Annotated in this window: 52 protein-coding genes and 1 pseudogene (2 of these 53 cut by a window edge); 20 read left to right on the top strand and 33 right to left on the bottom strand. The window is 47.4% G+C overall.

The window, feature by feature from the left end; genetic code table 11:
• From KAH19_RS04565 to KAH19_RS04510, 12 genes are all read right to left on the bottom strand, one after another.
• Positions 1-994, bottom strand: the 5' portion of a protein-coding gene (locus KAH19_RS04565; protein WP_210685287.1) for a hypothetical protein. Its footprint begins 68 nt before the window's first position; only the first 994 of its 1,062 coding nucleotides appear in the window; its start codon is at positions 992-994; its stop codon lies off the left edge, out of view.
• A gap of 36 nt (positions 995-1,030) precedes the next feature.
• On the bottom strand, positions 1,031-2,653 hold the full coding sequence (locus KAH19_RS04560) for a bifunctional UDP-sugar hydrolase/5'-nucleotidase (RefSeq protein ID WP_371816688.1): 1,623 nt from the start codon (positions 2,651-2,653) through the stop codon (positions 1,031-1,033).
• Positions 2,654-2,866: 213 nt separating this feature from the next.
• Positions 2,867-3,514 (bottom strand): hypothetical protein, encoded by a 648-nt coding sequence (locus KAH19_RS04555; RefSeq protein ID WP_210685285.1) that lies wholly within the window; start codon positions 3,512-3,514, stop codon positions 2,867-2,869.
• A gap of 186 nt (positions 3,515-3,700) precedes the next feature.
• Complete coding sequence (locus KAH19_RS04550; protein WP_210685284.1) at positions 3,701-4,261, bottom strand: hypothetical protein; 561 nt, start codon at positions 4,259-4,261, stop codon at positions 3,701-3,703.
• Positions 4,262-4,306: 45 nt separating this feature from the next.
• The gene (locus tag KAH19_RS04545) at positions 4,307-5,116 is read right to left on the bottom strand and encodes a hypothetical protein (RefSeq protein WP_210685283.1); all 810 of its coding nucleotides are present in this window, start codon (positions 5,114-5,116) and stop codon (positions 4,307-4,309) included.
• 672 nt (positions 5,117-5,788) lie between these two features.
• On the bottom strand, positions 5,789-6,538 hold the full coding sequence (locus KAH19_RS04540; protein WP_210685282.1) for a hypothetical protein: 750 nt from the start codon (positions 6,536-6,538) through the stop codon (positions 5,789-5,791).
• A gap of 11 nt (positions 6,539-6,549) precedes the next feature.
• On the bottom strand, positions 6,550-7,023 hold the full coding sequence (locus tag KAH19_RS04535; RefSeq protein ID WP_210685281.1) for a hypothetical protein: 474 nt from the start codon (positions 7,021-7,023) through the stop codon (positions 6,550-6,552).
• 57 nt (positions 7,024-7,080) lie between these two features.
• Positions 7,081-8,226 carry a hypothetical protein gene (locus tag KAH19_RS04530; RefSeq protein ID WP_210685280.1) on the bottom strand — a complete coding sequence of 382 codons (1,146 nt, stop codon included), beginning with the start codon at positions 8,224-8,226 and terminating at the stop codon, positions 7,081-7,083.
• Between the two features lie 138 nt (positions 8,227-8,364).
• Entirely contained in the window at positions 8,365-9,471 is a 1,107-nt protein-coding gene (locus KAH19_RS04525; protein ID WP_246869427.1) for a nucleoside hydrolase, read from the bottom strand.
• 60 nt (positions 9,472-9,531) lie between these two features.
• A complete protein-coding gene (locus tag KAH19_RS04520) occupies positions 9,532-10,665 on the bottom strand; it encodes a hypothetical protein (RefSeq protein WP_210685278.1) in 1,134 nt (377 codons plus the stop codon).
• A gap of 253 nt (positions 10,666-10,918) precedes the next feature.
• A complete protein-coding gene (locus tag KAH19_RS04515; RefSeq protein ID WP_210685277.1) occupies positions 10,919-11,728 on the bottom strand; it encodes an Rpn family recombination-promoting nuclease/putative transposase in 810 nt (269 codons plus the stop codon).
• Positions 11,729-12,376: 648 nt separating this feature from the next.
• A complete protein-coding gene (locus KAH19_RS04510) occupies positions 12,377-13,762 on the bottom strand; it encodes an S-layer homology domain-containing protein (protein ID WP_210685276.1) in 1,386 nt (461 codons plus the stop codon).
• A gap of 991 nt (positions 13,763-14,753) precedes the next feature.
• Here KAH19_RS04510 and KAH19_RS04505 point away from each other — a divergent pair.
• Positions 14,754-15,203: an Hsp20/alpha crystallin family protein gene (locus KAH19_RS04505; RefSeq protein ID WP_210685275.1), complete on the top strand. Its 450-nt coding sequence runs from the start codon at positions 14,754-14,756 to the stop codon at positions 15,201-15,203.
• An 82-nt stretch (positions 15,204-15,285) separates the two neighbouring features.
• On the opposite strand, the gene sstT is transcribed toward KAH19_RS04505, so the two are convergent.
• Positions 15,286-16,542 (bottom strand): serine/threonine transporter SstT, encoded by a 1,257-nt coding sequence (gene sstT / locus KAH19_RS04500; protein WP_210685274.1) that lies wholly within the window; start codon positions 16,540-16,542, stop codon positions 15,286-15,288.
• 340 nt (positions 16,543-16,882) lie between these two features.
• Between sstT and KAH19_RS04495 the strand changes: the two genes are divergently transcribed.
• From KAH19_RS04495 to KAH19_RS04485, 3 genes are all read left to right on the top strand, one after another.
• The gene (locus tag KAH19_RS04495) at positions 16,883-17,719 is read left to right on the top strand and encodes a PHP domain-containing protein (protein ID WP_210685273.1); all 837 of its coding nucleotides are present in this window, start codon (positions 16,883-16,885) and stop codon (positions 17,717-17,719) included.
• 154 nt (positions 17,720-17,873) lie between these two features.
• Complete coding sequence (locus KAH19_RS04490; protein WP_021721218.1) at positions 17,874-18,749, top strand: phosphoribosylaminoimidazolesuccinocarboxamide synthase; 876 nt, start codon at positions 17,874-17,876, stop codon at positions 18,747-18,749.
• 532 nt (positions 18,750-19,281) lie between these two features.
• A complete protein-coding gene (locus KAH19_RS04485) occupies positions 19,282-19,953 on the top strand; it encodes a TetR/AcrR family transcriptional regulator (protein ID WP_210685272.1) in 672 nt (223 codons plus the stop codon).
• Between the two features lie 67 nt (positions 19,954-20,020).
• Here KAH19_RS04485 and KAH19_RS04480 read toward each other — a convergent pair whose 3' ends face one another.
• The 3 genes from KAH19_RS04480 to KAH19_RS04470 form a co-directional block, all read right to left on the bottom strand.
• A complete protein-coding gene (locus tag KAH19_RS04480; RefSeq protein ID WP_210685271.1) occupies positions 20,021-20,530 on the bottom strand; it encodes a flavin reductase family protein in 510 nt (169 codons plus the stop codon).
• 263 nt (positions 20,531-20,793) lie between these two features.
• Positions 20,794-21,024: a DUF6718 family protein gene (locus tag KAH19_RS04475; RefSeq protein ID WP_021721214.1), complete on the bottom strand. Its 231-nt coding sequence runs from the start codon at positions 21,022-21,024 to the stop codon at positions 20,794-20,796.
• Complete coding sequence (locus KAH19_RS04470; protein WP_210685270.1) at positions 21,005-21,619, bottom strand: hypothetical protein; 615 nt, start codon at positions 21,617-21,619, stop codon at positions 21,005-21,007. The genes KAH19_RS04475 and KAH19_RS04470 overlap by 20 nt, the downstream gene beginning before the upstream one ends.
• A 292-nt stretch (positions 21,620-21,911) precedes the next feature.
• On the opposite strand from KAH19_RS04470, the gene KAH19_RS04465 reads away from it, so the two are divergent.
• Positions 21,912-23,018: a hypothetical protein gene (locus KAH19_RS04465; RefSeq protein ID WP_210685269.1), complete on the top strand. Its 1,107-nt coding sequence runs from the start codon at positions 21,912-21,914 to the stop codon at positions 23,016-23,018.
• A gap of 167 nt (positions 23,019-23,185) precedes the next feature.
• Positions 23,186-24,067: a hypothetical protein gene (locus KAH19_RS04460; RefSeq protein WP_210685268.1), complete on the top strand. Its 882-nt coding sequence runs from the start codon at positions 23,186-23,188 to the stop codon at positions 24,065-24,067.
• 112 nt (positions 24,068-24,179) lie between these two features.
• On the opposite strand, the gene gatB is transcribed toward KAH19_RS04460, so the two are convergent.
• From gatB to KAH19_RS04435, 5 genes are all read right to left on the bottom strand, one after another.
• The gene (gatB, locus tag KAH19_RS04455; RefSeq protein WP_009145483.1) at positions 24,180-25,622 is read right to left on the bottom strand and encodes an Asp-tRNA(Asn)/Glu-tRNA(Gln) amidotransferase subunit GatB; all 1,443 of its coding nucleotides are present in this window, start codon (positions 25,620-25,622) and stop codon (positions 24,180-24,182) included.
• On the bottom strand, positions 25,622-27,091 hold the full coding sequence (gene gatA, locus KAH19_RS04450; RefSeq protein WP_210685267.1) for an Asp-tRNA(Asn)/Glu-tRNA(Gln) amidotransferase subunit GatA: 1,470 nt from the start codon (positions 27,089-27,091) through the stop codon (positions 25,622-25,624). The genes gatB and gatA overlap by 1 nt, the downstream gene beginning before the upstream one ends.
• Before the next feature lie 16 nt (positions 27,092-27,107).
• Positions 27,108-27,395 carry an Asp-tRNA(Asn)/Glu-tRNA(Gln) amidotransferase subunit GatC gene (gene gatC / locus KAH19_RS04445; RefSeq protein WP_009145481.1) on the bottom strand — a complete coding sequence of 96 codons (288 nt, stop codon included), beginning with the start codon at positions 27,393-27,395 and terminating at the stop codon, positions 27,108-27,110.
• A 186-nt stretch (positions 27,396-27,581) separates the two neighbouring features.
• Positions 27,582-28,100, bottom strand: a complete 519-nt coding sequence (locus KAH19_RS04440) for a hypothetical protein (protein ID WP_210685266.1) — start codon at positions 28,098-28,100, stop codon at positions 27,582-27,584.
• A gap of 24 nt (positions 28,101-28,124) precedes the next feature.
• A complete protein-coding gene (locus KAH19_RS04435; RefSeq protein WP_210685265.1) occupies positions 28,125-28,679 on the bottom strand; it encodes a hypothetical protein in 555 nt (184 codons plus the stop codon).
• Between the two features lie 289 nt (positions 28,680-28,968).
• Here KAH19_RS04435 and KAH19_RS04430 point away from each other — a divergent pair, with 289 nt between their 5' ends.
• The gene (locus tag KAH19_RS04430) at positions 28,969-31,596 is read left to right on the top strand and encodes an autotransporter outer membrane beta-barrel domain-containing protein (protein ID WP_210685264.1); all 2,628 of its coding nucleotides are present in this window, start codon (positions 28,969-28,971) and stop codon (positions 31,594-31,596) included.
• 253 nt (positions 31,597-31,849) lie between these two features.
• Entirely contained in the window at positions 31,850-33,103 is a 1,254-nt protein-coding gene (locus tag KAH19_RS04425; protein WP_210685263.1) for a hypothetical protein, read from the top strand.
• A 126-nt stretch (positions 33,104-33,229) separates the two neighbouring features.
• Here the strand turns inward: KAH19_RS04425 and KAH19_RS04420 are convergent, their stop codons facing one another.
• The 9 genes from KAH19_RS04420 to rpmH all read right to left on the bottom strand — a co-directional run bounded on the left by KAH19_RS04420 (position 33,230) and on the right by rpmH (position 41,042).
• Positions 33,230-34,108: a ParB/RepB/Spo0J family partition protein gene (locus tag KAH19_RS04420; protein WP_210685262.1), complete on the bottom strand. Its 879-nt coding sequence runs from the start codon at positions 34,106-34,108 to the stop codon at positions 33,230-33,232.
• 11 nt (positions 34,109-34,119) lie between these two features.
• Positions 34,120-34,839 carry a 16S rRNA (guanine(527)-N(7))-methyltransferase RsmG gene (gene rsmG / locus KAH19_RS04415; RefSeq protein WP_210685261.1) on the bottom strand — a complete coding sequence of 240 codons (720 nt, stop codon included), beginning with the start codon at positions 34,837-34,839 and terminating at the stop codon, positions 34,120-34,122.
• The gene (mnmG, locus tag KAH19_RS04410; RefSeq protein ID WP_210685260.1) at positions 34,836-36,719 is read right to left on the bottom strand and encodes a tRNA uridine-5-carboxymethylaminomethyl(34) synthesis enzyme MnmG; all 1,884 of its coding nucleotides are present in this window, start codon (positions 36,717-36,719) and stop codon (positions 34,836-34,838) included. The genes rsmG and mnmG overlap by 4 nt, the downstream gene beginning before the upstream one ends.
• Positions 36,720-37,136: 417 nt before the next feature.
• The gene (gene mnmE, locus KAH19_RS04405; RefSeq protein ID WP_210685259.1) at positions 37,137-38,516 is read right to left on the bottom strand and encodes a tRNA uridine-5-carboxymethylaminomethyl(34) synthesis GTPase MnmE; all 1,380 of its coding nucleotides are present in this window, start codon (positions 38,514-38,516) and stop codon (positions 37,137-37,139) included.
• Between the two features lie 108 nt (positions 38,517-38,624).
• Positions 38,625-39,548, bottom strand: a complete 924-nt coding sequence (jag, locus tag KAH19_RS10920) for an RNA-binding cell elongation regulator Jag/EloR (RefSeq protein WP_246869426.1) — start codon at positions 39,546-39,548, stop codon at positions 38,625-38,627.
• Between the two features lie 28 nt (positions 39,549-39,576).
• The gene (locus tag KAH19_RS04390) at positions 39,577-40,221 is read right to left on the bottom strand and encodes a YidC/Oxa1 family membrane protein insertase (RefSeq protein WP_210685258.1); all 645 of its coding nucleotides are present in this window, start codon (positions 40,219-40,221) and stop codon (positions 39,577-39,579) included.
• 45 nt (positions 40,222-40,266) lie between these two features.
• On the bottom strand, positions 40,267-40,476 hold the full coding sequence (gene yidD, locus KAH19_RS04385) for a membrane protein insertion efficiency factor YidD (protein ID WP_210685257.1): 210 nt from the start codon (positions 40,474-40,476) through the stop codon (positions 40,267-40,269).
• Positions 40,477-40,491: 15 nt separating this feature from the next.
• The gene (rnpA, locus tag KAH19_RS04380) at positions 40,492-40,848 is read right to left on the bottom strand and encodes a ribonuclease P protein component (protein ID WP_040565072.1); all 357 of its coding nucleotides are present in this window, start codon (positions 40,846-40,848) and stop codon (positions 40,492-40,494) included.
• 59 nt (positions 40,849-40,907) lie between these two features.
• Positions 40,908-41,042, bottom strand: a complete 135-nt coding sequence (rpmH, locus tag KAH19_RS04375; protein WP_021718820.1) for a 50S ribosomal protein L34 — start codon at positions 41,040-41,042, stop codon at positions 40,908-40,910.
• Positions 41,043-41,397: 355 nt separating this feature from the next.
• Here rpmH and dnaA point away from each other — a divergent pair, with 355 nt between their 5' ends.
• The 12 genes from dnaA to KAH19_RS04315 all read left to right on the top strand — a co-directional run bounded on the left by dnaA (position 41,398) and on the right by KAH19_RS04315 (position 54,357).
• Complete coding sequence (dnaA, locus tag KAH19_RS04370; RefSeq protein WP_009145465.1) at positions 41,398-42,777, top strand: chromosomal replication initiator protein DnaA; 1,380 nt, start codon at positions 41,398-41,400, stop codon at positions 42,775-42,777.
• Positions 42,778-43,038: 261 nt separating this feature from the next.
• The gene (gene dnaN, locus KAH19_RS04365; protein ID WP_210685256.1) at positions 43,039-44,148 is read left to right on the top strand and encodes a DNA polymerase III subunit beta; all 1,110 of its coding nucleotides are present in this window, start codon (positions 43,039-43,041) and stop codon (positions 44,146-44,148) included.
• An 11-nt stretch (positions 44,149-44,159) separates the two neighbouring features.
• Positions 44,160-44,384 (top strand): RNA-binding S4 domain-containing protein, encoded by a 225-nt coding sequence (locus tag KAH19_RS04360; RefSeq protein ID WP_009145463.1) that lies wholly within the window; start codon positions 44,160-44,162, stop codon positions 44,382-44,384.
• On the top strand, positions 44,384-45,511 hold the full coding sequence (gene recF / locus KAH19_RS04355; protein ID WP_210685255.1) for a DNA replication/repair protein RecF: 1,128 nt from the start codon (positions 44,384-44,386) through the stop codon (positions 45,509-45,511). Before KAH19_RS04360 ends, recF begins: the two co-directional genes overlap by 1 nt.
• A 2-nt stretch (positions 45,512-45,513) precedes the next feature.
• Positions 45,514-46,293, top strand: a complete 780-nt coding sequence (locus tag KAH19_RS04350; RefSeq protein WP_210685254.1) for a DUF721 domain-containing protein — start codon at positions 45,514-45,516, stop codon at positions 46,291-46,293.
• A complete protein-coding gene (gene remB, locus KAH19_RS04345; protein ID WP_210685253.1) occupies positions 46,277-46,537 on the top strand; it encodes an extracellular matrix regulator RemB in 261 nt (86 codons plus the stop codon). The genes KAH19_RS04350 and remB overlap by 17 nt, the downstream gene beginning before the upstream one ends.
• A 2-nt stretch (positions 46,538-46,539) precedes the next feature.
• Positions 46,540-48,480, top strand: a complete 1,941-nt coding sequence (gene gyrB / locus KAH19_RS04340) for a DNA topoisomerase (ATP-hydrolyzing) subunit B (protein ID WP_210685252.1) — start codon at positions 46,540-46,542, stop codon at positions 48,478-48,480.
• 32 nt (positions 48,481-48,512) lie between these two features.
• Positions 48,513-48,812 carry a hypothetical protein gene (locus KAH19_RS04335; RefSeq protein ID WP_021720095.1) on the top strand — a complete coding sequence of 100 codons (300 nt, stop codon included), beginning with the start codon at positions 48,513-48,515 and terminating at the stop codon, positions 48,810-48,812.
• On the top strand, positions 48,812-49,552 hold the full coding sequence (locus KAH19_RS04330; protein ID WP_210685251.1) for a thiamine diphosphokinase: 741 nt from the start codon (positions 48,812-48,814) through the stop codon (positions 49,550-49,552). The genes KAH19_RS04335 and KAH19_RS04330 overlap by 1 nt, the downstream gene beginning before the upstream one ends.
• A gap of 147 nt (positions 49,553-49,699) precedes the next feature.
• On the top strand, positions 49,700-50,464 hold the full coding sequence (locus KAH19_RS04325) for a TSUP family transporter (RefSeq protein ID WP_044484324.1): 765 nt from the start codon (positions 49,700-49,702) through the stop codon (positions 50,462-50,464).
• Between the two features lie 69 nt (positions 50,465-50,533).
• Positions 50,534-52,984 carry a DNA gyrase subunit A gene (gyrA, locus tag KAH19_RS04320; RefSeq protein ID WP_210685250.1) on the top strand — a complete coding sequence of 817 codons (2,451 nt, stop codon included), beginning with the start codon at positions 50,534-50,536 and terminating at the stop codon, positions 52,982-52,984.
• Positions 52,985-53,022: 38 nt separating this feature from the next.
• A complete protein-coding gene (locus tag KAH19_RS04315) occupies positions 53,023-54,357 on the top strand; it encodes an MATE family efflux transporter (protein WP_256437811.1) in 1,335 nt (444 codons plus the stop codon).
• A 104-nt stretch (positions 54,358-54,461) separates the two neighbouring features.
• On the opposite strand, the gene KAH19_RS04310 is transcribed toward KAH19_RS04315, so the two are convergent.
• From KAH19_RS04310 to KAH19_RS04300, 3 genes and pseudogenes are all read right to left on the bottom strand, one after another.
• Positions 54,462-55,703: a hydantoinase/carbamoylase family amidase gene (locus KAH19_RS04310; RefSeq protein WP_210685248.1), complete on the bottom strand. Its 1,242-nt coding sequence runs from the start codon at positions 55,701-55,703 to the stop codon at positions 54,462-54,464.
• Positions 55,704-56,020: 317 nt separating this feature from the next.
• The gene (locus tag KAH19_RS04305) at positions 56,021-57,202 is read right to left on the bottom strand and encodes a MalY/PatB family protein (RefSeq protein ID WP_210685247.1); all 1,182 of its coding nucleotides are present in this window, start codon (positions 57,200-57,202) and stop codon (positions 56,021-56,023) included.
• Positions 57,203-57,231: 29 nt separating this feature from the next.
• Positions 57,232-57,671, bottom strand: a pseudogene (locus tag KAH19_RS04300) (PLP-dependent aspartate aminotransferase family protein); it runs 700 nt beyond the window's last position.

The raw sequence follows: 57,671 nt of genomic DNA, 5'->3' as shown, positions 1-57,671 counted from the left end.
TGTTATCAGGCATATTTGCCAGGTTTACACATGCACCGATGCTGGTTTCCTTATTATCGGTCAAATCCTTATAACTTACGGTACCAACCAGAGTGCCGGTGTTCTTTCTGTAAATCTGCAGCAGCTGCTTGTCTACAGAAGAATCGCTGACTACCAGATATTCATCAGTCAAAGCTATATCGGTTAAGGAATTGATGGCCTTGCTATCTTCACGTTTTTCTTTGCCGATGACGCGTTTTTGCTTGCCATTGAAGTCATAAACGCTTACCAGGCCTACATCCTGAGTACCGATACGCGCATTGCCGCCAACATAGAAATCACCGTTTCTGTCTGCAACAACGCTTTGCGGAATATTGATTTTATCCTTGTCGTCAGCATTACGGCTTCTGGATTCCTTACGTACTTCGCCCAAATCCTTGCCTACTCTGTAGCCGTTGCGAAGATCCACCTTTCTCATTTCGCCCTGGTTCATCCAAATCAAAGCCTTGTCCGCATTGCCCTTAGGAATTACAACAAGGTTATTGAAGCGTCCTTGTGCCTCTTCAATACGTTTGGTTTCGCTATCGAAATAGTTGAGTCTCATTCTCTTATTGGTATAGAAAATGCCTCTGGTGCCATCGGAAGAAATTTTGGCATTACCGGACAAAGCATCAACATTATTGTCCAACATGCGCAGACCATCTTTATCCCACTGCATCTGAACTAGTCTGTCCTTAACGTTGGCATAAATCATATCTCTGCCGATAACAGCCACCCTCATACCCTTGCTATAAGTATTTTGCAAATGCAGATTAGGATTATTTTTCAGAGTAAAGAGCTTAAATGTATTAATGCCGACCTTAACATCCTTATTCGGCAAATCCTTCAAATCAGCAGCAATCGGTTTCGGTTTAGGAGGCTCGCTGGTGCCTTTGTCACCCCCGCCGCAGCCGGCAATAAAGCTGCAGGCCAAAAGTCCGGCCAAAATTCCCATCGCCATACGTTTCTTCAACATAACAATCATCTCCTCATTTTACTATGGAAAAGCTTTTTATTTGATTACAATACGGCCATCGCCGTAAGGATTAGCATATTGCTCGCCAACCTTGCCATTCAGATGGTTCTGCAGATATTCCATAATCGTATCTGCGTCACTCATCATTTCGTCCTGCACCAGATGCGCTCCCTTGAACATCGTCATGCCGTCACCACCGAATTTGAGCATGTAGGAGGTTCCGCCCACGGTGTATTTTTTCTTAACGTCTAACGGTTTGCCGCCAATCTTAACATCGCTTACGCGACGGGCACCGGCAACACGCACGAAATTGCCCTTGGCATCCAGCTCAACGCTGGAAGCAACAGAGCTGTCGAGCGTGTAGCTCAGGCCAGATACCTGCATAAAGCCGCCGCTTTCTTCAGGATAGCTGATTGCGCCCATCTCCAGCGCATCCAGAATCTGTTGGCCAGTCACTTCTAAAACTACGCACATATTACCGAAGGGGAAGGCCTCCAGCAAATCGTTGTAGCTGATTACGCCGGTTTTGATTTCGTTGCGGATACTGCCGCCGTTCGCCAGCACTACATCGCAATCAAGCACTGCTCGATAGGCATCGGCAACAAAGTCACCCAAGCTGCATTCACGGTTGCGCACGATACGCTCACCGGTTGCAGGATCATTGCTGCGCAGCTGTACCAAGGCTTCGCCCACAGGTTGCTTCAGCAAAGGCTCATAGGTTTTTATTTCCTGGGCAATAACTCTTGCGATATTGGCATCCTTGCCGTTGGATTCGGTAATCAGCTGGCTCTTCAGCTTGCCGTCGGGAGTAATTACCAGCTCGCCGACAGTTTTCAGCTTAGTGCCTGTTTGCGCCAGCAGCACGTCCTTACCTACCTTATTTTTTACCATACGGGTGAAACGCTCGTGAGAGTGTCCATCGATAACAGCGTCTACGCCCTGAGTGTTTTTAGCAACGCTTTCGCTGCTCCACTGCGGAGTAGTACCGTCCATACCCAAATGACCTACGATAAATACATAGTCCGCGCCGTCCTTGCGTGCCTTGTCGACATTCTTCTGCAGCTGCTTGTACAGCTTATTACCGGTTTTATCCTCGCAGAAGCTGTAAATATACTTGCCCTTCTCATTTTGGAAGAAGGTAGGAGTGGAGGTTGTCAGGCTTTCCGGTGTGCTCGCACCCACAAAGGCTACCTTGGTATCCTCATACTGCATAATTTTGTAGCCCGGCAGAACCTGCTTGTTGTTGCCTGCATAAACAAAATTTGCGCAGTAATAGCCTGCACGCTGCAGCGGCACCAGCTCCATGAAGCGGTCCATGCCGTAGTCAAATTCATGGTTACCGGGAATACAGAAGTCATAGCCCAGATAATTCATAATATCGACAACTGCCAGACCGCGGGACAGCTTGCCGATAGGTGCGCCCTGAATAGCATCGCCTGCATCCACCAGCGCCACATTCGGCGTTCTTGCCAAGGCATCCTTTTTAATCTGCGCCAAACCGGCAAAACCGATATTATCATTAATACCGCAATGGATATCATTAGTATGCAGAATAACAATGTCATGCTCCAGCGCCCACGCCATCAGCGGAGCGGAAACAGTCATCGCTGCAGTCACCAAAAACAGCGATGTTTTTTTCCAGAACTTCTTCATATACATCACTTCCTTCCAGCTTTTGTAATTATATTATAAGCAAGAAAAAGCAAAAGCGCCCCACCCCAAAGGCTGATTTTGGGTAGGGTGAGGCAAAAAAACAGGCTTTTCAGCGTATTTTTTGATTATTTTTGGCTCAGCATACAAACAAGCAGCCTCCCGGAAACACCGGAAGGCTGCTTGTTTTATAATGCTATTGTTTTTTAAGCTGAATTATTCTCAGGCCCACGGATCATCTGCTGCCGGAGTCTGAATGCCGCTCAGCAGTCCCTTGTAATCCCACAGGAACCATTCGCCGGTAGAAGCCTTTTGGCGCACGGTCATCGGACGCGGGCTGTCAGCGCCGCCGCAGGTAATCATGAAGCGTGCATAGCCTTCCTCCTGATAAGTATAGGCATTAGTTTTAATCTCTACGGTATACGGCATATCCGGCTGATAGTTGTTCGCCGGAGTTGCACCCATAAAGTAGGAGCGCATCAGATACTGTCTGCCGCGGAAACGGTCTGCGAGGAACTGTTCATCTCTTTTAGGTACCGGACGAGGTCCCAGCAGCTTGTTGAGCATAGCAATAGCCTCTGTCGGATTGGTTTCGTAGCGAGCCAATGCTGCCACGGTATAAGCCGCTACCTGCTGAGCATCGGTTTCCGGTCCGATTTCAGCTGCCGATTGCGGCAGATTCTGGAAAATTACACGTTTGGTTTTTTCCTGTTTCTCCACTTTATTCACCGCCCTGTTAATAGTATTGTCAATGGTTCTGTCAATCATTCTGTCTACGCCGATTCTTCTGTTCCAGTCAAGAGCTTCTGCAGATTGCAATTGTCCCGCCAAAAGCATTGCGCAGCAAGCTAATACAATACCTTTTTTCATTTGTTGCACCTCCTCAGAATTATCCTGCGCTGTTAGATACGCAGGCATGTTTCCTTACAAGCTCATTGTACAACGAAATTTGCTAAAGCACCCCACCCAAACTGCCGATTTCGGGTAGGATAAGCAAAATTTTTCTGTTTTTCGGCTAAATTCCTGCCAAAAACGCAGCCCGTACTGCTTTCATGCTTATTTTTCCGGCAATTCCCTGAACAGCCTAAATCCACGCATAGGATGCATCTTCTCATGGCCTGCATCACGCTTCTGTTCATGCACCTGCTTAGCCAGCCTTTGCAGCTCACGCAACAGCTCCTGCTGCTGCTCAATGTCAGTACGGCATACCAGCTTTTCGCCCATTGCCGTCAGCAGCGTCAACGAAAAGCTGCCGCAGTCGAGCACCTCAATCATCTCACGCGGCAAATTCGCAGGATGAGATGCCGAAGGCTGGCGCAGCTGCCATGGCAGCTGCTGTATTAGCTTATCCAGCGGTGTAAGCTCCTCTGCCGTAACAGGTACCTCGTAAAACTTCAGGCGCTCGCCATCTGCAAAGCACTCACTGTCAAACAGCAGTTCCCTATCGCGTCGGCAAAGGTTAAATGAATAACAGCTTGCTCTGCTCATACCTCTGCTGCTCACAGACAGCTCCTGCCAATCAATCGCCCTTTCCATAGCCACACCTCCCGATAGCGGACCTGCCACCCAAAGCAGCAGGCCCAGCATTGTCATACACAGCAATCTCAGTAACCGCATCAGCGCCACCCCCATTGCCAAAAATCGTGCGCAATCATCTGCTGCCTATTCATCGGCCAAATCGTAAATTTTCCTTACCGTGCCGTCATCGGCAACATTATAAATCAGCCTGCCGCTTTTCTCTACCAGATAGCGCGCATCCTTAAATTGCACCGGATTAGGAGCATCCGGATCTCCCGCCTTAGTCATAGTATGATAGCTGTAACGCTTGTCAACATCCGGATACAACGCCTTTTCTTGTTCCCACTGATAATCCCAAAAGCTGAAAGAGCCGTTGCTTCTGTCCAGTAAATTAACATTCGGCTCCAACACCAGCTGCAAAAACAGTTTCGCTACTATCCAAGGCATTTCCGTTTCACCCTGCACAAAGCGAGTACCTCTTTTATTGCTTCTTTCATAGGTACCGGCCAGGGACGGCAGCACCCGATTATTACCCTCAGGCTCACCCAAAATCCAGGCACCATACAGCTTGCTCTGCGCCTGATAGCCCTGCGGATTACTCAAAGCATACTTTTCATAAAGCGGCATACTATAGCTGTACCGAGAAGGATAACCCATACCATTTTCATAGCTTGCAAGACTTGGCACCTGCAGATAACCGATAAAACGCTCACCGTCATGCGCAAAACGCACCACACCGCTCGCCTCGGTTTCATAGCGGTAATGGTCATCCTGCCATTCACCGCTGTGCACCTTCAAATCCATCAAAACGCCGCGTGTAGTTTCATACACCATAGCGCCACCCTCAACATGGGTAGCAGGATTATACATCTCATAATAATCAGCCCGCGCAACCGACATCCCGCCACACAACAGCAACGCACCGCACGCCAAAGCACACAAAAGCTTCTTCATAAGCTCACCTCCAGAAATACAACCCCCTTCCGCCTCACTTCGTTCGGCACCTTCCCCGAGGGGGCAGGCAAGAAGGTTAGCACAATGCCATAACGAGCAAATATATCGTAGACAACCCTCAATCATCGCCTACGGCGATGCCAGCTCCCTTTCAGGGAGCATATAAAAGTTCGCAACAACAGCGATAGTTAGAACTACACATACTATTATATCTTCCCTGAAAGGGAAGGTGGCTGCGAGCTTCAGCGAGCAGACGGAAGGGTTGCGACATGTCAATTGCGACGCACAACCCCCTTCCGCCTCACTACGCTCGGCACCTTCCCCAATGGGCAGGCAAGAAGGGTAGCACTAGAAACTAAATTGAGCAATTAATATATCTTGTACACAACCCTCAGTCATCGCCTACGGCGATGCCAGCTCCCTTTCAGGGAGCATATAAAGGTAGCGAGAAACTGTTGGTCGTGCTAATGTCGCGTACAACGCAGGGAGCATATAAAAGTTCGTAGTAATAGCCAAAGTAAAACTTTGCAGGACCATTATATTTTCCTTGAAAGGGAAGGTGGCGGCAAGCTTCAGCGAGCAGACGGAAGGGTTGCGATACGCGTACAAAAAAAGGCCCCTGCTCCGCAATATTAACTTACGTCGCAAGGACCTCAAACTCAACTCACTGCCTCAACCCACAGCATCATTGCTGCACAACATCATAATCTCCCCATCAACAGTCACACGATACGCATCCCACAAATTCGGATGCACATAATAAGTCATAACCAGCTCATCGTTCTTATTATAAACATAAACCCCAAAATAATCGCTGGCATCCTTCGGCATATACGAATTAAAAACGCTGTTCGGATCCTCGGCAAAACGACTGCCATAGCCAAACCAATAATCCTTACTGCTCAAATCCAAACCGGTATTCTTCACATTCAGCTTACGCAGAAAATACAGCGCCATAGTATAATCCTCTTCCGCCTGCATTCCCTCAAACTTATAGGTACCGCCGATATCAGGCTCACTCACCTTAGTAATACCCATCTCGCGTGCATCAACCGTCGGCAGCAGCACAACCTGCTTACCCTCTTGCACTCTGGCCTCGCAAACAAGCGGCTGAGAGCCATAACCAAAATAACGTGTATCCTCACCATGACGGCCCACGTCAAACGAATAATCCTCCAGCACCAGCGAACCATTCTCCAGCATACCCACGCCCTTAAACATCGGCGCATTACCGTCCTGCAAATCATAAGTAACAACAGAAGCAAAAACGCCGGATTGCGTATAAATCAGATGCAAAGAAGCATTATCCCTGCCATTCGCACCATAACGCATATACGGATACGCACCATAAGATGCTGCCATCGCTGTTGCGCTGACAAGCAGCAGCAGGCAGAACATCAGCAAGCTAAATAATCTCTTCATCGCCCGCACCTCTATCTCTCAACCTCACTCAGCAGCAGGCTGCCGTCCTCACCGCTGATAGCAATACCGAAAATACGCTCCCTGCCCAAAGAATCGCGCACCGCAATACCGTTGCGCGGGAAGGACTCGGAATCACGCATCACAATAATAATCGGCTCCGTCGCACGCAGGAAATCCTTATAATAAATAGACTGCACGTTAAAAACAGGATAGCCCTCAGCGCTCACCTCACGCAAATCCAGCGCCACAACCTGAAAATCAGGGAAATCCACCGAGCTCGTCACCACCGCCTTCGCCGGCTCAAAAGCATCCGGCATTCTCACAACCTCACAGGCTGCAGGATTAACATGAGCATCCTTCAGCCAGCACACATGCAGCATGCTTTGCGTAGACTCCGGCGCACTATTCGCCTGAGCACTGCCCCAACCGCCAAACAAACCAATACCCAGTGCCAATAACATTGCACCTAAAAATCTTTTACACATAAAAAACACCTCCAAAGTTTTTTACATCAAATATTAAATTCCTTCAGGAAATACACCTTACTCAATCTCCTGCAGATAAATACTGCCGTCCTTACCGCTTTGCAGAATCGCAAACCGGCGCTCCCTGCCTGCATCATCCTTAAAACTGATACCGTTCTTGGGAATAGTTTCCAGGCTCTCCAGATGCAGCACCAGCTTTTCATCAGCCATCAGCAAATCCTTGCTGTAAACGCTCTTGCCGGAAGCAAGCTCCAACAGGCGGAACTCTTCCAGATTTTTCGTACTGCGGAAAATTACATCCGCACCCTTAAAGGGATTAGGTACGGAAACCTGCTCGTACTTGGAAAGATCAACCTTTGCATCCTGCAGCTCGTGTACGCCCATGCATTCCAGATACTGCATCGCCAAGCCCTTAAAGCCTCTCTGCTTATATTCCTTCAACGGCAACAGCTCAAGCTTCACGCTGTCACCGGACATCTCTGCTCCCATATCAAAGAAATCATCAGCCGTCATATTCGTCTTTTGCGAAGCAGCCACATCATCTCTGCCCACATCATTACGGTAAACATCAAGGCCGTTGGCAGCCGCATTACCGTTCTTTGAACGGGTAAAATACATATCAACGCATCTTTTATTACCGTTCGGCAGCAAATCCTCCAGCACCAGCACATAGTCTGTATTACTGCTGTTGCCGCGTGTCAGCAGCATATTGTTCGGCAACAGCTGCAGATTGCTGCGTGCCCAGCCTTCATCAACAAATTTTATCTTACCGTCAACAAAGGTATAGATAGCATAGATATCCTTGCCGTAATAGCCCTTGCCCTGCTTTTCATTATCCAAAATAGCAAAAATCAGCTCCGGCACCTTGTCATTATTGATATCCTGCAGCGTATAACCAAGCATGTTCAACGCATCAACATAGCCCATACGGTCCCGCAGCTCATAAATTCCGGTCATGCCCTGCTGCGGCATTTTACCCATATCGCCATCATTCACAAAATTATAGATACCCTCTACCAGCTTGCCATATTCACGCTCATAGGCAGGCACCTTCGCCACAGTTGCAGCAGCCTCCTCCACCTTCGTGGCCTTGGGCTGCGTTGCTGCCGCCTGCTTATCCGAACCGCAGCCATTCAGCAGCATTGCCAATGAAGCCAGCAGCATTGCTCCAACTAAGACATTTTTACAGCTTTTCTTCAACATCTCCATCCCTCCGCTTCCCGCTGTCTGCTTCGCAGCTAATCTTTTATACCTATATTTTACCCTAAAAAAAACTAAAGCGCCCTACCCGAAAGTACAAATTCGGGTAGGGCGCAAGCTTTAAATCGGCAAATTTATTGCTTACAGCTTGTTGAATACATCCTCAACCATCTTCCAAACCTTAGCGCGGTCTACAGCATAAACAATCTTCGCATTCTGAGTGCCCTCAGGAGCAGCGCCGCGGAAGCCCATAGTCTGACCGTAGCCATAACCGTATTGGTCATCAACATCAACCGGCAGAGTTTCGGATTCCAGAATTACGGACGGATCAATAGCAACTGCTGCTGCCAGAACGTCCCAAATGTAGTTCTTGAAGGACGGATCCTTGCGGAACATCGGGGTAGCATAGTGGCTTTCCCACATAGCCTTGAAGCGGTCGCTCTTAATGCGGCTTTCCAGATCCTTGAAATCATCGTGGCTCATCAGTTCCTTGCTGCAAACATCCAGCGGCAGGAAGATTTGCTCCTTCCAAGGAGCGCGGTAAGCCTTTTTAGCGGTTTCCGGATCAATCCAAACGTTGAACTCGGAGGTCGGCATTACGTTACCTTCGCAGAAGAAAGCGCCTGCCATATAAACAACGCGCTTAGCCATCGGAGCGATTTCCGGAGCCTTGTCCAAAGCAGCTGCCAGGTTAGCACCACTGCCGATAGCAACGATGGTTACTTCGCCCGGATGCTTTTTGATAGTATCAATGATGAAATCAGCAGCATGTTCCTTTTGTGGGTTCATAACAGGCTCATCATTATAATTCTTGCGGTATTCAGCCTGCCAGGATGCCGGCTGAGGATAGCCTGCAGCGCCCAGATGGGAGTCATGGCCACGGCCGTAAATGCGTTTTTCTTCCTTCATGTTAGCGAAACGGTCCTTGCGAACGGTTTCATTAACGCCCATATATACGGGGATATCGGTGCGGCCGATGCCCTCCAGCTGACGAATAGCGGAAGCGGTACCGGTTTCAACCCAGGTATTGCCGATAACGATGGTAACACCCTTCAGATCCATTTTGGGAGATTCGGCAAGCATCATCATAGCGATGCCATCATCAAACAAATCCACCATATCTGCGTCAAGAATAACCTTTTCGCGTGCTGCAGCCTCAGCAGACAGCGGAGCAGTCATAGCGCCAACGCCCATGCACATGGAAAGCAACAGGCAACCACATAAGCTGGTTAATTTTTTCATTTTCATATTCATTACCTCCTAAAATCCCTAATTCTATAAATTTCCGCACAGAATGCAGATTTTACCTTAATCAATCTCCTCCAGATAAACACTGCCGTCCTCAACTTTCGCCCGAATCGCAAACTTGCGCAGGCTGCCGGTATCGTCCCTTAAGCTGATACCGTTCTTGATAACAGTTTCATCGCTTAGCACGGGATCAGTTTCAAAGCTTTCCAGATGCAGCACCAGCTTTTCTTCCGGGTTCAGCAGTCCTTTGCTGTAGATAACTCTGCTGCTATCACCCTGCAAATCCAGCACTTCAAAGCTCACCAGAGAAGTATTGCTGCTAAACAACACTTCTGCTCCCCGAGAGGGATTATCCACATAAACATGCTCATATGCAGAAAGATCTACCCTATTATCCTGCAGCTCATGCAAACCCATGCAGTTAAGATGCTGCATTACCAGTCCCTTAAAGCCACGATTGCTGTATTCCGCAAGCGGTAAAAGCTCGAGCTTTTGGGCACCAAGGTCAATATTCATCATATCGTCAAAGTGCATGGAAGTTTTTTGGGTAACAAAAGTATCATTTACATCTAAATATTTTCGGTAAACATTACATCTGCCATCCTCAACCTTTGTATAGAAGGTTTCTCCCTGACGCAGGCTGCCGTCCCGCAGCAAATCCTTCATTTCCAGCACCCATTCCATATTTTTATCTTCGTTCCAGGTGCGCTTGCTCAGCGTATTATCCCGAAGCAGACGCAGACGGATGCGCGACCAGCCCTCGTCAACAAATTTTATCTTACCGTCCACAAAGGTATAGACAGCATAGATATCCCGGCCATAATAGCCCTTGCCCTCGGGATAAGCAATCTGGGCCAAAATCAGCTCCGGCACCTTATCATTATTGATATCCTGCAGCGTATAGCCGACACTGCTTACGCCCTGACCGGGATCATTATGGCCCTCTAGCTCCTCAAAGCCTGTCAGTCCCTGCGTCGGCAGTCCGGCGGTATTACCCGTGGTCAAATAATCGCAGACACCAGCCACGATTTTCATATATTCCTGCTCGTAGACAGGCATAGCGGCGGCTTCTGCCTTAGGCATGGCGAGCAGAGAGTCTGCTTTTTTGTCGGAGCTGTCACTGCCCAAGAGCATTGTCAATCCGGTAAGCAGCAATGCGCCCAGCAAAATGTTTTTCCAGCTTTCTTTCAGCATATCAATCCCTCCGCTTCCTGCTGCCTGCTTTACAGCTGATTGTTTACACCTATAGTGTAGCCTAAAAAAAGCAAAAGCGCCCCACCCGAAAGGGTGATTTCGGGTAGGATGAGGTGGATTTTTGGGATATTTTTGAGATTTTAGGTTATATTTCCGCTAAACTTCCGACGTGCTTGCGCAAAAAATACGAAAACCCCGTGTTTCACCGGGTTCGGTAAATCACGAGGTTTGATTTTAATTATTCTCTTTTGTATCAGACTTGTTCTGCCTTTAATTCTTCTATTTTCTCTATTGGCAATGTAGTAGCCTTGGCGATATCCTGCACAGAAAGTCCCATACTTATAAGACGCTTGGCAGTAGCAATGTTCGCTTTTGCTTCGCCCTCACGCCTTTCATCTAATAAACGTGCTTCCATAAGCATAAATTCTCGCCTCACTTTCGTATCTAGTTTCAGATAGCTGATTTCATCGTCAATCTGCTTGGTGAAATCGCTATTTACAATGTGGTTGTTTACATAATCATAAAAGCTTTTGATATCCTTGGAAATATCGCCATGCGTACCCTTGGTATTCAACAGCATGGTGGTTGCTTCATCCTGAAGCTCCAGCTCCAGATTTTCAAGGCAACGCTTTTTAAAGGTGTAGACATAATTACCCTTTGCAAAGAAATCAAACACACAAATAAAAATTACATAGGTCGGCGGCAGCAAATCATATTCCTGTCCCTGCTGCAACAAATCAATATCAAGCAGCGCCTGATAATAGCGTGAACGCTTGGGCAGGACAAAGGCTTTGGTGTGGGGATTTTTATTATTCTTTACCTGCATTTCCAAATTGTAATGCGTATTTTTGTCATCCTTCACTATTATATCCAGACGGATGCCACGGCTTGTGTAGTCGGGTTCAAGCGATTTTTCGGCTTCAAGGTAGTTGATATCGGCAATCTTAATCTGCAGTAATTCCTCTAACAGGTGGATGCAGATGCGCTTGCGCGACATTACCTTCTTGAAGATGAAGTCGCTTTGGATTGTCAGATTCTCAAATTTTTTTGCCAGGTCTTGCATAAGATCTCTCCTTTCATTTTAGCACAGATGCAATAAAAAATACATAAGCAGTTATCAAGGCGCTAAAAAACAAAAAAGAGCAGTACGCTGACGATTAGAAATCGTCAGTATGTACTACTCTTAGAATGTACCATGTAAATGGCCTTGCTTAAGCTTCTGCAAATAAGGTGTATCTGCAGGATATACTGCTTATTTAATTGTCCGCAGGTAAATCAGCCCGAAGCGAAATTTAGTTGCAGTTTTCAAGAACTTAATTTAAGTTTACTTGAATTTGAGGTGGATGTCAAGAGAGAACACTCCTTATGCCTGCCCCTCAGGTAAGGTGCCGAACGTAGTGAGGCGGAAGGGGGCTGCGAGCAGACGGAAGGGTTGGGTAAGCAGATGCAACTTTAGAAAGAAAAGCGAGCCTCTCCTTGGGGAGAGGTGGCATCGCGTAGCGATGACGGAGAGGGGTACATCATACATATGCTATTAGTAAATTTTTAAACAACAATCCCCTCTCAGTCGCCCTAACGGGCGCCAGCTCTCCCCTAGGAGAGCCTCATCTCCCTCTTCCTCTCCAAAACGCAAAAGAACCGCCTTGCGGCGGTTCTCTGCCGACAGCGCCGGAGCGCTGCCGATTTTAGGAAGTTTTTGTATGAAGGTTTATCAGAAAGTGAAGGTTACGTCAGTCCAGAAGCGATGGTCTTTGGTGCGATCAAGATCAGCAGCAATACTAGGAAGCTCTTTCATCAGCTTGGATTCGGTGTTATAGTATGCAACGTTAGCTACAATGTTTTTAGCAAGGGTGTAGTTAGCGCCAACGCCGAAGCCCTTGAAGCCGGTCATACCAAAGGTGTTAGCATCGGTGGTGTGTGCAACATAGGTTTGTGCGCCTTGGTCATAGTATTTAGCCCATGCGCCCCAGCTGCCTGCATCCTCAGCCTTTGCACCCTTATAAGCCAAGCCGATAACAAAGCCGTCGTCATCCAGGTATTTATCAATAGCTTTGTTAATGTTGCCATCACTACGATCATTAAGTTTGTCAGCAGACAAATCACCCTTCAGATACATAGCGGACAGATTGAAATGCCCCATATCATAGCTCAAGCCTGCATGCCAAATGCCGTTGTCAATATCAGTTTTGTCAAAGTTACCATTGTCAAATGCAACAGAGCCGGTTCCCATATCTTTGAATTGAGTGTAGCCGGCAGTAGCCTTCAAGCCCTTAGCCAACTCGCCTTCTACTGCCAAGCCCCAATACTTGCCGCCATTAGTAATATCACCAGTTTCAGTATTAATGCCATCATTTATCATAAACGGTACTACAGTAATATCATCAGTTGCCTTGCCTGCAAAGCCTTTTACCTTAACCTTGTTGCCATAAGACAGCTCCAGACCATCAGCACGGGTATCATAGATATTGCCGTCAGCAATTACCAGGTTATAACGGCCTGCACGTACTGCCATGCCGCCCAGCTTGCCGTCTACATAAGCGCGTTGGAAGCTTGTATTTTCATCACCGGCATTATTATTCAGGTTCTGAACATTCTGCAGCATGCCGGTGTAGGTCCAGTCATCATTAATCATACCGTTAATCCAGATGCGGGAACGGATATCTGCCACATGGTTGGAATCATTGCCCAAAACTCTGTAACCTCTGTCTAAAGTCCTTCTTGACATTGCACCGTCTTGGTCAACATAACGGAAGCGAACTTCACCGGTAATTTTTACATTGTCAGCCTTTTTCTCCAGGTTAGCTACGCGCACGCCCAGGCTGTCCAGCTCGTCAGCAAATTCTGCTGCCAGCTTGTCAACATTAGCGCCCTTTGCCATTGCTCTAGCAACGATTTGTGCCATTTCATAGCGAGTCATCAGCTTGTCGCCGCCGAAGGTGCCGTCGCCGTAGCCATCGATTACGCCTGCAGCTGCCAGCTTGCTGATGCTGTCATATGCCCAGTGGCCGGCAGGAACATCGCTGAACGGGTTAGCAGCGTAAGCGGATGCGGTTACGCCAAGAGCCATTGCCATTGCGAGTACTAAAGATTTTTTCATGATAAATTCCTCCTCTTTAAGTAAAGTATTCTTTTACCTTGCGGAGGCTTGCGCTGCCTGTTGCCAAAATTTGCCTTGTTTCATTTTGGTTTTTGCAGTACCTGCTCCGTTTGGTAAAGTCGGAAAAGCAAGAAGAACAAGTTGTTTTTCCTTTGCTTCTGGCTGTAGTATAACGAATTTTTAGTAATTTGTCCCTACCCGAAATGGCAAATCCGGGTAGGATGAGGGGAATTTTTTAGGAATTTTGGGGAAATTTGGAGAAAATTTTAGAGATTTTGGGTTATACTTCTAGCAAATTTCTTATCTGCTCTCACATTTCCCCCTTTAGTCGCTAACGCGACAGTTCCCCCGAGGGGGAACCAAGAACGTGCTAATGAAGGTTAATGGAAAGCTATTAGTCTTGCCTGCCCCTTGGGGAAGGTGCCGAACGTAGTGAGGCGGAAGGGGGTTGCGAGCTGACGGAAGGAAGCTGCAAGCAGATGAAACATTAGGAAGAAAAACGAGGCTCTCCTCGGGGAGAGCTGGCGCCCGCTAGGGCGACTGAGAGGGGACTGCGGTTTATAGGCTTACATTTGAATTTAGATTGAAGAAAATTCGTACACAAAGATTATTTGCTTGCAATCTTTATGCTTACGAATAGCATTATTTTCAGCATATCCCCTCTCCGCCTCGACAAGCTCGGCACCTCTCCCCAAGGAGAGGCTCTTTATTACTGCTTTTTCATCTGTAAGATGCCAAACGTAGTGAGGCGGAAGGGGGTGCCCTACACCCCACTTTTTGTAATTTCTGTGAAATCGTCAGAAATTAGCACTCAACGCTTGACAGTGCTAACAAATAGTGGTATAACATAATCAACAAAGGAAATGAGCTACAGGAGCTGCAAGGGCAGCACCCGCAAAGCACAATTCCCGCGTTGGCAAATCAAATCAATACTTGCTGCATCAACATTAAAATGACTACAACAAGCGCAATAAAACTGGAGGAATGACTTATGATGATGCCTAGTGTATTTGGTGAAAGCTTATTTGATGATTTAATGGATTTCCCGTTTGATAAAGAGTTCTTCGGTCATCGCAATCCGTTGTACGGCAAACATGCTCAGAACGTTATGAAAACCGATATCAAGGAATCTGATACCGCTTATGAAATGGATATCGACCTGCCGGGCTTCAAAAAAGAGGACGTCAGCGCCAAACTGGAAAACGGTTATCTGACCATTACCGCCGCTAAAGGCCTCGACAAGGACGAAAAGAACGATAAAGGCGTTTATATCCGCCGTGAACGTTACAGCGGTCAATGTGCAAGAACCTTCTATGTCGGCGAAGCAGTTACCCAAGAGGATATCAAGGCTAAATTCGAAGACGGTATCCTGAAGGTTACTATTCCTAAGGTTGAGCCTAAAAAAGTCGAAGACAAAAAATATATTGCCATTGAAGGCTAATACATAAAAACCACATCATCCTTTCAAAATGAAACAGCCGCCGGAGCACAAGCTTCGGCGGCCGTTTTGTTGTTATGTTAAATTAAATGTTGTTTCTCGGAACCAGGTCTTCGGACTTCAGAGTGCCTTCCTTAGCGCGTTCTGCAAATTCGGCAGTTGCGGTAAAGAGAACGTCACTGGAGCTGTTGAGCGCAGTTTCGCAAGCATCCTCCAGTACGGAGATGATGAAGCCAACGCCTACAACCTGCATAGCGATATCATTGCTGATACCAAAGGAAGCGCAGGCAACCGGAATCAGCAGCAGAGAGCCGCCGGCAACACCGGAAGCACCGCAGGCACCAACGGTAGAAACGATGCACAGCAGAAGAGCTGTCGGCATATCAACATGAATGCCCAGAGTATTGGCAGCAGCAAGCGCCAGTACGGAAATGGTGATGGAAGCACCAGCCATGTTGATGGTTGCGCCTAACGGAATGGAAATTGCGTAGGTATCAGGATTCAGGCCCAGGCGTTTGCACAGTGCCATGTTAACCGGAATGTTAGCAGCGGAGCTGCGGGTAAAGAAAGCGTACACGCCGGATTCGCGGATGGTTGCCCAAACCAGCGGATACGGATTGCGACGGATGTTGAAGTAAACGATCAACGGATTCATAACCAGCGCTACCAGGAAGTAGGAGCTGATGAGTACTGCCAGCAGATGTACATAGCTGGAAATTGCGGACAGACCGCTGTCGCTGATGGAGGTTGCTACCAGGCCCATGATGCCCAGAGGAGCGAAATGGATAACCCATTTAACAACCAGGGTGATTGCCTTTGCAACATCATCCAGAGCATTTTTAGTAGTTTCGTTGGCAGCCAGGTTCATAGCCAGACCGAATACTACAGCCCATGCCAGAATGCCGATGTAGTTAGCGTTCAGCAGAGCAGCTATCGGGTTATCTACAACACTCAGAATCAGGTTATGCAGAACCTCAACAATGCCGCTGGGCGGGTTGAGCTTAGCATCCGCAACCTGCAGGTGCAGAGTGGTAGGTGCCAGGAAGGACAGGCTTACACCAACTAAGGATGCAAAGAAGGTGCCGATAACATATAAGCCGATAATAGGCTTCATATTTGCTTCGCCGCCGCTTTTCTTTTTGGCCATAGCGTTCATAACCAAGAAGAAAACCAGCACCGGAGCAACGCCCTTTAATGCTTTTACAAACAGGTCACCGAAGATGGTAACAACAGGTACCGCTTGCGGTACATAAAGTGCCAGCAGAATGCCGATGACAAGACCAACGGCAATTTGCTTGATGAGTGCGACTTCATTGATAATCGCAGCAAATTTTCTAAACATAATGAATTCCCCCTAATTTATACTCCCGTATACAACGATGTTCATAGTATATAACATAAGTTAAATAATGTCAAGCCTACAATGAGTATTGTGTTTGTAGAGTAGACACTGAATTTATCCGTACTCATTATAGGGACTATTACCCTTAAAATATAAGTAAGTGTTAAGCTTGTTACAAAAGCACGCAAGCTTCAAAAAAATTTCGCGTACTATTGTGCAATGAGAGAATATCTTTACCGGCAGTTGACATGCATATGATTATAAACTATGCTATAAATATAAAAATTTTACTCTGTTTCTGCTTTTTGACAGCAGAATTTAATAGAAGGGAGCTGCTTACATGTCGGTAAGAGCTGATTTACATATACATACTACGGCCTCGGACGGCACCTGGACACCGGCGGAGCTGATTGCCGAAGCGCAAAAGCAACAGCTGGGGCTGATTGCCGTAACGGACCACGACAGCGTAGCCAACGTTGCGGAAGCAATGACATTAGCTACGGCAGCAGGCATTACACTGCTGCCGGCGGCGGAAATCTGCTCCACCAAGGAGGATTTGTCGTTTCATATTCTGGGCTATGGCATTGATATCCATAATAAACAGCTGCTGGAACTGATGCAGCACAACGAAGCGCTGTTAGAGCAGAAGGATGTAGACAGCATTCATCTGCTGGCGCGCGACGGCTGGCCTGTCGATGAAGCGGAATTCGCCCGTTATACCTACGACAGACGCCGCGGCGGCTGGCGTGCCCTCGCCTATTTGATTGACAAGGAACTTTGCAGCGGCGTGGGTGATTTCTTTAAACGCATCTTTACACCGGAGCACGACCTGGGTTTTCCAGAATTTCCTGCCATAAGCGAGGTAATTGCAGCGATTCACGCTGCCGGCGGCGCAGCACTGTGCGCACATGCTGCCAGCGGCTTTCACGGTCCCGGATTGGAGCGCGTGCTCGACATCCTGCGGACGGAGAAATTCGACGGCTTTGAATGCTACCACTCCAACCATTCAGAAAAAGGAACGCAGCGCCTGCTGCAGCATTGTAAAAAGCACGGCCTGTTAATCAGCGGCGGCAGCGACTGCCATGGTACATTTGTGCCGGGGAGACGTTTGGGACAGCCTTTGGTCACTGCCGATATGCTGCGCTTGGACGGCCTTTTGCCGCAAGATGTAAAATAATCCGAAAAATATTTGTTAAAACACGAAAAATGTTCGACTTTTTCGTTGGACTGTGCTATGATATTACCATAAAATATAACAAAGTTAACACTGACAAGAAATTCCGGCACTGAGCCTGCATTTACTTGTTGAGAAATTTTTAGGAGGCATTAAAATGCAAGAGTACAAACCGTTTAAATCCGGCAAGGTTCGTGAGATGTATGATGTTGGTGACAGCATTATTATGGTTGCCACTGACCGTATTTCCGCATTTGACCATATTCTGAAAAACATGATTGTGAAAAAAGGCACTGTGCTGACTCAGATTTCCAAATTCTGGTTCGATCTGACTAAAGACATTGTTCCTAACCATATGATTTCCGTTGATACCAAAGATATGCCAGAATTCTTCCAGAAACCCGAATTCACCGGCAACAGCATGAAATGCAAAAAGCTGAACATGCTGCCTATCGAATGCATCGTTCGCGGCTACATCACCGGCAGCGGTTGGGAAAGCTACAAGAAAACCGGCGAAATCTGCGGCATTAAACTGCCCGAAGGCCTGCAGGAATCCCAAAAGCTGGCTGAACCTATCTTCACCCCCAGCACCAAAGCTGAAATCGGTGACCATGACGAAAACATCAGCGTAGAGCAAAGCATCGAAATCCTGGAAAAACTGTATCCGGGCCGTGGCAAAGAATATGCTCTGAAGCTGCGTGACTACACTATCGCTATCTACAAAAAATGTGCAGCTTATGCTCTGGAGCGCGGCATCATCATTGCCGATACCAAATTTGAATTTGGTCTTGACGAAAACGGCGAGGTTGTACTGGGTGACGAAATGATTACCCCGGACTGCTCCCGCTTCTGGCCGCTGGAAGGCTACAAGGTTGGCCAAGGCCAGCCCTCCTATGACAAGCAGTTTGTCCGCGATTGGCTGAGTGCTAACCCGGATGCAGGCTACGAGCTGCCGCAGGATGTTATCGACAAAACCATCGGCAAATACATCGAAGCATATGAACTGCTGACAGGTCAAAAGTTTGACTTTTAATTCTGAAAATGCTTTAAAACTGTAACTTTTGTTGCAGTAGCAACAGGCTCAGGAAAAATTTAACGCTCTTTACAAAAAAATTGTTTACAACCATGGACATTGGTTGTATAATTTCACCATAAACAACAACGGAGTTGGAACAGCGTAAGCTGTCTGTTTCCGTTGTTGTTTTTTGTTTCTCCGATCACTGCAGATATAATACATTAGTGTAAGAGAATTCGTAAATAAAATAGTGCTTAATCGCGTAACGTATCACCACCGTAAAAACAGAGAAGGTGGTTCGTGGAAGCGGCCAATTGAGGGGACTTTTGGAAATGCTAAAAGCACAAAGCACTGACGGCTGAGGGGCCGGACAGCAGTTACGCGAAATAAAAACGCCCGCGGCGAGCGGGTTTTTTATTTTGTCACGAAAAGTAAAATTCCGGCTAATAAAACACGTAAACTTCACTAGCAATTATCCGCATAAAAAGGTATAATTAATGTAATAAATGTACGAAATATTTTCCTATTTAGGATAGTTGGAGGTTTCATAGTGGCAATAGACACGTCATTACCTAAGGATATAAGAATTTTGCAGGCAGCGGAAGAAGTTTTTTCGCAGCATGGCTATGAAAAGGCTACGCTCGATGAAATAATAGCCCTAGCTGACGTAGGCAAAGGAACTGTCTATAAATACTTCGGTAATAAGGAGCACCTTTTCTACAAGCTGGTTGCCGATAAAAATGCCCCCTTTTTAGAAAAGCTGCACCAAGCTGTCGATAGTGCAGACAGCTTTGAGGACAAGCTCAAAAAGTATTTTGAGGTAATGGTGCATTTTTATGTTGCCAACAGCACTCTGTGGCAGATTATCTGCTTTGAAATGCTTGGCGGTACCAATGGCTGCAGAGTTAAGCCTGACGGTGACGGCTTTAAGGTTGTTCCCCGCTATAATTCTGTAAAATTGAGCGAGGAAACGATTGAACGCATCCTGCGTTATCACAAAATCCTGCATGATGAATATGATATTTTAGCCAAGCTTATCGAGCAGGCAATGCAGGACAATTTGCTTAAAGAAGACACGGTACCGGAGATTACCACTAAGTTTGTTTTCTTCGGTGTAGCCATGAGCATCTTTAACCAAAGCGACGATATTGCTGCTGATATGACAGACAAGGAAGCAGCAAGAATAATTACCGACCACTTTTTACGCGGCAACGCACGTTGACGCGCATAGTAAAAGCAGCTGCCGCATTGCGGCAGCTGCTTTTGCGTTTGTTACAGTTCTTCGCCTGTTATTCCTCTACATAAGCGGCAGTAATGATACCGGTGTAGCAGGTGTGCCAATCCTTGTTAGCATACCATTTCTCGCCTAGCTCCTTGTCGAACTTATCCTCCGCCATGGTGTAATGCTCCACGATTTTGCATTCAAGGTGCAGGCCGCAGCCCTTGATAACAGGAACGCTGACGGTCTCGCCTGCTTCCGTAGTTAAGCCTGCAGCTGTAAACTTGTCCAGATCACGGCCGGACTTGCTGCCGCACAGACCAAGAGCCTTGGCAAAGCCCTCTTTTACCGGAAAGCTGACGGTAAATTCCGGATTAGCGTCAATCAGCTCCTTGGTATAACGGCTTTGGCGCACCATAACAGTGAAGGTCGGCAGGCCCCACTTAAAGCCCAGGCTGCCCCAGCCGATGGTCATGGTGTTCTGCTTGCCGTCGGCAGCAGTAGTAAGAAAGGCACCCTTGGACAGAGTCTTTAAAATTGCTTCGCCTTGCTCAAAGGCGTTTATTTTTTTCATAGTCATAACAAAACCTCCTCATTTGCTTTACAAGAATATTATACAGCGTTTGCGCAAATGATGTGTAAATTTTTGAGGAACTCATCGGGAAGCAGGCAAAACGATAACGCTAAACATGTGTGCTCCCCTCACCTATCCGATGCGCTTTGCAAAAGTCGTTGGAAAAAGTTGCGAGTTGGTGTAAAAAGTCCCTTGAAAAAGTTGTGAGCCAGCGCCCAAAAAGGCTCCCCTCCTGAACGTTTCCGTTCAGACGGGGAGCCTTAAAAATACTATGCTCGCATCGCTTTGACGAGAGAAACAAATTCCTCCTCATTCTGTGCAAAATGATAGGGTGCATACTCGCCAAAAGCTGTAGGTCTGCTAATTGTCACTAACTGAATGCCTTTGGCAGCAACAAGCTCATTTAAAAATCTTTTTAATTCTACCAAATGCTTTCCATGCATAGTTTTCAACGCATAACAACCATGTTTTGCTGTATCCTTAGCAACCAGATAACACATCACGCAAAACCTCCTCAAATTCAATATCTGTCTTTATCAATCCATTCTCATATTTTTTTCTCATTATACAACCAACAGTATTCGGAAAATCCTTTTTATAAAGATAATCATGCAGCCAGTTGTTAATCTGTCTGTCATATAACGTATTAAACTGAATCTCTATTGGATAAAAGCTATTATCAATCTGAAAGTAAACATGTACTCCTCTATAACCATCATCATCCATTTTTCCATGAGACATATCGGCTATATGAAATAACTCTTTGTCAAAATCTAAAATTTCCTTATATGTATCGCAGAAGGCCCTAAAACCCAGAACATCATTAAATACCTGCTTGACCGGTTTATTAGGATAATAACGATTATATTTTCCTACGATTGATTCTAAACTTTTTATTCTATAGTCAAGCGCAACATCAGCCAGAAGGGTTTGCTCATCAAGCCAATTAGTCATGTCAGTCAGTTCTTTTATAAGCTCTGTCTTATCAAAATGACGCAATGTACGATTTAACGATAGTGGCAAATGACTTTTAAAAGATAATCTCTGCAGAATTTCAATAGATAAGCCATTTAATTCCAAAATATTGTTATTCATATCGCAACACTCCTTATAGCTATTATATAGAAAAGCATGTTAAAGCTCAAGAAAAACTTCTGTTACAATATTATATGCTATACTCATTTGCATTGCACTAATAAACAGCAAATCCGATAATATCAAAAAAGGCTCCCCTCCTGAACGTGCCGTTCAGACGGGGAGCCTTAAAAATTTAAGCCAGGCAGATTTTTATATGCCAAAAAATTTGTCTGTATATCCTATAGGTAGCTTTATATCACTATAAAGAAATGCTATACTTTAGTCAGGAATATCCAAGGAGGTCTTAACCATGCTCAAAAAATTTTTAGCCGCAGCTCTTTTGGCCTGTGTTGCTCTAAATAGTATCGTCCAAGCAGAAGAATCTGCTACCGAAAAAGAAAAGATACAAATTTTAGACCTATACCACATTAATCCTGATAAGACGAATATCAGTATGCAGCATTATAAAAACGAAGAATATGGCTTCAGTTTTGCAGTGCCTGAAAAAGATTACAAAGAATATCAAAGTAAAAACAAGAATATCCTATACTCTTTTCGCGGCGATGGAAGAGTTTTTCTCGTTGATTGTCGCCCATTTATCCTTAAAGCTAAAGATTTAAAAACGCTGAACACCAAGTTTTTTTACAAAAAGCTAGCTGACCTGGAAGAGAAAGGCTATAAGATTCTGCTCAAAGAACAGCTCTCTATTGCCAAATACCCGGCAATGCGTTTTTCATACTACTTACCTGAGAAAGAACTAGCTATTTTTGATGATTACATAATCATTACACCAAATGGTATTTATAAATTTAGCTACGTGGGAAATAGATTTATCTATCCTATTGACGAAAAATTATTTCTCCCTAAAATAATCCAATCCGTTAAAATTACTCCTCTAAGCGATGATATTTACAGACGTCCTTTTACCACAAAAACTCTAAAAGATTATCCTGCATCCTTTACTACGCCAGCTAACTGTATACTAATGCCTATAAAAAATGATCCCAATCACACATTCGCCTATTCTAATGGTTATTTTTTCGTCAGCCCCATGATTGTAAACATTACTGATAAAGCAGAGTTAAGCTTTTATCCTAATTCTTTTGCTAACCTTAGCGATAAAGATAAAGAAACACTTGCTGCTAAAGAAGCTGCACGCATACAAAAGAAAGTAGAAGCAAGGCAAAAAGAAAATCCTAAATACAAGCTTGACAATATCAAAGCTCAATTTATCACTATTGGCGGTGAAAATTGCTTGAATGTAAGCTTTGATTTGTCCAGTTCTACGGAAATGGATTATATCTTCGTTAGGGATGGCAAATTTATTTCCTTTGACTATCAATATCCGTTTGATGATGCCAAACGGCAGAAGGCTGCAGTAGTAAAATCTGCCAAGTCCATTAGGTTTAATCCGTAAGCTAAAGGCTCCCCTCCTGAACGTGCCGTTCAGATGGGGAGCCTTAAAAATTTAAGCCGGGCAGATTTTTATATGCCAAAAAATTTGTCTGTATATCCTATAGGTAGCTTTATATCACTATAAAGAAATGCTATACTTATATCATCTAAAGCAAAGAAGGTGCCCTCATGCTCTACGGCGGTATAAAAATAGAAGAAACTCAAAGTATCATCGTTATACTTAGCGAAGACAACAAACTTTTCATTCCCCATGACATTATTGTTGCCAACAATACCACAGACATCCAAAATTTTGTAAATTCAATGCAAAAAGGTGGCATTACGCCTGAAAAAATTTGCTTTGCTATAAACCCTGTCCATGTTAACAGCATCGAAACCTTTAACAGCTTCAGACAAATTTTCATGCAAGCAGCCTACGATTTACGCATAATAAACACTGCTGCTCAAGGCGATAGTTTTATAGTTGTTACCAAAAGCCGTAACGCTAATGAAGAAGCAACAGCCAACGCATTTATCCTTAAGCATAACTATAATGACAGTAAATATTTTTTACAGAGCGATTTTCGTCAAAATTACTTCTACAATTGTAATTTAAGCGATTATTTCAACCTAATATTTGCTGCGGTATTCATGTTTATTGCCATTTATTTTTTATACTATGGCATACTTTTTGCTGTTCCTCACTTTTTAATAGGTGCCGGTTTAACAATCTGTTATACCCGTCATATGTATTTTGCTAAAATGTCCATAAAAAAGCATACGCCTATTGTTAGTATTGATAAAAACGGCTTGCAGCAAAATTATAAAATCAGATGGAGCTTTCTTGAGCCGCTAAAGATACCACGAACAATATCCTGGAAACAAATCGAAAAAATTGAAGCTTATAAACCAATTATTTGCATCAACCATGATAATAACGAAAGGATTAGTATATGCGTAGCCGGTCAGAGTGAAATCACCTTAAACTTCTATGTCATTGGTATAGACCACGAACATAATTATCGTACACTTTTATTTTACTGGAAATTGTTTCGCAACAACAGCCAATAAATTAATATTGAGAAATAAAAAGGCACCTCGCTCAAACGTAAAATTTACGTCAAAGCGAAGTGCTTATTTTTATGCTTTTAATACACGCAGATATTGCCAGGCTATGTATGCCTTATTGCATTTTTTCTTTGAGCATTTTGGTAACCATGCCCGGGTTAGCTTTGCCGCGAGATTTTTTCATAATCTGGCCAACGAGGAAGCCGATAGCTTTATCTTTACCGGCTTTGTAGTCAGCAACGGATTGCGGGTTCTCAGCAATGGTTTCTTCAACCAGCTTGAGGATAGCGCCTTCATCACTAACCTGCTCCAGACCGAGCTTCTTAACGAGAGCCTTCGGAGCCTCATCCTCTTTGAGCATTTCGGCAAATACCTTTTTAGCCAGCTTGCTAGACAGCACGCCGTCTTTAATCAGGTTAACCAGCTCTGCCAGGTGTGCAGGGGTTACCTTGAAGTCAGCAATGGTAATGCCTTCGTTGTTCATGTAAGCAGATACATCGCCCAGCAGCCAGTTGGAAACTGCTTTGCTGTCCTTAGCGGTCTTAACTGCTTCATCAAAGTATTCAGCCATAGCCTTGGTGGAAACGATCTGGGAAGCATCATATTCCGGCAGACCATGCTCGCTCATCAGGCGTGCCTGACGCTGAGCCGGCAGCTCCGGCAGAGTTTCGCGGATACGCTCAATCCAAGCATCGTCCAGCTGTACCGGAACGAGGTCAGGCTCAGGGAAGTAACGGTAGTCATGTGCTTCTTCCTTAGAACGCATGGACAGGGTTACGCCGTTAGCTTCATCCCAGGTACGGGTTTCCTGAACAACGTGGCCGCCATCTTCCAGAACCTCTTTTTGACGCTCAACTTCATAGTTGATAGCGCGCTCCAGAGCACGGAAGGAGTTCAGGTTTTTGATTTCGGCACGGGTACCGAATTCCTTAGCGCCTTCGGGCATGATGGAGATGTTAGCGTCGCAGCGCAGGCTGCCTTCCTGCATTTTGCAGTCGCAGACATCGGTATATTCCAGAATTGCTTTCAGATTTTCCATGTAAGCACGAGCTTCGGCAGCACTACGCATATCCGGCTCGGATACAATCTCAATCAGCGGTACGCCTGCACGGTTGTAGTCAACTGCGGAGGAATCGGAGGTGCTGATGGTTGCGCCGCTGTGATTCAGCTTGCCTGCATCCTCTTCCATGTGGATACGGGTAACGCCGATGCGTTTATGCTCGCCGTCAACAACGATGTCGATATGACCGCCCAGGCAGATAGGTTTATCAAATTGGGAAATCTGATAGTTCTTGGACAGGTCAGGATAGAAGTAGTTTTTACGGTCAAATTTGTTGTATTTTTGGATATCGCAGTTCAGCGCCAGGCCAGCCTTGATAGCGAAATCAACAACCTGCTTGTTCAGCACAGGCAGTGCACCGGGCATACCCAGGCAAACCGGGCATACATGGGTGTTGGGCAAGCTGCCGAAAGCAGTGGAGCAGCTGCAGAATGCTTTAGTTTTGGTTTTCAGCTCGGCATGAACTTCCAGGCCGATAACGGTAATATATTTAGTCATTATTTGTTACCTCCCAGCGGTGCGAATACTTTATGATATTCGGTTGCCTGTTCAAAGGTATAAGCAGCACGCAGAATGGTTGCTTCGTCCAGAACCTTGCCGATCAGCTGCATACCGATAGGCATGCCGTCATCAGCAAAGCCGCAAGGAATGGAAATACCCGGCAGACCAGCCATATTTACCGGAATAGTGGTTACGTCCAGCATGTACATGGTCAGCGGATCCATCTTGTCGTTGATGCCGTAAGCAGGAACCGGAGAGGTCGGGGTCAGCAGTACGTCGCATTTTTCAAACGCAGCTTCAAAGTCGCGGCGGATGAGGGTACGAACCTGCATAGCCTTGTTGTAGTATGCATCATAGTAACCGCTGCTCAGTACGTAGGTGCCCAGCATAATGCGGCGGCGTACTTCCTGGCCGAAGCCTTCGGTACGGCTCATGGTGGTCATTTCCGGAGCGGAGGTTGCATCTACATTGCGGTAACCGTAGCGAACGCCGTCGAAGCGTGCCAGGTTAGCGGAGGCTTCAGCCGGAGCGATGATGTAATAGGTAATTACAGCATATTCGGTATGCGGCAGGGAAACCTCAACGATTTCAGCGCCCAGCTCTTTATATTTTTCAACGGCCTTCATGATTTCAGCCTTAACCTTAGCATCAACGCCTTCACCGAAGTATTCCTTCGGCAGACCGATGCGCAGGCCTTTAACGTCATTTACCAGTGCTTTGGTGAAGTCGGGAACCTCTACGTTCAGGGAGGTGGAGTCCATATCGTCCTTACCGCAGATGCTGTTGAGTACCAGAGCAGCGTCGGTTACGTCTTTAGTGATAGGTCCGATCTGGTCCAGAGAGGATGCGAATGCTACGCAGCCATAACGGGATACACGGCCATAGGTCGGTTTAATACCAACGCAGCCGTTGAAGGATGCCGGCTGACGGATAGATCCGCCGGTATCGGAGCCCAGAGTCCAGATAGCTTCGCCTGCAGCGATAGCAGCAGCACTGCCGCCGGAGGAGCCGCCGGGAACGCGGTCCAGGTTCCAAGGGTTATGGGTTACACCAAAATGAGAGGTCTTGGTGGTAGAGCCCATAGCAAATTCATCCAGGTTGGTTTTGCCCAAGAAAATGGTTTCATCAGCGCGCAGGTTTTTGATAACATGTGCGTCATATACAGGAATGAAGTTCTCCAGCATTTTGGAGGAACAGGTAGTGCGCAGGCCTTTGGTAGAAATATTATCTTTGATTGCGCCAGGGATACCTGCCAGCGGAGCGATTTGCTCGCCTGCGGCAATCTTAGCATCAACCTTGGCAGCCTGTGCCAGAGCGTTTTCTTTATCCAGGGTTACGTAAGCGTTAACCTGGTCTTCAACTGCGTCGACACGCGCAATAACAGCGTTAGTTAATTCGACGGAGCTTACTTCTTTGTTGACGAGCTTTTCATGCAGCTCGTGCGCAGTAAGTTTATACAAATCCACAGCGTTTGCCTCCTTCTTATTCGATTACGCGCGGTACCTTAAAGCCGTCATTGTGAACAGCAGGAGCGTTCTTCAATGCTTCCTCGTGGGATACGCCTTCTTTGACAACGTCCTCACGCAGTACATTGCTTACCGGCAATACGTACGGGGTAGGTTCGATACCTGCGGTATCAATTTTTTCAAGAATGTCGGCATAGTTAAGAATCTGGTTGAACTGCTCGGTGAATACTTCCATCTCGGAAGCAGGAACAGTCAAACGGGAAAGCTGTGCGATATGCTTTACGTCTTCAGCAGAAACTTTCATTTTTTCACCATCCTATAAAAACTCGTTTTATTTTTACAAATAACCTGTTTTATTATAACACATTTACTGAGCAAAGTACACTGAGTAAGGCGCTTCGGCAATGGTTGCGGGGATATTTTTAGGAAAAAGCTGCTCTCACAAAAAGAACCGCCTCACGGCGGTTCTCTAAACTCCAAGCATCAGTCGCTATTTCCCTTCTCGCTTGCTCACCTTAACATACAGCCTTTTTAAAATATCCATTGCCTCATCCTGCTGCATACTGCTTAGCTGCGGCTTTACCTTGCGTCTGTTTTTATTTTTATAGCTGCCAAGAGCAATATAAAACTCCTTCGTTGTCGCATCGTGCGCAAACAGCATATCCGTCTGCTTCTGCTTTTGCTCCGTAAACGGCAGCTTTTGGATAAAAGCATCCAGCTCTGCCAAATCCTCACTTGTCACCTCTGCCGATGACAGCAGGCAATTCCCGCCCTTTTTATCGACAAAAAAGCAGCTAAAGGTACCCTGCCCTTCCTTAAAGGGATCATAATTAACCTCAAACCTGTAGCACAGGGTGCGGAACTGATGGTTCCGGCTCATATAAAAAGCAGACCATTCTACATGTGTCATCTTATCTTCTCCTTGTACCGGCGCACAACCTATATTAACTGTCAGCAGTACAAGCACCGCCAGCAGCATTTTGGTGATTTTCCATGATTTACTGTGCATACCGTTCACCGCCTTTGTTAAGTCTTAATTGTGAAGCGGAGCTCTGTCCTTAGCCTTCAGGTAAAGCTGCAGAAACTGCTTTTGCATTTCCGCTCTTTGCTCCCCGCTCAAAGGCGCCGTCAGCTTCTTGACGCTTCTATCCTTATAGTTGGCGATACACACATCAAAAATCTCATTGGTTTCATCGCAGACAAACAGATCCTTATCTACCGGCTCAGGTTCCTTGGGCGGTGCCAGCGGCAGTCCTTGGATAAGCGCATCAAGAGGCGCAAGCTCCTCGCGCGTCACGGGCACGCTCTCCAGCTCACAGCGCCAGATTTCGTCATTTAGATTTGCCGGAGCCTTAAAGCTGCAGTCATAAAGCATCTGCCCGCTTTTAGCATCCAAACGCAGCGCATAATTATAGCTATAATCATAATTCGAGCCGTTTCTGTATAATTGCATACCCGTCCATTCTATACGTCCCATGCTATCGCCTCCCCGCACCTGGGCATAAATCAGCTTTGCTGTCAGCAGCAGAAGCGCTGCCAATAACAGCAGGTGAATAATTCTCAGCTTATTGCTTTTTTGTTTGCGCATGCTGCTCACCGCCTTTTGCTATTCTTCTGATGATAGCATAGCGTATTTGCGGTGCGTTGTCCCCACCCGAAAAGGTAATTTTGGGTAGGAAGGATAAGGTGACTGCAAAATTTTTCGCAAAATCAGCAAATTTTTCACTTCACCCTACCCGAATTTGCCCTTTGGGGTGGGGCTTTTTCCTGCTTTCTGATATATAATGCAGATGTAGAAAAGAATCGGCTGATTAATTATTGTAATATTCTTAAAGTTTTCTTTATATTGGCCGATTTAAAGAAAGGTGGTCTTGTTTATGCAACGCAAAAAATTAATCTCCAGAACCCTGACAACAGCTGTAATGCTTGCGCTGTACATCGGGGGGGCACAACCATCCATTACTTCTGCACAGGAGTACACTGACCAAATCACCGGTGCGGGTGACTCTTATGCAGCTCATGGCATCCGCACTACTGTCGGTATGGAATCAACTTATACCTTCGCTGAAGGTGACGTAGTAAAATGGACTAACGCCTACCCTGCTGTTGAGGTTTGGGACGAAGGAACACATTTAAAATTTACTACGCCGCTAAATCTGCAGCTTGATATTAAAGATGGTGCTACCAGCGGTATTTATGCAGCAACCTCTAACTACGATACTCCCGGCAGGCTCACTGCCCAAGATGTGAATATCACAGGTCAGTCTACAGGTGATGTAGATCAAGGTAGAATCTATATTTCCGGCATTGAAACTTATGCTGCCGATATCAAGATAGAAAACCTCAATATCGATATCATGGCTGACGGCAAGCCGGAAAGTATTGCCGATGGTATTTTCATGGGCCGCGATATTGAGGATGAAGACAGCGAACATACTTTGACCGTAAGCGGCGCTACAAATATCAAGGCTGTCTCTAAAAACGGCTCTTATGCCTGGGCAGCAGGTATTGAAGCCCAAGACCAGGCCAAGATGAACTTTGGCAAGCTGACAATCGCTACCGAAGCTATGGCTGAGAATTTAGCCCGTACTAACGGCATCTTTGCAGCAGGCAACTCCGAAATCAACGCCGGCGAAACACATATTGACGTAAAAGGCATTTCTCCGAATCCTGATGAATCAAGCTACAGCTATGGTCTTAATGCTATCCACAGCTCCACCATTACTCTCGGTGACAACAGCACTATTCACGCTGAAAGCAGCGGCGATGGTGCGGTTATGACCGTTGGTGTTCGTGCAGGGTATTATTCCGAGGTCAACCTGGGCATTACGAATATCAGAGCTGAAAACAATAGTGCGGAAGGTACTGTTGATGTACTATTTGTCGAAGATGGCTCCGTTCTTAACATGGCCGGCGGCAGCATAACCGGCGCCAACAATGCTAACAATGGCTTGTTCAACGCTATCAATGCTTACGGCGAAGATCCGGACCCGACCTGGCACACCGATACTATTGTCAACATTAACCAGGGTACCACTAACGATGTGGTAATCGTTGGCGACGTACATGCAGCCAACACCGCCATTGTCAACCTCAACCTGAATACTGACGCTTCCAGCATCACCGGCAATCTCGACCAAAGCGGACCTTATGAAGATAAGGATGATTCTGCCGGTACCATTAACCTCACCCTCGCCAATAAGGCTACATGGCATGCTATGGGTGAATACGGCATTGGTTATAGCTATCTGGAAACCCTCACCCTGAATGACGGCAGCATCACCATGACCAATGAAGAGGTGCAGAACATTGACATTAATCACCTGCAGGGCACCGGCGGTGAGCTGACGCTGGAGGCTGATGCAAACCTCAATACAGGCTTCTTCCGCGTAAACAACGCTGATACCGACGCTGCCGCAGTACATACCTCTTATGCAGGCATCAATGCTGATAACGTGAAGGACGCAGCCGGATTAGAAGGCCTTGTTAGAAACAGCCTGAAGATTCACGATGACAGTGCGGCAAAATTTGACGTTCAGGTAAACGAAGGTCTGCTCATCGGCCAAATGCAGGCAGATACCATCAACCATATTGACGGCAACGCAATCGCCAATGTAAAAATTGCCCAAAGCACTACTGTAGATGCTATCAGCCATCTGCAAAACGCTGCAGCACTGTCCTGGAGACAGGAGGATGCTACCTTGAGCAAACGCTTGGGCGATTTGCGTCAGGGCGATGGCGACCAAGGCTTCTGGGTACGCTTGAACCGCGGCGAATTCAAATATGACAATGCCAAGAACCAAAATAATTTCTTCCAGATGGGTTATGATAAGGCTGGCGGCGATTGGCATTACGGCGCTGCTATCAGCCGTAACAGCGGTAAAACCACCTACGGCGATGCAACAGCGAAAAACCACAGCCTGGCACTTACTCTGTACGGCACCTGGCTGGGCGATAAGGGACATTATGCAGACATCGTACTGAAGGAAGGCCGTCTGAGCAATGATTACGATATCTCTGCACCGATTGGCTTCACTCACGGTCAGTACAAAACCTGGGGCAGCAGCATCAGTGCCGAATACGGCAGAGAAATCGCTATGGGTGACAAGGCCTACTTCACTCCGCAGGCACAGCTTTCCTGGCTGCGTATTGCCGGTAAGGATTACACTACCGCCAACGGCATTGCTATCAGTCAGGACAGCCAAAGCAGCACCATCGGCCGCTTAGGCTTCGAACTTGGCAGCAGACTTGGCGACAACGGTAATGTATACGCCAAAGCTTCTGTACTACATGACTTCGGCGGCAGTGCTGACACCCGCCTGAGCTACAACGGTGTATCCACCACCTACAGCAACGATTTGGGCGACACCTGGTACGAGGCAGGCATCGGCTTCAACCTCAAAACCAAGGATAACAGCTATCTGTATGCAGATGTTTCCAAAGCCTTCGGCGGCGACTACAAGACACCTTGGCAATGGAACGTAGGTATGCGGTGGACCTTCTGATAGGTTATAATTCTTCAACATATAATCACATCCTATGCTGTAAGTAAACAGCAAAAAAATTGTGCGGTCGTAAAAAGCCGCACAATTTTTGTGTTTATCTCTAAAATTCAGCTGAATTTTGCTATTGCTACGATATTTTATCATCTTTTAAAATAAAACCAACCCCATCCTACCCAAATTTCCCCTTTCGGGTGGGGCGCTGACATTCTTTTTGCGCTATAATGAAGGCAAGATAAGGAAGGGAGATGTTCCTATGTTTAAAGAAAACGACGAATGTTGTGCTATACAATGCGAAAAATGCGGCGGCACCATGTATTCCGACGCTGCCAGCACCAGCTTCATCTGCTCCTTCTGCGGCAACCAGGAGCCTTGGCCGAACAGCAAAAATATTCTTGATAGCGAAATCAAGTATCGCCATAAGCCTGTAGAAGTTGTCAACGGTCTGGTAAAGCTGGGCCACGTATACTTTATGGAGCCTTTGCCCGAAATGCTCAAAAACGATACCCAAAGCATCGAAGATAAGCTGGGCGTTTTCAGCGCCCTCAGCACCAAGGTTTACGAAGAAAGCCACACCGTTAAGCTACCATGCCCGCTCTGCGGTGCCGATGTTACCGGCGAATCCACGCAGACTATTTTTACCTGCGAATACTGCGGTCACCGTCTGACGCAGGAGGAGCTGAAGGCCGGCGGCTACAACAAGGACCAGCTTATCGGCGCAGGTTCCCGCAGCTATCCCTCCATCGCCCTGCCCTTCAAGCTCAATAAAGAGCAGGCCTTTGGCAGAGCACAGTTGCTGATGAAGCGCGAGCCTATGTCCTTCAAGGGTGCGGAAAAAGCCATTAAGGAAAAATTTACCGCCTTTTATACTCCCTATACACTTGCGGACCTGCGCGTCAAAGCGCAAATCTCCAGCAACAAGGGTGACTGCGAAATTTATCAGGAGGTTTTGAACTGGGTATATCCGCAAACCTATGTCTTTGACGAAAACGCCGTCGATATGGTTGCTCCCTGGAACTTTGATGAATTCGCCCCCTTTGACCCCGTATTTCTGGAGGGTGATGTACATATCACCACCCGCAGCAATCTTTTCCCGGTACAAAAATATCTTGACCGCATGATCAACGAGCAGCTTTGCAACAGGCTCTGCGAAAATTACGGCTTAAAGAATGTTACGATTGAAAAATGGGCACGCAATATCCGCAAGCATTCGGCTGACATCATGCTGCCGATTTATTATGTTGACTATACCGACAACAGCGCCGGCGAACGCTTCGTCATCGTTGTCAACGGCCAGACCGGCGCAGCCAGTGCCCGCTTCGTCAACAGCAAGGACAAGGTACGCAGCCTGCAGCTTCCCGCTAACAGCAAGCTGCCGCGCTTTGCCGAAACAACTATGCGCACACCGCCAATGATTGTACGCTATGTTAAGCCCAAATTCCTGCATGAGGTAATTCCGCCGGAGAAGGGCTTCAAAAAGAGTCTTTTCCAGATGCTCAAATTCTGGTAAAAATCCGGCTTCGTTCGGAGCATAATAAGCCACCTCCTTGTACAAAAAAGCAGAGAGCTGTGTTTCACGTGAAACACAGCTCTCTGCTTTTATCGTTACTGCAGGAAGCTTCCTGCTTTATTACTTTCAGAACAATGGCTTGCTGTTGCCGCCCTTCGGCTTCTTCTGGTTCTTGATGCGGACGCTGACGATGACCTCATCGCCCTCTACCGTCTGCTCCATATTAACCGGAATACCGACATCCTTAATAGCGTTGACAACCTGCTTAATACTGTTCAGGTAAATGCGGACATCGTTGACAATCACCATACGGCGGCGTTTTTCCTGCTGGTTGTCCTCCAACAGCTTATTGATATATTCCTCGGTCTGGCGCACGCTGTAATTCTTGGCAACAACAACCTCCAGCACCTCCAGACGCTTGGCATCATCATCCAGCTTCAGCAGTGCGCGTGCATGACGCTCGCTCAGACCGGCATCCACCAGCACCTTGCGTACAGCAGGCGACAGGCGCAGCAAACGCAGCTTGTTGGCGATGGTGGACTGCTTCTTGCCTACACGCGCAGCCATTGCCTCCTGCGTCAGATGGAACTGCTCCATCAGCTGTTCATAGCCTTCGGCCTCCTCCAGAAAGTGCAGGTCCTCACGCTGCAGGTTTTCAATCAGCGCGATTTCCGCAATCTGTTGGGTAGTATAATCGCTGATAATGACAGGTACCTCCGTCAGCTTCGCCATACGGGAAGCACGCAGACGGCGCTCGCCGGCAATCAGCAGATAACGGCCGTCTTCCGCCGGTGATACCAAAAGAGGCTGCAGCACGCCGTATTGGGCGATGGAAGCAGACAGCTCCTCTAAGGCTGCCTCGTCAAAGCTTTTGCGCGGCTGATAAGGGTTGGGGAAAATCTGCCCGATGGGAACCTTGACTACCTTCACCTCATTAACGGCCTTACGCTCGCCGATAATACCGCAATCTGTATCCAATACCGAAAATCCATCATCTACTAACATATGCTTTCCCCCTATTTAGCGCCTAAGGGCTGTTTTTCCGGCGTACCAGCCTTACGCGGGTATTGCGCCGGTGTGCTTTTGATTTTAGCTATCTTTATTATAGCACGTCCATCATCCAGACCGGGTAATTTTACAGGCTCCGCACTGAGAATTTTGCCGCCGAGAATTTTTACCGCAGCCTCGCCCTCGGTAATTTCCTCTGCAAACTTGCTGCCCTTCAAAGCGATAAACTGACCGCCCTTCTTGGCCAGCGGCAGGCAGTATTCGCTCAGCACGCTCAAACGTGCCACAGCGCGCGCCGTTACATAGTCATATTTTTCGCGGTGCTTTTTATCACGTCCCGCATCCTCGGCACGCAAATGCTCGCAGCGGATGCCCTTCAGCCCCAGCTCCTCAATCACCTGCTGCAAAAAGCGCAGGCGCTTGCCCAGAGAATCAATCAGGGTAACCTTCAGCTCGGGGCAGTAGATTTTCAGCGGCACACCCGGAAAGCCGGCGCCCGTGCCCACGTCTGCCAAAGTTTTGCCGGCCATCTCCGCCTCGTAGGCCAGCAGGCTGTCTACCATATGCTTTACGGCAACATCCTCAGGCTCGGTAATAGCGGTAAGATTCATCACCTTATTGGTTTCTACCAGCAGCTCGTAATAACGGCTGAACTGCTCTAGCTGCAGCGGCGTAAAGCTCAAACCGGCCTCCGCACCCTTTTCGGCTAAAATTTCTGCAAAGGTCATTCTTCCTGCTCCTTTCGGCGCTTCAGCTCCAACGCAATCATCAGCACGCTGATATCAGCAGGCGAAACACCGCTGATACGCGATGCCTGACCGATATTCGCCGGACGTACCTTGTCCAGCTTTTCAGCGGCCTCGCTGGAAAGCTCTTTAATTGCACGATAATCTATATCATCAGGCAGGCGCTTGTTTTCCAGCTTCATAAAGCGCTCAACCTCCTGACGCTGTTTCGTAATATATCCCTCATACTTGGCGAAAATCTCGGCCTGCTCAGCTACCTGCGGTGCCAGCTCCGGCAGACCGAAGGCCTGCTGCAGCTTGCTGTAGGTAACCTCCTTGCGGCGCAGCAAATCCAAAAGACTGCTGCCGCTGCGCAGCGGCGCCGTACCCATAGCCTCCAGCTTGGCATTGTTTTCCGCACTGGGAGAAATATTCTGCTTGCCCAGCTCGTTCACCGTGCGCTCCAAAGCAGTGCGCTTTTCGGTGAAAATGCCGTAGCGTTTATCATCAACCAGACCAATAGCTCTACCCTTTTCCGTCAGGCGCAAATCCGCATTATCCTGACGCAGCAGCAAACGGTATTCGGCACGCGAGGTCATCATTCTGTAAGGCTCGGAGGTACCCTTGGTAACAAGGTCATCAATCAGCACGCCGATATATGCCTCATCACGGCGCAATACCAGCGGCTCGCGTCCGTTAATCTTCATCATAGCGTTGATACCTGCCATCAGGCCTTGGGCAGCAGCCTCCTCGTAGCCGCTGGTACCGTTGGACTGACCGGCGCTGAACAGACCGCTGATAGCCTTATGCTCCAGCGACGGATGCAGCTGTAGCGGATCAAGGCAATCGTAATCTATAGCATAGCCTGCACGCATCATCTTGCAATGCTCTAGTCCGGGAATTGTCTGCATAAACTGCAGCTGAATATGCGCCGGCAAAGAAGAGCTCATGCCCTGTACATACATTTCATTGGTACTGCGTCCTTCAGGCTCGATAAACAGCTGATGACGCTCCTTATTGGCAAAGCGCACAATCTTAGATTCGATAGACGGGCAGTAACGCGGGCCGACGCCCTCAATCATACCGTTAAACATACCGGATAAATGCAGGTTATCGCGGATAATCTTATGCGTAGCCTCATTCGTATAGGTCAGGTAGCAGGGAACCTGCTCACGTGTTTTGATATTGCTGATAAAGGAGAAGTTGCGCACCTCCTCATCTCCGTACTGCGGCTCCATCTTGCTGTAATCCAGACTGCGGGCATCAATACGCGCCGGCGTACCGGTCTTGAAGCGCATCAGCTCCACACCGTTCTCCAGCAAAGAAGCGGACAGCTTCTGCGCACTGCGCAGACCGTTCGGACCGCATTCGTAATTAACCTGACCGTAAACAATACGGCCGCGCAGATAAGTACCGGTAGCCAGGATAACGCACTTCGCCTCGAAAACCTCACCGGTTTCGGCCTCTACGCCAACAACCGCGCCGTTTTCTACCAGCAGCTTATCGATCATCAGCTGCTTCAGCTCCAGATTCTCCTGATCCTCGACAATCTTTTTCATCAAGGTATGATAAAAAGGCTTATCCTCCTGACCACGCAGAGCATGCACGGCATAGCCCTTACCGGTATTCAAAAGACGCATCTGGATACACGCCAAATCCGCACTGATACCCATCTGGCCGCCCAAAGCATCCAGCTCACGCACCAGATGACCTTTTGCCGGACCGCCGATAGACGGATTACACGGCATCAACGCCACATTATCCAGCGACAGCGTCGCCAGCAGCGTCTTGCCGCCCAGGCGGGAAGCAGCCAGCGCCGCCTCCACGCCTGCGTGGCCGGCGCCAACGACAATTACATCAAATGTATCTGTAATATAACTCATCTTAATAGACCTCTTAAAAATATATGTACCGGCTATCACCATCTTACATGGGAGATAACCAGAAAATTAGCAGAAAACCCTAACAAGCAATTAATATATCAACAACCCTCAGTCATCGCCTACGGCGATGCCAGCTCCCTTTCAGGGAGCATATAAAAGGCTAGTAGTTAACACTAACTTAAGCAATTAATATATCGCAGCGAAAACATAAAAATTTTAGGGAATGAGTGCCTGGAATAACAGAAATTGCAATACTGTTTGAGCGCTAAACTCACTGCTGCAGCAAAATCTCTTCGCCTAGCGCGAGTTTATTGCAATTTCGTCGTTGTTCCGCACGAAATTACCGGCCGCGAATCGCGGAAAAATTTTTCGTTGCAGCGTGATATGTTAATTGCGACGTACAAACTGCTTGCAACCCTACTTACCGATACAGAACCTCTCAAAAATCTCATTGATAATCTCATCCTGCACCGTATCACCCGTAATCTCCCCTAACAGGTCAATCGCCGAGCGCACATCAATCACAATACAATCATAAGGCAGGAAATCCTGCGCCGCAACCTCCGCATCCTGCAGACAAGCCAGCGCCTCACGCAGCAAACGCTCCTGACGCGCATTCTGAATATATGCACCGTCCTCCAGCGTACCCTTGCTGCCGTAAACATAGCTCTTCAGCCAGGCAGTAAACGCCTCAATGCCAACCAAAGTCTTGGCAGAAAGCGTCATCACCTTATCAGCACCGAAGCGCTCACGCAGCTGCGCCAAATCAACCTGCTGCGGCAAATCGCTCTTATTCACAATCACCACACAAGGCTTGCCGGCCGCAGCCTCTAAAATCGCCTCGTCCTCATCCGTCAGGCCCTCGCTGCCGTCAATCACGCAGATAACCAGCTCCGAATCCGCCAACAGCTGACGGCTCTTCTCCACGCCGATTTTCTCCACAAAATCATCGGTAGCACGAATACCCGCCGTATCAGCCAGCACCAACGGTACACCGTCAAGCAGCAGCTGCTCCTCAATAACGTCACGCGTCGTACCGGCATACTGCGAAACAATCGCACGCTCCTCCCGCAGCAAAGCGTTCAGCAGGCTCGACTTGCCCACGTTCGGACGTCCGACAATAGCTGTACGCAGGCCCTCGCGCAAAATCTTGCCCGTATGCGCATGCGCCAGCAGATGCTCAATCCCGCTGCAGACAGTGCTCAGGCTCTCCTGCACCCTGCCATAGGTAACATCCTCGATATCCTCCTCCGGATAATCAATCACAGCCTCCAGATTAACAACAATATCCACCAACTGCTTACGCAAAGTGCGCAGCTCACCTGCCAGCTGTCCCTTTTGCTGACGCGCAGCCAGCTTCAGGCTTGCCTCACTGCGCGAACGGATAATATCCATAACCGCCTCAGCCTGCGTCAGATCAATCCTGCCGTTTAAAAACGCACGCTTCGTAAACTCGCCGGCCTCCGCCGGACGCGCACCGGCAGCAAAAGTCAGCTGCAGAATCTTCTGCAGCGGCTGTACACCGCCATGACACTGGATTTCCACCACATCCTCCGCCGTATAGGAACGGGGAGCACGCATATACACCGCCAGCACCTCATCAACCAGGCTGCCGTCCGTATCATAAACATGGCCATAAGCAAGCGTATTCACCGGATATGCACCAAGAGCCTTGCCGGAAGCCGCCTTAAACAAGGTCTCGCCCACCGCCAACGCCTGCGGTCCGCTAATACGCACAATACCTACAGCGCCTTCGCCAAGAGCCGTAGTAACAGCACTAATCGTATCCTCAGCCATATGACCCTCCTTCTTTTATCTGTACTGCGTAAAAAAGCTCAGTACGGAAAAAAGGCTGCCGCAAATAAGCCTCTAAATTAACTTAACGCGACAGCCTTGCTTTGTATTTTATTTTTTCAGCTCAATAACCACATGACGATAAGGCTCATCGCCCTCGCTCAGGGTAGTAACACGACGGTCACCCTGTAATGCCATATGGATAATCTTGCGCTCGTGCGGATTCATAGGCTCCAGGGCTACGCGCTCACCGGTACGTTTAACCTTATCTGCCAGACGTGCTGCCAGACGGTTAAGAGTTTCGATACGGCGGTCGCGGTAATCCTCAACGTCAATGATTACACGCACACGCTCATTGCTATTCTTGTTAGCAACAAGATTGGTCAGGTATTGCAAGCTGTCTAAGGTCTGTCCATGCTTGCCGATTAAAATACCCATATCATCACCATGCAGGCGGAAGGTAACGCTGCCGTCATTTTTGTTGATGAATTTTTCCATAGCAACCTCAATATGCATTGCATTGAAGATTTTCTGCAAAAATTCTTTAGCAGCAGCAACTGCCTCATCACTTACATTGTATTTACGCGGTTCTCGGTTCTGACGCTCACGACGCTCGCTCTTTAAAGCATTCAGCGCTGCGATAGCATCATCAACTGCATCATCCTTAGCATCTGCAGCCTTCTTCTTGAAATCCTCGGCAGCTACAGCAGCATCTGCCTTCACAGCATCTGCCTTTTTAGCCAGAGCACCGGCAGCTACGGTTGCAGCCACCTTTACTGCAGCTACAGCGTCGGCAGCAGCCTCGCTGACGGTTTTTTCAGCAGCGGGTGCAGCCTCAGCAGTTTTTTCTGCCTCTGCTTCTGCAGGTTTAACGCTTACGCGTACACGGGCATCCTTACGGCCAAAGCCCAAAAAGCCCTTTTTTGCTTCCTCTAATACTTCAACAACAGCCTGGTCGGCAGTAACATTCAGTTCTGCCAAAGCTGCTGCAACAGCTTCGTCCACGCTCTTACCGGTCTTCTCAACAAAAGCCATCTTTACCAACTCCTATACGCTTACACGCTTATTTAGCAGCAGCTCTGTTCATAATAGACTGCTGTGCAATCTGCATAATATTCATAACAACCCAGTACAGTACCAGACCTGCCGGGAAGGTCAAGCTGATATAACCGATGAACAGAGGCATGAAGTACATCATCATCTTGTTCTGTGCACCGCCGCCGTTTGTCGGCATAGTCTGCTTGGTCTGAATAAAAGTAGTTAATGCGGAAAGCACCGGCAGAACATAGGTCGGGTCTGCCTTGGAAATATCAGCCAGCCACAAAAAGCTGGTAACGATTTCCGGATGTGCTGCATAGTTGTAGTCACGGATACCGTAGAAAATACCAATCATAATCGGCATCTGGATGAGCAGCGGCAGACAGCCTGCCAGCGGATTAACGCCTTCGCTCTTATATAAATTAGCCAGCTCCATATTCAGGCGCTGTTTATCATCCTTATATTTTTCCTGTAAAGCCTTCATCTTCGGCTGAATTTCCATCATAGCCTTAGTTGACTGAATCTGCTTCTGAGTCAACGGATACATAATCAGCTTAATGATAATGGTCATTAACACAATAGCCAGGCCAAGGTTCGGTATACCGACGCTCTCAGTAAAATTGTAGAGCACAGTTAACACCTGTTGTACGATATTAGCGAGAAAATCCAAGATATCACTCCTTAAAAAACAAAGTGTTATAGCTTAATAGTATGCTTATGGCACAGGGTCATAACCGCCCGGATGAAAAGGATGACATTTGGCAATACGCTTAATCGCCAGCCACGTTCCCTTCACAGGACCCTTCTTCTGAATCGCTTCAATAGCATACGCTGAACATGTAGGATAAAACCTGCAGGTCGGCGGTTTCAGCGGTGATATAAAAATCTGGTAGAATCTTACACACAAAATCAGTAACCTGCTCATAGCCTTCTATCCTTATTACTGCAGCAGAGCTGCTCTTTTTGCCAGTCTTAAAAATACACGCTCAAAAGTCTTGTAATCAGCCTTTGTCAGCTTCTTGCGAGCTACCCAGACTATATGGTAACCCTTTTTGAGTTCTGCCTTATGCATGCGGAATACTTCACGCATCAGACGCTTGACACGGTTGCGCACCACAGCACAGCCCAACTTCTTGCCTACTGCCAGACCGATTTTTATATCTTCGCCCTGATCCGGGAGAATATAAAAAACCGACATAGCATCGACAACAGTGCGTCCCTTTACATAGACAATCTGAAAGCTTTTCTTCGATTTAAGTCGATTTAATTTTTTTAAAGTAAACTTTTTCTTTTGCATCAAATGCACACCTGCCCGCATGGAAAAAATAGGCCACTTGCGCGGCCTATTTTATAATGTTATGCAGACAATTTCTTTCTGCCTCTAGCACGTCTTCTTTTGAGAACTTGACGACCGCCCAAAGTTTTCATTCTTTCTCTGAAACCATGAGTTCTTTTTCTTCTGAGATTGTTAGGTTGAAAAGTACGCTTCATTCAGTATTCCCTCCTTATCCACCGCAAAATTTTATCAATTTCTAATTTATGTGAATATTGATAGCTGTTATTTGCTCTACCAACGCGGTAACAGTGCGCCTTTATAAGCACGTACTTCACCACGCAAGGTATTACTAACTTATTATATGGGAAAATAAAAACTTCGTCAAGTAAAAACAGCCATTTTTCTGCCATCTCAGAAATTTTTCTCGAAAATTTGCGAAGTTATCCACAGTCTGATAAAATATATGTGTATATCTAGCTTTACTTAAACCGGCGCTTACACCGCCCTTCCGCGGGCAATGCAGGCTGTCGTTTTTATTTTTCTAAAATCAGCGAGAAAGGATGTATCTATATGAATTCCTATGATTTAGCGGAAATCTGGGTCAGATGTAAGGACAAATTAAAGGAATCCTTTAATGAAAAAGTCTTTAATGTCTGGATTAAGCCGATTATGCCGTTGGAAGTGACAGATACCTACTATAAAGTAGCTGTCAAAAACGATTTTTTTAAAACAATGCTGGAGGAAAACTACGCTCAGGTTATTGAGGGCGTCCTGGCCGGCATTATGAGCAAAAATATCAAGCTCATCATCGAAACCATGGACAACGGCAGCAGCGGATCGGAAGCAGCTGAAGAAATGCCGGCTGTACCTGCCAAGCGCGAACAGCAGCAGCTGTTTAATGAAAACACCTCCGTGCAGCAGCCCGATGAAAGCAACCTGAACCCCAAGTACGTTTTTGAAACCTTCGTCATCGGCAACTCCAACCGCTTCGCCCATGCGGCAGCACAGGCAGTAGCCAACGACCCGGCACATGCCTACAACCCGCTTTTCCTGTACGGCGGCGTTGGTCTGGGCAAAACACACTTAATGCACGCTATCGGCAACCGCATCAAGCAAAATAACCCCAGCATGAAGGTGCTCTACACCTCCAGTGAAAAATTCACCAACGAAATCATCAATTCCATCCAGAACAAAACTACTGAGGCCTTCCGCCAGAAATACCGCAATATCGACTGCCTGATTATCGACGATATCCAGTTTCTGAAGGGCAAGGAACAAACGCAGGTAGAATTCTTCCATACATTTAATGCACTGAAAGATGCCGATAAACAGATCATCATCTCCAGTGACCGTCCTCCGCGCGAAATCGAAACCTTAGAGGACCGCCTGCGTTCCCGTTTTGACCAGGGACTGACGGCAGATATCCAGACTCCGGATTTGGAAACACGTATGGCTATCCTGCGTACCAAGGCTGCATCGGACAATATCGTCCTGCCGACCGAGGTCATTACCCTGCTGGCCACCAACATCGCCACCAACATCCGTGAAATTGAGGGCGCCTACAATAAAATAGTAGCATACACCTCCCTCATGCACATGCCCATCACTGTAGAAACCGCGCAAAAGGTTCTTTCCGACATGGGCAACGATATCAAAACAAGAACCATCACCTATGAAGGCATCATCAAGGTTGTCGCCGATCACTACAATGTTAAGCAGGACGAGCTGTTCAACAAAAAGCGTACGCAAAACATTGCCTTCCCGCGCCAGGTTGCTATGTATCTTTGCCGTGAGCTGGCAGATTTATCCTATCCGCGTATCGGTGAGCTCTTCGGAGGACGTGACCACACGACCGTTATCCATGCTTACGAAAAAATAAGCAACTTTAAAAACAGTAACCTCGCCTTCCAAAACGAGCTGCAGGAAATCATAGAAATTCTGCGGCAATAACAGTAAAAAAGTTATCCACAAAAACTGTTGATAACTCACCCTCAAGCTGTGTATAACTTTTAGGCATAAGTTGATAAAATTTCAGCCTGTAGATTGTGTGTATATTATTTCCCGGTTATCAACAGCCTTATATACATGGGAAATAAGGCATCACAGCTAAGCCCAAAGCACTTTTCCCCACAACTAACAGGCCCTACTACTACGTCGACTACTTTTTATATATTATAACAGTATTAAAAAAACAAGGAGGACTGTGAACAAATGATAATTTCCTGTAATACCAACAGCTTAAATAAAGCAATTCAGACAGTTCAAAGAGCAATTATTTCCAAGCCAAGCACACCTATCTTTTCCGGTATCCATGTTATCGCAGCAGATAACAAGCTGGAAATACAGGCTATGGATTTAAACATGGCTATTTCCTGCACCATTGATGCAGAAATCAGCGAACCGGGGGAAATAGTTGTTTCTGCCAAGCATTTTGCCGACCTTATCCGTAAATTGCCCGCTGAAAGCCTGACCATCAGCAAAAATGAAGAAAAACACTCTATCAAGGTAAGCTCCGGAAAATCCGAATATCAGCTCTTCTTAATGAATGAAGATGATTATCCTAAATTTCCCACCTTTGATGCAGACAGAACCATTGCTCTTGATGACAGCATGATTAAAGAGCTGATCAAAAAGACTATCTTCTCTTGTTCTACCGATGAAGCAAGACCTCTGTTCACCGGTATTCTTGTAGAAGCTAAAGACGGCAAAATTACCTTCGTCGGCACCAATACCCATCGTCTGGCTATCAAATCTTTGCCATATGAGGGAAATGAAGAGCTCAGCATGATTATTCCTTCCAAGGTTCTGGGCGAAATTTCCCGCAACCTGACAGGTGAAGTACCGCAGCAGGTACTTATTTCCCTGCTCAATAACCAGATTATGGTTGTTATCGATAATATAGTTATTGTTTCCCGTCTGATTGAAGGTCAGTTCCCTGATTATCGCCGCGTTATTCCGCCGAAATTCGCTCTGACCAGCAAGGTAAACATTAAAGAGCTTGCCGGCGCTGTTGAGCGTGTTGCTCTCTTCTCTACCGACGGTGATTACAGCATCATCAAAATGAGCGTAGCTGCCGATGAAATTACTATTACCAGCAGCAGCCCGGATGTAGGTACCGGCCTGGAGGTTGTTTCCTGCCAGACTGTCGGTGACCCGCTGAATGTTGCCTTTAACGCAAAATATATTCTGGATATCCTGAAGAACCTGGAAGCAGAGGAAGCGGTTTTATCCATGAATACCTCTCTCAGCCCGGTATGTGTTACCTGTGCCGATGAACCGGATTACACCTATATCGTAACACCGGTACGTGTTGTTTTCTAAGGAGCGGCATTATGCAAAAAGAAACTGTAGAAATTACAACAGAATTTATTACTATGGATAAGCTGCTGAAGTTTTCCGGTGTTGCAGATACCGGAGGCCAGGCATTTTTGATGGTTGAAGATGGCGTTGTCCGCCTGAACGGCCAGCTGGTAACGGAAAAACGTAAAAAGGTACATCCCGGCGATGTAGTAAATATTGATGACCAGATAGAGCTGACCGTTGCCAAAGAAGCTTAATGAAAATCAACAGTCTTTATGCGGTTAATTTCCGCAACTATGAAAGCTGCAAACTGCAGCTTTCATCTATGATTAATGTTTTTTATGGGCAGAACGCCCAAGGAAAAACTAATCTGCTGGAGGCTATTTTTTACAGTGCCTTCGGTATGTCGCACCGTACCTCCGCCGAAGAGGAAATGCTGAAAATGGGTGCCGACGCTATGGCCGTAGGCGTGGAATACGCCAGCTTCAGCGGTAGCCATGAGGTAAAAATAAAAAAGTACCGTCAGCATGAGCGTTGGCAGAAGGAAATATTGCTCGACGGTGCGCGCGTGCGTCCCAAGGAGCATTACGGTGCCCTGAATGCGGTGATGTTTTCGCCGGAGGACCTGCAGCTGGTCAAGGGCGAGCCTGCATTGCGGCGCCGCTTCTTTGATATGCAGATTGCCCAGACTGATCCTGTCTACTACGATTTGCTGCTGAAGTATAACCGTGTTCTGCAGCAGCGCAACCGCCTTTTGAAGGAGCTGCGCGATAACGGCGGCAGTCCTGAGGTATTGCAGCCGTGGAACGAGGAGTTCATCCGTTTGGCGGCAGCTATTGTCCGCAGACGTTTGGCGGCTTTGGGCAAGCTGCAGGCTATTGCCGGAGAGATTTATTCGTCCATTACCAAGGGCAGCGAAATGCTGCAGGTGCGCTACGAGCAGAAGGCTAACAACAGCACTCTGCTCTATCCGCAGTCTGCCGAGGAGGCAGCAGAGGATTTTTACCGTGAACAGCTGTCGGAGCGTCAGCGCCTTGATATCCTGCGAGGTAATACGGGCATCGGTCCCCACCGCGACGATTTGCAGCTATTGCTCAACGGTCTTTCCTTGCGGGCCTTCGGCTCACAGGGGCAGCAGCGCAGCGGTGCTCTGGCACTGAAGCTGTCGCAGCTGCAGTATGTCAAAAATGAGCTGGGCGAATTCCCCGTCCTGCTTTTGGATGATGTCATGAGCGAGCTTGATAACAGCCGCCGCGCCCAGCTGCTGCTGTTTATTGACGGCAGAGTGCAGACCTTTATTACAGTAAATGACCGCGAGCTGATACCGGAGCTCGCCGGTAATGCTTACTTTAAAATTTCCGGTGGCAGTATAAGCGAGGCCTGATTATGTATGCTGAGAATTTAGAGGCTGCGGAGGAGGTTATCCGCCGTCTGTTTGATCCGCGCCGCACCTATAAAAAGGCTTATATATCGCCGGAAATCAAGCTAGCCTATCTGCAGCATTATCTGGAAAGCAGATGGACGGAGATTGTTGGCGAAAATCTGGCGCGCAGCTGTGCTATCGAAAAAATCAGCGGCAGCGAGCTTTATGTGCGCACGGCCAACAGTATGCTTGCCAATGAGCTGTATATGATGCAGCAGCTGTTTCTGCAAAAAATCAACTCCTTTTTGCTAGGACGCGTGCTGATTAAAAAGGTTTATTTTCATACCGGCAGTTTTTTTAGAAAGCAGCAGCAAAAGGAAAAGCAGGCCGAGCCGCCTGCCCCGCCTGCGGAATATACAAAATGCCCCGTATGCGGTGCTCAGATGCGCAAGGGACTGGATATGTGCAGCGTCTGCGAGCGCGAGCAGCGCGAGGAGCTGCGCAGCAAGCTGGCGGAGCTGCTGCGGATTCAGCCCTGGCTGAAGTATGAAGATTGTCTGGCCTACTATAAATGTGATAAAATATTATTTACGGCTGTAAAGGAAAACTTACAAAGCTACTATTTTGAACGGGTGCGCTGCGGCTATGCCGATAAGAAGGAAAGCCTGCTGGCGGTAATGTTTCTGCTGGAAAAGCAGCCTGAGGACATTACCCTTGCACTGTATGAAAATGCTTTGACTTATTTAAGGAGGGATCAGGGTGTATCTGCATTTGGGAGTAGATTACATGGTAAAAAACAGTGAAATAATCGCTATTTTTAATTTGAATCACCCTCAGTCAGTGGTTTATGACGATTTCGTCAAGAAGTACGGCTCCCGCTATAAGGTAGTCGATGCTTCCGGCGGCGAAGGCTATTACAGCTGCGTCCTGACCGATGACACGATGTATTTGTCCTCGATTTCTTCGGTGACTTTGAAAAAACGCGCTGAAACAGGTTTTCTGGACGGCGCTGCCTATACTAATTTAGAAATTTTAAAACGGAGGTAAATATGACCCAGGATATTGATATTGAAGAAGCTACAGCGGTCAAGGGTAACTATAACGCGGAACAAATTCACGTTTTAGAGGGCCTGGAGGCTGTACGCAAAAGACCTGCTATGTATATCGGCAGTACGTCCTCCCGCGGTCTGCACCATCTGGTGTATGAGGTTGTGGACAACAGTATTGACGAGGCTTTGGCCGGCTACTGCAGTGATATCAAAGTAATTATCCATAAGGATAACAGCATTACGGTTATCGATAACGGCCGTGGCATTCCCGTGGATATGATGAAAAAGGAACAGAAGCCTGCTGTTGAGGTTATCATGACAGTGCTGCATGCAGGCGGTAAGTTCGGTGACGGCGGCTATAAGGTTTCCGGCGGTCTGCATGGTGTCGGTGTTACCTGCGTTAACGCTTTGAGTGAGCACATGGAGGTTGAGGTGCGCCGTGGCGGCAAATGCTACGGCATTGAGTTTGCTAAGGGTAAAACCTCGAAAAAGCTTTACGAAAAGGGCGATTGCGAAACTACCGGTACCACAGTACATTTCAAACCTGACGCTACCATTTTTACGGAAACGGAATACAGCTATGATACTCTGCGTCTGCGTATTCGCGAGCTGGCCTTTTTGAATAAGGGCATCACCATTTCCTTGACCGATGAACGTGCCGAGGATAAGAGTGAAACCTTTCATTTTGCCGGCGGTATCATCGAATATGTTGAATTTATGGATAAGGATAAGGATAAGATCAATCCGAAGCCGATTTATCTGGAGGGCGAAAAGAACGCTGTTATCGTTGAGGTTGCAATGCAATATTGCGATACCTACAGCGAGAATATTTTCACCTATGTCAACAACATCAACACTGAGGAAGGCGGTACTCACCTCAGCGGCTTCCGTAAGGCGCTGACCCGCACAATTAACGCTTATGCGCGTAAGACCAACATGCTCAAGGAAAACGAGGATGCGCTGAGCGGTGATGATGTACGTGAGGGCTTAACCGCAGTTCTGAGCCTGAAGGTGCAGAACCCGCAGTTCGAAAGTCAGACTAAAATTAAGCTGGGCAACAGCGAGGTTATGCCTATCGTTGATAATCTGGTCGGCGATACTCTGGCCGAGTTTATGGAGGAAAATCCGCAGGTTGCCAAAAAGCTGGTGGAAAAAGCTATCATTGCTGCACGCGCCCGTCTGGCAGCACGCAAGGCACGTGAGCTGACACGCCGTAAGAACGCTATGGATCTGGGCGGACTTCCCGGCAAGCTGGCTGACTGCAAGAGCCGTAACGTTGAGGATACCGAGATTTATCTGGTCGAAGGTGACTCTGCAGGCGGCAGTGCCAAGCAGGGACGTAACAGTGATTTCCAGGCTATTTTGCCGCTGCGCGGTAAAATCCTTAATGTTGAAAAGGCACGTCTTGATAAGGTGCTGAGCAGTGAAGAAATCCGCAATATGATTACCGCCTTCGGCTGCGGTATCGGCGATGACTTTAATCTGGACAAGGCACGTTATGGCAAAATTATCATCATGACAGATGCCGACGTCGATGGTGCGCATATCCGTACGCTGCTGTTGACCTTCTTCTACCGTTATATGCAGCCCCTGATTAAGGAAGGCCATGTGTTTATTGCACAGCCGCCGCTGTATTTAATCCGTAAAAACCAGAAGCAGCATTACTACGCTTACAGTGATGAAGAATTGCAGCAAATCCTCGACGAAGTTGGCCGCGATACTAACCCGTATGTACAGCGCTACAAAGGCTTAGGCGAGATGAACCCCGGCCAGCTGTGGGAAACAACTATGGATCCTGCAGCACGTACTATTCTGCAGGTTCATCTGGAGGATGCTGCTGAGGCAGACCGCATTTTCTCTATTCTGATGGGCGATAAGGTTGAGCCACGCCGTCAGTTTATCGAGGACAATGCGAAGAAGGTACGTAATCTGGACTTGTAAGCCTGATTGTTGCATAAAAAGAGGTGCTTAAAATGGTTAAGATAAAAAAAGGACTTTCCGATGCAGATATGCTGAAGGGCTTCAGCGAGGAGCTGACCTTTGAAAACGGCATGTATGCTGATGAAAAGGTTAAGCAAAGCAAATTAAAGGGTGCCAAGGCACCTGCTAAAAAGGAGCTGCTGCTGCCGGAGGATGCACAGGAGCGTCTGAACCGTTTTCTTCTGGAAATCAGCATGGAATGGCTGAAGAACAAGAATGGTGACTGCACCTGGAAGGTTCTTAAGGAAAACGGCCAAATTGTGATTAAGCCTGTCGCTGTAGCGAAAAAATAATGGCTGACAAGCTTTTTGTACTGCCTGAGCTGGAGCTGCGCGTGATGTTTCACGTGAAACATCACACTGTTGCCTTATCCCCTGCTGACACTTTGCTGGTGGTTGCAGGCGGACGCAGGCCAAAAACTGATTGGCTGCACAGCGTCAGCAGCGGCAAGAAAATTTACTGCGCCGACCGCGGCGCCGAGTATTGCCTCGCGGCCGGCTGTGTGCCGGCGGAGCTGTTCGGTGACTGCGATAGCTCGTCACAGGCTGTTTACCGGCAGGCGCGTGCTGCAGGAACAGAGGTGCACAGCTTCAATCCTGCCAAGGATGATACCGATTTACAGCTTTTGCTGCACAATCTGCCTGAGGGAGATATTCTTGCCAGCGGCATCTGGGGCGGACGCTTCGACCATTTATACAGCAACGTCTATACTCTGCTGGGAGTAAAAAAGCAGCGTGACTGCCGGGTTATACTGGCGGATGACAAGGAATTTATGCTGCTGCTGACAGAGGGCGAAAGCGTAGAACTGAAGCTTCAGGCTGCGGCGGAAGCTGTTTCCCTGCTGCCGTTAAGCGAAAGCACGGTAGTAGATTTTACCGGTGTGCGTTGGCCCTTGCAGCAGGCAACGCTGCGCCAGCTCTATCCATATGCTATCAGCAATGAGGTTCTGGAAGGCGCCGAAAAAATCTGCTGCACCTGTCACAGCGGTGCTTTAGGACTCTATATCCGTTGGGCAGAAGGCAGTAAATGTTAAAAGTGAATAGTGAATAGTGTGCAGTGATTAGTAAATAGTGTGCAGTGGAGGCATGCAGCCTGATATTTGGCATAATGAGTTCCGCTTGCTAACCACTAACAACTAATTACTAGCCACTGAAATGAGGGGAATTTTTTGGAAACTTTTGTGGCGAATTTAGATACTACGACAGTTATTTTCCTGATTGTATCAGGCTTTATAGCTTCGTTTATTGATTCTACTGTCGGCGGCGGCGGTTTAATTTCCACCCCTGCCCTGTTGAGCCTAGGCTTGCCTGTTCCCTATGCTTTGGGAACAAACAAGCTGGCAGCCTCTATCGGCTGCTTTACCAGCGTGCTCTCCTTTTGGCGCGCCGGCAAAATAAAAAAGGCAGCCTTTACGCTGATGCCGCTTTCTTTTATCGGTTCAGCCTTAGGTGCCTATGTAGTTTATCTGCTGCCTGAGCAGCTGATGAAAAATATTATCGTCGTGCTTTTGGTTGCTGTTGCTGTTTATACCTATCGCCGTAAGGATTGGGGCGATGCCGGTACGATAGAAAAGCTTGGTATGCAGGCTTTAATCGGCGCCATAGTTATGGCGTTTGCCATGGGCTTTTATGATGGCTTCTTCGGTCCCGGTACAGGCTCTTTCCTGATTTTTGGCTTTTTGTATTTGGGATATGACTTTGTAACGGCTGCCGGTAATGCCAAGGCGTTGAATTTTGCCAGCGGCGTTGGTGCTCTTGTATCCTTTGCTGTCAGCGGCACGATTATCTGGAGCTACGGCCTGATTATGGCTGCGGCGATGATTGCCGGTGCTGTTGTCGGTACCCGTCTGGCGATTAAAAAGGGTGCTTCCTATGTGCGTCCCTTGTATTTATTGGTTACTACCTTGCTTATTGGCAAGCAGGTTTATGAGATATTATTAAAATAACCTGAGCTGAGGCACTCTGCCCCGGTTATCGGGTTGTGATATTGTTTTTTGTAAAGGAAAGGTGATAAAGTGGATTTAGAAAATACCACTGGTAAAGTTCTTCCCGTATACATCGAAGAGGAAATGCAAAAATCCTATATCGATTATGCGATGAGCGTTATCATCCAACGTGCTTTACCTGATGTCCGCGATGGTCTGAAGCCTGTACATCGCCGTATTTTATACGCAATGCAGGAAGCAGGCATGACTCCGACGAAGCCTTATAAAAAATCCGCTCGTATCGTCGGTGACGTTTTAGGTAAATATCATCCGCATGGTGATAGTTCCGTATATGATGCAATCGTGCGCCTGGCGCAGGATTTCTCTACCCGCTATCTGATGGTAGACGGCCATGGCAACTTCGGCAGCATTGACGGTGACAGTCCGGCAGCAATGCGTTATACCGAGGTGCGTATGGCTAAAATTGCTGAGGCAATGCTGGAGGATATCGAAAAGGATACAGTTGATTTTGTACCTAACTATGATGAATCCTTAAAGGAGCCCAGCGTACTTCCTTCCAAGGTACCTGCTCTGCTGATTAACGGCAGTGCCGGTATTGCGGTAGGTATGGCTACCAACATTCCGCCGCACAACCTGTGCGAGGTTGTTAACGGCCTTGTTATGCTGATTGATAACCCTGATGTGGAAATTCCGCAGCTGATGACGGCTATCAAAGGCCCTGACTTCCCGACAGGTGCCTGCATTTTGGGTAAGGAAGGTATTACCAGTGCTTATAATACCGGCCGTGGCGTAGTAAAAATCCGCGCTAAGGCTGAAATTGTGCCTGCCAACAAAGGCAAGCACCATATCGTTATTACCGAAATCCCCTACCAGGTTAACAAGGCTAATCTGATTAAGGATATTGCTAACCTGGCTAAAGACGGCGTAATCGAAGGCATTACTAAGGTTGACGACTTCTCCAGCCTTAAAGACGGCATGAAGATTGTTGTTGAGCTGAAGAGTGATGCTGTTCCTGACGTTGTTCTGAACCGTCTGTACAAGCATACCGCCCTGCAAAGCTCTTTTGGTATCATCATGCTGGCGCTGGTTAACGGCCAGCCGCGTGTCCTGAACCTTAAGCAGGTTCTGGAATATTATCTGGAGCACCAGAAGGACGTTATTACCAGACGTACCCGCTACGAGCTTGGCAAGGCCAAGGACAGAGCTCACATCTTAGAGGGCTTAAAGATTGCCCTGGATAATATTGATGCTGTAATCAGCACCATCCGCGGCAGCGCGACAGCAGAAATTGCCCGCACCGCTTTGATGGAAAACTTTAAGCTGAGCCAGCGTCAGGCACAGGCTATTCTGGATATGCGTCTGCAGCGCCTGACCGGACTGGAGCGCAAGAAGATTGACGAAGAATATGCCGACCTGCTGGAAACCATTGATTGGTTGGAAAGTGTATTGGCAGATGAGCATAAGGTTATGAACATTATCAAGGAAGACCTGCAGGAAATGAAGAAGCGCTTCGGTGACGAGCGTCGTACCGAAATTTCCATCGACAGCTCCGAAATGGATATCGAGGACCTGATTGCCGAAGAGGATATCGTTGTAACTATCAGCCATCAGGGCTACATTAAACGCCAGACTTTGGATAACTTCCGCAGCCAAAAACGCGGCGGCGTAGGCAAAACCGGCGGCAGCGGCAAGAAGATTGATGATTCCGCAGAGCATCTCTTCCTCTCCACTACTCACCATAACATTCTCTTCTTTACCAACCGTGGCCGTGTATATCGCCAGAAGGGCTATGAAATCCCCGAAGCAAGCCGCACCGCCAAGGGCACAGCTATTATCAACCTGTTGGCACTGATGCCGGGTGAAAAGATTACGGCTGTTATTCCGGTGAAGGAATTCCGAGAAGAACAGTTCATGTTTATGGCTACCAATAAGGGTACCGTCAAGAAAATCAACCTTAAGGATCTGGAAAGCGTCCGCAAAAACGGCATGATTGCTATTAATCTGGACGATGATGAGGACCTGATCGGTGTAGAGCTTACTGACGGCAACAGCGAAATCATTTTGGCAACCCGTAACGGTATTGCCATCCGCTTTGATGAGCAGGATGTACGCACTATGGGACGTACAGCGCATGGCGTAAAGGGTATTTCCATCAACTACGGCGATGAGGTTGTAGCTATGGACAGCGTTTCCGATGAGGATTCCGAGGTGCTGACGGCAACCGAATTCGGCATGGGCAAACGTACCGCGGTTAAGGAATACCGTAAGCAGACTCGCGGCGGTAAGGGTATCATCAACATGAAGATTACCGAAAAAACCGGTCTGGTAATCGGCATGAAGGTTATTAACCCGGATCAGGAAATCATGATGATTACTGCAGCCGGTCTGATTATCCGTACCGATGTGGACCAGATTTCCCAATATGGCCGTAATACCCAGGGTGTAAAGCTGATGACCTTGAACGATGATGACAAGGTTGTTTCTCTGGCAGCAATCCATCATGAAGAGGATGCTGAATAAATTTGTTTATTTGTTTTAACGTATATGTTTTCTAGAAAATGAAGAGCTTTAATGATTCATTAACAGGTAAATATTTGCGTATTGCCCTCCCCGCTGCTTTGGAGGGCATTTTTATGACCTTTCTGGCTGCGGCTGATTTGATTATGGTAGGCGTATTGGGGGCTAAGGCCATAGCGGCGGTAAGTATTTTTCTGCCGCTGCGCCTGGTACTGCTGACAGTATCGCGCTCACTGGCATCTGCTGTTACTATTCTGACGGCAAATAAATTCGGTTCCGGACAATATTCCGCCATTAAGGTTTTACTGCGCCAGAGCTTTACTGTCAGCAGTATTTTGCTTGCAGTGCTGCATCTGCTTTTCTACGGCTTTTTTGAGAAGCTGGTGGTGCTGATGGGCGCGCAGAGCGATTATCTGGAGCTGGCGCTGGCTTACGGCAATATTGCCGTAGCTGCAGTACTGCTAAACTCACTGTCACTCTTGCTGCAGGGAACCTTGCTGGGCGTAGGTAGGACAAGCGCTATTATGAAAAGCAATATTGTCGGCAATGTAGTGAATATCGTCTGCAATTATTTTCTCATTACCGGCTTTGGCAGTTTTGCCGGCTGGGGTGTGCGTGGCGCTGCAATCAGCACGATTATCGGCTCTCTGTGTACTCTCGGTATCACCGTCTGGATTATGAAGCAAGAGGGCTTTTTTAGTGATGGTCTGCTGCAGCTGCCGGATAAAGTATTCTGGCGGGATTTTATGCCGGTATTCGGCGGTGTTTTCAGTGAGTTGGGTGCGGAACGCATCGGTATGCTGGCCTATGGCTGGATGACTGCGCGTCTTGGTACTCTGCCCTATGCAGTACACAGCATTTGCTATAATATCTGTGATTTTTCTTATGATTTTATCTTCGGCTTCGGCAAGGCTAATATGGTGCTTGCCGGGCAGATGCGCGGTGCTGCTGATTATGCAACCTGGAAGCGCTGCCGCAGTATAGGCTTTAAATGGGGCTTGGGTATTTCCGTTGCTTCTTTTATTATCCTGTATGCCGCACGCGTGCCGATTTTCAGCGTTTATTCACAGGATGCACAGGCACTTGCTCTCAGTGAAACGGTAATGTTCTGGGTAGCTGCCGTTTGCATACCGCAGGGGCATACGATTATTACCGCAGGTATATTGCGTGGCAGCGGTCAGACTACTGCTGTTGCTGTCTATTCCTTTGTGTTGATTACCGTTTTGCGTCCTCTGATGACGGCCTTCTTTATCTATTATTGCAAGCTGGGTATTGTTGGCGCCTGGGTACCGATGTTTTTGGACCAGTCGCTGCGCAGTCTGTGCTTCACCTGGAAGGTTATGCGGATACGTGGACTTAAGGATTTAATAAAATAAATATCCTGTATAAAAAGCAAAGCAGCTTCTGCGTCGCAGAAGCTGCTTTTGTCGTATAAAAATATAAAATTACTTTGTTGCAAGGTTACAGCGGGCTTTAGTGCTTACTCTGCAAAGCTAGTTCCCAGCTCTTTTTCAGCCAGACGGATAAAGGCACGGATAGCCTCCTCCAGCTGCGGCTGCGGGGTATTTTCTTCCTTGCAGTGAGAAATTCCGGGATTGGACTGGGTGAACATCATTACCGAAGGTACAACGGCATTCAGAGGCACGGCATCATGTAGCGGTGCGGAATACATGCTGTGTTTTGCACCGGTTTCCTCCTTTACGGCAGCGTTGCAGTCCTCTACCAGCTGCTCATTAAACAGAATCGGCTCCGCATGCCAGATAGGCTCAAATTCTACAGTGAGCTTACCCTCCTGTGCATGCTTCTGCGCCGCAGCCTTGGCTTCTGCAACTATCGTTTGCATTGTTTCCGGCTTAATGCTGCGCTGGTCCAGCGAAATGCGGCAATAGCCCGGAGAAATAGTAGTCAGGTCAGGCTTTACCTCGATATTGCCTACAGTGCAATAGGAATCATATTTAAGCGCAATTTCACGTAAATCAAGTGTGGTCTGCGCTGCCGCAATAAAGGCATCCTGACGCAGGGCAACCGGCGAACCGCAATGTCCCTGCTGACCACGGAAGGTGATGTACTGGCGGTTGCAGCCGCAGACGCCGTAAACGCAGGCTACGCTTTTTTTGTCTAACGCCAGCAGCGGTGCCTGCTCAATGTGCAGCTCCAGGTAAGCTTTGACTGGCAGCTTGGCAAAGGCTGTGTGGGCCTCCCCTATCTTGCTGGCATCAAGGCCATATTCCTGCCAGACATCGCTGAAGCTGCGGCCGTTTTCTTGGTGGACTAAGGGCAATACATCTTTGCTCGTGACAATGCCGCTGACAGCGCTGCTGCCAAGACAGCTTTTGCCGAAGGCTACACCCTCCTCGTCAGCCCAGCCGACAACGTAAAGAGTTTTGGCAGGCTTTTTATCTGCCAGACCATAGGCACCGATGCCCATGCCTGCTACAACGCCTAAAGCGCCGTCCAGCCAGCCTCCGTCAGGTACGGAATCGAGATGGCTGCCGATAACAATGCATTCCTCGCTGGCGCCGGCAAATTTGGCCCAGCTGTTGCCTGCGGCATCGGTCCAGACCTCGGCACCTGCGGCCTGCATCTTTTGGGCAAACCATTCCGTTGCTTTCTTGAATGTCGGTGTCCAGGCAACGCGCTGTGCTCCGTCTGCATCAGAGGTTAAGGCTGCCAGCTCCTTGAGATCGGCAACAATATTTTTGGCTATTTGTTCACGTTTCATATAATGCTCCCTTCCTGCTTTATTAGGCTTTTGCATAGCGACAAAAGCGTAAAAATCAAGTTTATTATATTTTATTATAGCTTTAAAACCAATTTGTTCCGCTGTTTTATCTGCTCCGATAAGAGTATTACAGCAAACAAGCACAGGATAGCTTATCTGCATTATATACAAATCGGCGTCAATTTACAAGACGGAATAATGAGCCTGCCAAAGTACAGTGAAAATAAAAATAAGCTGCTGCCTTCACTTTTGTTACACAGAAGGCAGCAGTTATTTTGCAGATATATCGTAGAAAGAATGGAATTAATAAATTTAATTTAATTTAATTCAAGAACAGCTTGCTTCAGCTGCTCAAGTCCCTGTAATAATAGCGCACGGGAGCAGGCAACGTTGATACGTTCAAAGGCTTCTCCCTCTTTGCCGAAGATACCGCCGCCGTCGAGCCAGAGGTGTGCTTTATGCCAGAGCCACTGCTCACGTTCGGCAGCTGTAAGGCCTAAGGCGCTGCAGTCGAGCCAAATCAGATATGTCCCCTCAGGCCGGAGCAGCTTAATCTGCGGCAGGTTCTGCTTCAGATAAGCATCAACGAATTTAATGTTATCTTCGATATAAGCCTTCGCCTGCTGCAGCCAATCCTCGCCATAAGTGTAGGCTGCCTGGCAGGCTACAAGGCCTAAGGTGTTTACCTGACTGTAGCCTGCTGCCGCTATCTGCTTGCGGAAGCGGCGGCGTAAATTTTTGTTGGGAATGAAGATATTGGATACCTGCAAACCGGCAATATTGAAGGTTTTACTTGGCGCAGTGCAGATTACGCAATTTTGCTCATACTGCTCACCTAAACTGGCAAAAACTGTCTGATAGTTATTTCCCCAGACGAAATCGCCGTGAATTTCATCACTTACGGTAATTACACCATGCTTAAGGCAGATATCGCCTACTTTTTGCAGCTCGTCGCGTGTCCAGACACGGCCTACGGGATTATGCGGTGAGCATAAAAGCATCAGCTTAACATTATTGGCGACGATTTTTTCTTCTAAATCTGCAAAGTCCATTTCATAATGATCGTTTTTCAGAATGAGCGGTGAATTAATCAGCTTGCGCTCATTATCTTCGATAACCTCGCTGAAAGGATAATAAACCGGCTGCTGTACAAGTACGCCCTCACCTTTTTGGGTGAAGGCCTTTACTGCCATAGCAAGGGCAAAAACTATGCCGGGAGTCTTGGTGAGCCATTCGGATTTGGGGCTCCAGTTAAAATGCTTAGTATACCAGTTGCGGACAGCGTGAAAATATGCTTCTGTACTTTCACTATAACCGAAGATGGCATGCTGGCAGCGTTCAATAAGTGCTTCCTGTATTTCCCGGGCAATAGGAAAATCCATATCTGCTACCCAAAAAGGCAAAACGTCTGCCGGACGACCACGTTGAATGGCAAAATCGTATTTTAAGCAGTCTGTATTACGTCTGTCGATTATTTTGTCAAAATCATATTTAGTCATAGCTTATCACCAAACTTTATTCGTATAAATTATTTTACTGCAGCAAAGGCCTGTGCCAAATCGTCAATAAGATCCTGCGTTGCTTCGATGCCTGTAGAGAAGCGCAGCAGACAATCTGTAATCCCCTTTTCGGCACATTCTTCGGCAGTAAGGTCGGTATGTGTCTGGCGAATCGGATAGGTTATCAGGCTTTCCGTACCGCCGAGGCTTTCGGCAAATTTGATGAGCTTGACGCCTTCCAAAATTTGGCGTGCTGTTTCCGCGTTGTCTACAGCAAAGGAAATCATGCCGCCGAAGCCGGTGGTCTGCGCTTTGTTGATTTCATAACCGGGATGATTTTCCAGACCGGGATATAAAACGTATTGTACACGCGGTTGCTCCTGTAGCCATTTGGCAATGGCAAAAGCGTTTTTCTGGTGCTGCTCCATACGCAGTGGCAGAGTTTTGATACCGCGGATAACGAGCCAGG

Origin of the sequence: Phascolarctobacterium sp. Marseille-Q4147, assembly GCF_017968825.1 — a bacterium.
Classification (GTDB): domain Bacteria; phylum Bacillota; class Negativicutes; order Acidaminococcales; family Acidaminococcaceae; genus Phascolarctobacterium_A.
Note: the sequence above shows the minus strand (reverse complement) of the source record. Positions and strands in the feature narration are given on the sequence as shown.

Coding starts and splice junctions, on each gene's coding strand:
- gatB (WP_009145483.1), bottom strand. CDS start 25,622: ATGACTAAATATATTACCGTTATCGGCCTGGAAGTTCATGCCGAGCTG.
- KAH19_RS04530 (WP_210685280.1), bottom strand. CDS start 8,226: ATGTTGAAGAAAAGCTGTAAAAATGTCTTAGTTGGAGCAATGCTGCTG.
- KAH19_RS04475 (WP_021721214.1), bottom strand. CDS start 21,024: ATGTGTTATCTGGTTGCTAAGGATACAGCAAAACATGGTTGTTATGCG.
- KAH19_RS04335 (WP_021720095.1), top strand. CDS start 48,513: ATGGTTAAGATAAAAAAAGGACTTTCCGATGCAGATATGCTGAAGGGC.
- KAH19_RS04560 (WP_371816688.1), bottom strand. CDS start 2,653: ATGTATATGAAGAAGTTCTGGAAAAAAACATCGCTGTTTTTGGTGACT.
- rpmH (WP_021718820.1), bottom strand. CDS start 41,042: ATGAAGCGTACTTTTCAACCTAACAATCTCAGAAGAAAAAGAACTCAT.
- KAH19_RS04490 (WP_021721218.1), top strand. CDS start 17,874: ATGCAAGAGTACAAACCGTTTAAATCCGGCAAGGTTCGTGAGATGTAT.
- jag (WP_246869426.1), bottom strand. CDS start 39,548: ATGGCTTTTGTTGAGAAGACCGGTAAGAGCGTGGACGAAGCTGTTGCA.
- KAH19_RS04545 (WP_210685283.1), bottom strand. CDS start 5,116: ATGAAGAAGCTTTTGTGTGCTTTGGCGTGCGGTGCGTTGCTGTTGTGT.
- gatC (WP_009145481.1), bottom strand. CDS start 27,395: ATGAAAGTTTCTGCTGAAGACGTAAAGCATATCGCACAGCTTTCCCGT.
- KAH19_RS04510 (WP_210685276.1), bottom strand. CDS start 13,762: ATGAAAAAATCTTTAGTACTCGCAATGGCAATGGCTCTTGGCGTAACC.
- KAH19_RS04430 (WP_210685264.1), top strand. CDS start 28,969: ATGCAACGCAAAAAATTAATCTCCAGAACCCTGACAACAGCTGTAATG.
- KAH19_RS04460 (WP_210685268.1), top strand. CDS start 23,186: ATGCTCTACGGCGGTATAAAAATAGAAGAAACTCAAAGTATCATCGTT.
- KAH19_RS04495 (WP_210685273.1), top strand. CDS start 16,883: ATGTCGGTAAGAGCTGATTTACATATACATACTACGGCCTCGGACGGC.
- yidD (WP_210685257.1), bottom strand. CDS start 40,476: ATGAGCAGGTTACTGATTTTGTGTGTAAGATTCTACCAGATTTTTATA.
- dnaN (WP_210685256.1), top strand. CDS start 43,039: ATGATAATTTCCTGTAATACCAACAGCTTAAATAAAGCAATTCAGACA.
- KAH19_RS04350 (WP_210685254.1), top strand. CDS start 45,514: ATGTATGCTGAGAATTTAGAGGCTGCGGAGGAGGTTATCCGCCGTCTG.
- KAH19_RS04315 (WP_256437811.1), top strand. CDS start 53,023: ATGAAGAGCTTTAATGATTCATTAACAGGTAAATATTTGCGTATTGCC.
- rsmG (WP_210685261.1), bottom strand. CDS start 34,839: ATGACCTTTGCAGAAATTTTAGCCGAAAAGGGTGCGGAGGCCGGTTTG.
- KAH19_RS04470 (WP_210685270.1), bottom strand. CDS start 21,619: ATGAATAACAATATTTTGGAATTAAATGGCTTATCTATTGAAATTCTG.
- sstT (WP_210685274.1), bottom strand. CDS start 16,542: ATGTTTAGAAAATTTGCTGCGATTATCAATGAAGTCGCACTCATCAAG.
- KAH19_RS04550 (WP_210685284.1), bottom strand. CDS start 4,261: ATGCGGTTACTGAGATTGCTGTGTATGACAATGCTGGGCCTGCTGCTT.
- rnpA (WP_040565072.1), bottom strand. CDS start 40,848: ATGCAAAAGAAAAAGTTTACTTTAAAAAAATTAAATCGACTTAAATCG.
- KAH19_RS04515 (WP_210685277.1), bottom strand. CDS start 11,728: ATGCAAGACCTGGCAAAAAAATTTGAGAATCTGACAATCCAAAGCGAC.
- dnaA (WP_009145465.1), top strand. CDS start 41,398: ATGAATTCCTATGATTTAGCGGAAATCTGGGTCAGATGTAAGGACAAA.
- KAH19_RS04330 (WP_210685251.1), top strand. CDS start 48,812: ATGGCTGACAAGCTTTTTGTACTGCCTGAGCTGGAGCTGCGCGTGATG.
- KAH19_RS04305 (WP_210685247.1), bottom strand. CDS start 57,202: ATGACTAAATATGATTTTGACAAAATAATCGACAGACGTAATACAGAC.
- KAH19_RS04555 (WP_210685285.1), bottom strand. CDS start 3,514: ATGAAAAAAGGTATTGTATTAGCTTGCTGCGCAATGCTTTTGGCGGGA.
- KAH19_RS04525 (WP_246869427.1), bottom strand. CDS start 9,471: ATGAAAATGAAAAAATTAACCAGCTTATGTGGTTGCCTGTTGCTTTCC.
- KAH19_RS04520 (WP_210685278.1), bottom strand. CDS start 10,665: ATGCTGAAAGAAAGCTGGAAAAACATTTTGCTGGGCGCATTGCTGCTT.
- KAH19_RS04535 (WP_210685281.1), bottom strand. CDS start 7,023: ATGTGTAAAAGATTTTTAGGTGCAATGTTATTGGCACTGGGTATTGGT.
- KAH19_RS04440 (WP_210685266.1), bottom strand. CDS start 28,100: ATGCACAGTAAATCATGGAAAATCACCAAAATGCTGCTGGCGGTGCTT.
- mnmE (WP_210685259.1), bottom strand. CDS start 38,516: ATGGCTGAGGATACGATTAGTGCTGTTACTACGGCTCTTGGCGAAGGC.
- KAH19_RS04360 (WP_009145463.1), top strand. CDS start 44,160: ATGCAAAAAGAAACTGTAGAAATTACAACAGAATTTATTACTATGGAT.
- mnmG (WP_210685260.1), bottom strand. CDS start 36,719: ATGAGTTATATTACAGATACATTTGATGTAATTGTCGTTGGCGCCGGC.
- KAH19_RS04425 (WP_210685263.1), top strand. CDS start 31,850: ATGTTTAAAGAAAACGACGAATGTTGTGCTATACAATGCGAAAAATGC.
- gyrB (WP_210685252.1), top strand. CDS start 46,540: ATGACCCAGGATATTGATATTGAAGAAGCTACAGCGGTCAAGGGTAAC.
- remB (WP_210685253.1), top strand. CDS start 46,277: ATGGTAAAAAACAGTGAAATAATCGCTATTTTTAATTTGAATCACCCT.
- KAH19_RS04310 (WP_210685248.1), bottom strand. CDS start 55,703: ATGAAACGTGAACAAATAGCCAAAAATATTGTTGCCGATCTCAAGGAG.
- KAH19_RS04480 (WP_210685271.1), bottom strand. CDS start 20,530: ATGACTATGAAAAAAATAAACGCCTTTGAGCAAGGCGAAGCAATTTTA.
- KAH19_RS04435 (WP_210685265.1), bottom strand. CDS start 28,679: ATGCGCAAACAAAAAAGCAATAAGCTGAGAATTATTCACCTGCTGTTA.
- KAH19_RS04540 (WP_210685282.1), bottom strand. CDS start 6,538: ATGAAGAGATTATTTAGCTTGCTGATGTTCTGCCTGCTGCTGCTTGTC.
- KAH19_RS04465 (WP_210685269.1), top strand. CDS start 21,912: ATGCTCAAAAAATTTTTAGCCGCAGCTCTTTTGGCCTGTGTTGCTCTA.
- recF (WP_210685255.1), top strand. CDS start 44,384: ATGAAAATCAACAGTCTTTATGCGGTTAATTTCCGCAACTATGAAAGC.
- KAH19_RS04505 (WP_210685275.1), top strand. CDS start 14,754: ATGATGATGCCTAGTGTATTTGGTGAAAGCTTATTTGATGATTTAATG.
- KAH19_RS04420 (WP_210685262.1), bottom strand. CDS start 34,108: ATGTTAGTAGATGATGGATTTTCGGTATTGGATACAGATTGCGGTATT.